We start from the raw sequence: 48,391 nt of genomic DNA on the forward strand, positions 1-48,391 counted from the left end.
GCAGAAGTAACGGGTTTCAAGTAGTAGTATTGCCGAGGTGGTGGAATTGGTAGACACGCAACCTTGAGGTGGTTGTGCCCATAGGGTGTAGGGGTTCGAGTCCCCTTCTCGGTACCAATTAAAGCTTGAGAGCCCGCTTTAGCGGGCTTTCTTGTAGGTGAATGTTTGGATTTGACCCTCAACAGGGTTCGGTCTTATACTTTTGCCCCAGCTTTGTCGCGGGGTGGAGCAGCTTGGTAGCTCGTCGGGCTCATAACCCGAAGGTCGTTGGTTCAAATCCAGCCCCCGCAACCAGCTTCAGCGGAGCCCCTTTTCAGGGGCTTTTTGCTAACCGAACAGTTTCGGCGTCGTTGTCCTACGGCGCTTTCAGGGATGGGCGCTTCGCCCATTTTTTATTTGCACAGCATGCACGAGGGGGTTCAGGTGTCGAGCAAGCTAGAACAGTTGCAGGCCTTGTTGGCCCCGGTTGTCGAGGGTCTGGGCTATCAGTGCTGGGGGATCGAATACGTTTCCCAGGGTAAGCATTCGGTACTGCGCATCTACATCGACAAGGAAGGCGGTATTCTGGTGGACGACTGCGAAGCAGTCAGCCGTCAGGCCAGCGCAATCCTCGATGTGGAAGATCCAATCAGCAGTGAGTACACCCTCGAGGTGTCTTCTCCAGGCATGGATCGCCCACTGTTCACGCTGGAACAGTTTGCCTCGCATGCCGGCGAACAAGTGAAGATCAAGCTGCGCTCACCCTTCGAGGGTCGTCGTAACTTCCAGGGCCTTCTCCGCGGTGTGGAGGAGCAGGATGTGGTGGTCCAGGTGGACAACCAGGAGTTCCTGTTACCGATCGACTCGATCGACAAGGCCAATATTATTCCCAGTTTTGACTGAGACGTGCCGGGCCCGGCGGACTATCCGGGCCCAATGGCTTGCGCAAGGCGAGGCGTACGATGAGCAAAGAAGTACTGCTGGTTGTTGAATCGGTATCCAACGAAAAAGGTGTACCGCCCGGCGTCATTTTCGAAGCGCTGGAAGTGGCCCTGGCCACTGCAACCAAAAAACGTTTTGAAGACGAAGTCGACCTACGTGTGGAAATCAACCGCCACACCGGTAGCTACGAGACTTTCCGTCGCTGGACCGTGGTCGACGAAGCCGATCTTGATGATCCGGCGATCGAGACCTGGCTGGACAAGATCAAGGACACCCACCCTGAAGCCAAGGTCGGTGACGTGATCGAAGAGAAGATCGAGTCCATCGAGTTCGGTCGTATTGCCGCCCAGACCGCCAAGCAGGTCATCGTGCAGAAGGTCCGTGAGGCCGAGCGTGCCCAGGTGGTCGATGCCTACCGTGAGCGCGTTGGCGAGATCATCTCCGGTACCGTAAAAAAGGTTACCCGCGACAACGTCATCGTTGACCTGGGCAACAACGCCGAGGCCTTGCTGGCTCGCGAAGACATCATTCCGCGCGAAACCTTCCGTGTTGGCGTGCGCCTGCGTGCGCTGCTCAAGGAAATTCGCACCGAAAACCGTGGCCCACAGCTGATTCTGTCGCGCACCGCGCCGCAGATGCTGATCGAGCTTTTCCGCATTGAAGTGCCGGAAATTGCCGAGGGCCTCATCGAAGTCATGGCTGCTTCCCGTGATCCGGGTTCGCGAGCCAAGATTGCCGTCCGCTCCAAGGACAAGCGTATCGATCCGCAAGGTGCCTGTATCGGCATGCGTGGTTCGCGCGTCCAGGCCGTATCCGGGGAGCTGGGTGGTGAGCGTGTGGATATCGTCCTGTGGGACGATAACCCGGCGCAGTTCGTCATCAACGCCATGTCGCCGGCTGAAGTCGCGGCGATCATCGTTGATGAAGATGCCCATGCCATGGACATCGCCGTCGCCGAGGACAACCTGGCCCAGGCCATTGGCCGTGGCGGTCAGAACGTTCGCCTGGCCAGTCAGTTGACCGGCTGGACCCTGAACGTGATGACCGAGAAGGACATCCAGGCCAAGCAACAGGCCGAAACCGGTGACATCCTGCGCAATTTCATCGAGGAACTGGAAGTCGACGAGGAGCTGGCCCAAGTGCTGGTCGACGAAGGCTTCACCAGCCTTGAAGAAATTGCCTACGTACCGTTGGAAGAAATGCTCAACATCGATGGCTTTGACGAAGATATCGTCAATGAGCTCCGCGCTCGAGCCAAGGACCGTTTGTTGACCAAGGCCATCGCTACCGAAGAAAAACTGGCAGACGCCCACCCGGCCGAAGACCTGCTCTCCCTTGAGGGCATGGACAAAGACCTGGCGGCTGAACTGGCGGTGCGCGGCGTGGTTAACCGCGAAGACCTGGCCGAGCAGTCGATCGACGATCTGCTCGACATCGACGGCATCGACGAAGAGCGTGCCGGCAAGTTGATCATGGCCGCCCGAGCCCACTGGTTCGAGTAATTAGGCGCGGCCTGAGGAGAGAAGTGCATGACGCAAGTCACGGTGAAAGAACTGGCCCAAGAGGTCGAGGCACCGGTAGAGCGCCTGCTGCAGCAGATGCGTGAGGCAGGTCTGCCGCACACCGACGCCGGTCAGGTAGTGACCGACAATGAGAAGCAGACCCTGCTGACTCATTTGAAAAGCAGCCACAAGAGCAAGGCGGAAGAGCCGCGCAAGATTACCTTGCAGCGCAAAACCACCAGCACCCTGCGTGTCGCCGGTAGCAAGAGCATCAGCGTAGAAGTACGCAAGAAGAAAGTTTTCGTGCAGCGCAGCCCTGAAGAAATCCAGGCTGAGCAGAAGCGTGAGCTGGAAGAGCGCCGCGCGGCTGAAAATGCCGCTCGCGACAAGGTCGAGGCCGAAGTTCGCCAGCGCAACGAAGAGCAGGCTCGCCGTCAGGCGGCCGGCTCCACCGCCGCCGCCCCTGCGCCTGCTGCCAAGCCAGAGCCGGCTCCTGCCGCTGCTCCGGTCGCTGCTCCGGCCCCGGTAGTCGCAGACGCCCCGGCCTCTGAAGACGCCGCAGCCCGTGCTGCCGAGCGCAAGAAAGACGAGACCCGTCGCAACGAAAGCCGTACCCGTGATGACGACCGTCGTCGTGGCGAAGCGCCTCGTGTGTCGATCAAGGTCAAGGTCAAGGAGAAGGAAAAGGCGCCGACTCCGCGTGCTGCTCCGCGCACTACCGACGAAGAGAGCGATGGCGCTCGTCGTGGCCGTGGTGGCAAGAGCAAGCTGAAAAAGCGTAATCAGCACGGCTTCCAGAACCCGACCGGCCCCGTCATCCGTGACGTGACCATCGGCGAGACCATCACCGTCTCCGAGCTGGCCAACCAGATGTCCGTCAAGGGCGCTGAAGTGGTCAAGTTCATGTTCAAGATGGGGACCCCGGTCACCATCAACCAGGTGCTCGACCAGGAAACCGCTCAGCTGATCGCAGAAGAGCTGGGCCACAAGGTCACGCTGGTCAGCGACACCGCCCTGGAAGACTCCCTGGCCGAATCGCTGAAGTTCGAAGGCCAGACCGAGTCGCGTGCGCCGGTGGTTACCGTCATGGGTCACGTTGACCATGGTAAGACCTCGCTGCTCGACTACATCCGTCGTGCCAAGGTTGCCGCTGGCGAAGCCGGTGGTATCACCCAGCACATCGGTGCCTACCACGTGGAAACCGACCGCGGCATGGTCACCTTCCTCGATACCCCAGGTCACGCTGCGTTTACCCAGATGCGTGCCCGTGGTGCCAAGGCGACCGACATTGTCATCCTGGTGGTGGCGGCGGACGACGGTGTGATGCCGCAAACCCGCGAAGCCGTTCAGCATGCCAAGGCAGCCGGTGTTCCGCTGGTCGTTGCAGTGAACAAGATCGACAAGCCAGGTGCTGACCTCGATCGCATCCGTAACGAGCTGTCCGTCGAAGGCGTTACCTCCGAGGACTGGGGTGGTGACACGCCGTTCGTCAAGGTTTCGGCGAAGATGGGTACCGGTGTCGACGAGCTGCTCGAAGCCGTTCTGCTGCAGGCCGAGATCCTCGAACTGACCGCTACCCCAACCGCGCCAGGTCGTGGTGTGGTTGTCGAATCGCGCCTGGACAAGGGCCGTGGCCCGGTGGCGACCATCCTGGTTCAGGACGGTACCCTGCGTCAGGGCGACATGGTCCTGTGCGGCTCCAACTATGGCCGCGTACGTGCCATGCTCGACGAGAACGGCAAGCCTGTGAAGGAAGCTGGCCCGTCGATCCCGGTCGAAATCCTCGGCCTGGACGGTACTCCGGAAGCCGGTGACGAGCTGTCCGTGGTTGCCGACGAGAAGAAAGCCCGTGAAGTTGCCCTGTTCCGTCAAGGCAAGTATCGCGAGGTCAAGCTGGCCCGTGCTCACGCCGGCAAGCTGGAAAACATCTTCGAGACCATGGGTCAGGAAGAGAAGAAAACCCTCAACATCGTTCTCAAGACCGATGTGCGTGGTTCTCTGGAAGCGCTGCAGGGTTCGCTCGGCGGCCTGGGCAACGACGAAGTGCAAGTGCGCGTGATTGGTGGTGGCGTCGGTGGTATCACCGAGAGCGATGCCAACCTGGCGCTGGCTTCGAATGCAGTACTGTTCGGCTTCAACGTGCGTGCCGACGCCGGTGCGCGCAAGATCGTCGAGCAGGAAGGTCTGGATATGCGTTATTACAACGTGATCTACGACATCATCGAAGACGTCAAGAAGGCCCTGACCGGCATGCTCGGCAGCGATGTTCGTGAGAACATCCTGGGTGTCGCCGAAGTACGTGACGTGTTCCGTTCGCCGAAGTTCGGCGCCATCGCTGGCTGTATGGTCATCGAGGGTACCGTGTACCGCAACCGTCCGATTCGCGTACTGCGTGATGACGTTGTGATCTTCGAAGGCGAGCTGGAATCGCTGCGTCGCTTCAAGGACGATGCTTCCGAAGTCCGTTCGGGCATGGAGTGCGGTATTGGCGTCAAGAGCTACAACGACGTCAAGGTCGGCGACAAGATCGAAGTCTTCGAGAAAGTCCAGGTGGCTCGTACCCTTTAAGGGCGAGCGAGCCGCAAGCGCCTGCTACAGGGCGGCTTGCGGTACCTCTTCAGGTAGCGCCCGGTCAGGCATTCGTCTGTCCGGGCGTTTGCCGCTTTAAGTTACAGGTAGCAAGAATGGCCAAAGAATATAGCCGTACCCAACGTATTGGCGATCAGATGCAGCGCGAGCTGGCCGAGCTGATCCGTCGCGAAGTCAAGGACCCGCGTGTCGGTCTGGTGACTATCACCGCCGTGGACGTGAGCCGTGACCTGGGCCATGCCAAGGTGTTCATCACCGTCATGGGCGAGGAAACCCCGGATGCCGTGCAGCAATCGCTCAAGGCATTGAATAGCGCCGCCAGCTTCCTGCGTCTGCACCTGGGGCGTTCGATGCAACTGCGCAGCGTGCCGCAGCTGCACTTCCATTTCGATGAAAGTGTCAGCCGTGGTGTGCACCTGTCGGCGCTGATCGAGCGTGCAGTGGCCGAAGACCGCCTGCACAAGGATGCCGACGAGTCGGACACCAAGGAGTAAGCGGTGGCCCAGGTCAAACGTATCCGCCGCAATATCAGCGGCATCATCCTGCTCGACAAGCCGCTGGGCTTCACGTCCAATGCCGCCTTGCAGAAAGTGCGTTGGTTGCTGAACGCGGAAAAGGCCGGCCATACCGGTAGCCTCGACCCGCTGGCGACCGGCGTGTTGCCGCTGTGCTTCGGTGAAGCGACCAAGTTTTCGCAGTACTTGCTGGATTCCGACAAGGGCTACGAAACCGTCATGCAGATGGGGCAGACTACCAACACCGGCGATGCCGAGGGTGAGGTGCTGCAGACCCGCGACGTGACCGTTGGTCGCGCCGACATCGAAGCGCTGCTACCCCGTTTCCGCGGCCCGATCAGCCAGATACCGCCTATGTACTCGGCGCTCAAGCGTGACGGCCAGCCGCTGTACAAACTGGCACGTGCAGGAGAGGTAGTGGAGCGCGAGGCGCGTTCTGTTACTATTAACCGCTTGGAGTTGCTCGAGTGCGAAGGCACCCGTGCACGGTTGAGCGTAGGATGCAGCAAAGGCACCTATATCCGCACGCTGGTGGAGGATATCGGTGAAGCCCTTGGTTGCGGCGCCTATGTCGCCGAGCTGCGCAGGACCCAGGCAGGGCCCTTTGCGTTGGCACAGACGGTCACCCTCGAGGAACTCGAACAGGCCCATGCCGAAGGTGGCAACGAAGCGCTCGACCGCTTCCTGATGCCATCGGACAGCGGGCTGCAGGACTGGCCGTTGGTCAGCCTGTCGGAACACAGTGCGTTCTACTGGCTGCATGGCCAGGCGGTACGCGCGCCGGACGCGCCACAATTTGGCATGGTGCGGGTACAGGATCACAATGCACGCTTCATCGGTATCGGTGAGGTGAGCGAAGACGGGCGCATTGCGCCGCGTCGGCTGATTCGGTCGGAATGACCGAAACCGCGGGGTCAGGCAGTTGCCGAGCCCCACGGCATCAAGGGTGGCTGTCAGTAGGCACGGTCACACCTTTTTTATTAATACAGGGATTTGTCCCTGGCCTATTGGACCCCGCTTGCGGGATCCGTTATCAGGAGAAGCCAAATGGCCCTCAGCGTTGAAGAAAAAGCTCAGATCGTTGCCGAATACCAGCAAGCCGCCGGCGATACCGGTAGCCCGGAAGTGCAGGTTGCTCTGCTGACCGCCAACATCAACAAGCTGCAAGGCCACTTCAAGGCCAACGATAAAGACCACCACTCCCGTCGTGGTCTGATCCGTATGGTCAACCAGCGTCGTAAGCTGCTGGATTACCTGAAGGGCAAAGACACCACTCGTTACAGCGCCCTGATCGGTCGCCTGGGCCTGCGTCGCTAATAGCGGCCTGGTCAGTGGTGTGCGTGGGGTGTCGCAGGCTTCGGCAGGGCTGTTTTGCAGCGCTGCCGTTGGGCACTTCACGCGTATCTCCGAGGTTGGCAGCCTGGCAATGCTGAGCGGTTTTTCCGCTTGGTGCCAGGCTCCCAGCCTCGTGTTGTATCTGGACGGTCAATGGGGCCGATTCCCCGTTCTGCCCAAGAATTCGCAAGAAACCAGTTCCCCCAAGAGCCACTGAAAAAGGTAGGAAACCGTGAACCCGGTAATCAAGACTTTCCAGTTCGGTCAATCGACCGTCACTCTCGAAACGGGCCGTATTGCCCGTCAGGCAACCGGCGCCGTGCTGGTTACCGTCGACAACGACGTCACCGTGCTGGTGACTGTGGTAGGCGCCAAACAGGCTGATCCAGGCAAGGGTTTCTTCCCGCTGTCGGTTCACTACCAGGAAAAGACCTACGCCGCTGGCAAGATCCCAGGTGGCTTCTTCAAGCGTGAAGGCCGTCCTTCCGAGAAAGAGACGCTGACCTCGCGCCTGATCGACCGTCCGATCCGTCCGCTGTTCCCGGAAGGCTTCATGAACGAAGTGCAGGTCGTCTGCACCGTGGTTTCCACCAGCAAGAAGACCGACCCGGACATCGCTGCGATGATCGGTACCTCGGCTGCCCTGGCCATTTCCGGTATTCCGTTCGAAGGCCCAATCGGCGCTGCCCGCGTTGCCTTCCACGAAAGCACTGGCTACCTGCTGAACCCGACCTACGAGCAACTGGCTGCCTCGAGCCTGGACATGGTCGTTGCCGGTACCTCCGACGCCGTACTGATGGTTGAATCGGAAGCTCAAGAGCTGACCGAAGACCAGATGCTGGGTGCCGTACTGTTCGCCCACGACGAATTCCAGGCTGTTATCCAGGCTGTCAAAGAGCTGGCTGCCGAAGCTGGCAAGCCGACTTGGGACTGGAAACCTGCCGTTGCCAACACCGAGCTGTTCAATGCTATCCGCGCCGAGTTCGGCGAAGCGGTTTCGCAGGGCTACACCATCACCGTCAAAGCCGACCGCTATGCGCGTCTGGGTGAGCTGCGTGACCAGGCGGTTGCCAAGTTCTCCGGTGAAGAAGGCCAGCCTTCGGCTTCCGAAGTAAAAGACATCTTCGGCGAAATCGAATACCGCACCGTTCGCGAAAACATCGTCAACGGCAAGCCACGTATCGACGGCCGCGACACCAAGACTGTGCGCCCGCTGAACATCGAAGTGGGTGTGCTGCCGAAAACTCACGGTTCGGCACTGTTCACCCGTGGCGAAACCCAGGCCCTGGTCGTTGCGACCCTGGGTACTGCCCGTGATGCCCAGCTGCTGGACACCCTCGAAGGCGAGAAGAAAGACCCCTTCATGCTGCACTACAACTTCCCACCGTTCTCGGTAGGTGAGTGTGGCCGCATGGGCGGTGCTGGCCGTCGCGAAATCGGCCACGGCCGTCTGGCCCGCCGTTCGGTTCAGGCCATGCTGCCTGCTGCTGACGTGTTCCCGTACACCATCCGTGTGGTTTCGGAAATCACCGAATCCAACGGTTCCAGCTCCATGGCTTCGGTCTGCGGTGCTTCCCTGGCCCTGATGGACGCCGGTGTGCCGATGAAGGCGCCAGTTGCCGGTATCGCCATGGGCCTGGTCAAGGAAGGCGACAAGTTCGCAGTCCTGACTGACATCCTGGGTGACGAAGACCACCTGGGCGACATGGACTTCAAGGTAGCCGGTACCGCCAAAGGCGTCACCGCGCTGCAGATGGACATCAAGATCAACGGCATCACCGAAGAGATCATGGAAATCGCCCTGGGCCAAGCCCTGGAAGCGCGCCTGAACATCCTCGGCCAGATGAACCAGGTCATTGGCCAGTCGCGTACCGAACTGTCGGCCAACGCCCCGACCATGATCGCGATGAAGATCGACACCGACAAGATCCGTGACGTCATCGGTAAAGGCGGCGCCACCATTCGCGCCATCTGCGAAGAGACCAAGGCTTCGATCGACATCGAAGACGACGGCTCGATCAAGATCTTCGGCGAAACCAAGGAAGCGGCAGATGCTGCCAAGCAGCGCATCCTGGGCATCACCGCCGAGGCCGAGATCGGCAAGATCTACGTCGGCAAGGTCGAGCGCATTGTCGATTTCGGCGCCTTCGTCAACATCCTGCCTGGCAAGGACGGCCTGGTGCACATCTCCATGCTGAGCGATGCTCGCGTCGAGAAAGTCACCGACATCCTCAAAGAAGGCCAGGAAGTCGAAGTGCTGGTACTGGACGTGGACAACCGCGGCCGTATCAAGCTGTCGATCAAAGACGTTGCTGCGGCCAAGGCCTCGGGCGTCTAAGTGACCGTCACGCAATAGAGAAAGGGCCCTTCGGGGCCCTTTTTTCATGGGGGCGGGAACCTTTTGCGGACTTGCATCTTGCATGCAGGTTTACCGCGCAGATTGCAAAATGCACGACCGCAGCAGTGATGGCGTGTTGCTAACTGATTGATTTAAAAGGAAATAAACGAAGAAGCCAAGCTGGCACAGCCCATGCAACTACCTTCATACCTGACGCCAGGACATACGGCGCAGACCCTTCGAAAAACAGGAGTGACCCACATGAAGAAGTTCGCCATTGCTGCCGCTACTGCTACCGCTCTGACCCTGACCATGGCTAACGGTGCATTCGCCGCTGAGCCAACCCAGGCTCCAGTCATGTTGGCGGCCAACACCGTCGACAACGCCAAGCAAGAAGGCTCCGACACTTGGATCACTACCAAGGTCAAAGCTGATCTGCTGACTGAAAAAGGCATCCCAGGCAGCGACATCAAAGTCGAGACCAGCCAAGGTGTTGTTTCGCTGTCTTCTGATGTGAAGGTTACCGAATCGCAGAAAGCAGAAGCGGTGCGCATCACCAAGAACATCAAAGGCGTCAAGAGCGTAATGTCTGACGGCCTGAAAGCCGAGTAAAGGAATGTCCCGTCGGCCAAATGGATTTGGCCACTTTCAGCAAAGCCCTGGCCCGTGCCAGGGCTTTTTCTTGCGCTCAATACACTGGGTTGCGCGCGATCACATCGCTTTCGAAGCATTCCTGTTCAAGGATCAGAGGCTCCACCAATGGGCGGCTGTCGCGAAAATGCGCGGTCTGGGTATGCGCTTCATACGCAGCATCATCGCGGTAGATTTCGTACAAGTAGATCACCTCCGTATCGACCCGGTCCTGCGACACATCGAACACCAGACAGCCAGGCTCACTCGCCACGGAAGCTGCAGCATTGACCTTGATTGCACTCAGGAAAGCTTCGGCGCATCCAGGCTTCACTCGGGTCTTGATGAACAGGCTATACACAAATCTCTCCTTTTGTTTTAAATTCAATAATGAATTGTATACAATAATGGAGCTTCGCCAATGTCCGAATTGCCTGCACGCCCTGGCCGCCTGAATGGCTTGCGCCACATCGCCCTGCTGGTGCCTAACCTGGAAGAGTGTGAACGCTTCTACGTCGATGTGCTGGGCATGGAAGTGCTGAATCGCGCCAATGAGGACCTGGTGTACCTCACTTGCGGTAACGACAACCTCTCATTGGGACGTGGGGCAGGGGCGGCCAACGGGTTGCAGACCCTGGATCACTACGGGTTCATTGTCGACAGCGTGGAGGAGCTGGAGGCCTGGTATGCGTACTTCAAGGCCCGTGGCGTGACCTTGCTCGACCGGCCGTTCAACCATGGTGACGGCGCACGCAGCTTCCACCTGCTGGACCCGGCCGGGAACAAGGTTCAACCGTTGTATCACCCGGCGGTGTCGGGGCAGCGGTTGGTTTGAAGCCCGTGCTGGCCTCTTCGCGGGCACGCCCGCTCCCACAGGTAGTGCGCAGGCCTGTGGGGGCGGGCGTGCCTGCGAACAGGCCAGGCCTGCCAGAGGGGATTACTCGGCATCCAGGTGCATCGGTGTCACCACCCGGCCATCGCTTTGAGGCTGCCCCAGGCTGGTATCGATGAAGTACACCCGGTCGTCTTCCAGCTTGCCCTTGTCGACCAGGTAGTCCTTGATGCTGCTGGCCCGCTCCTGCCCCAAGGTACGCAGCAAGGCGGTACTCTCGGCCCACGACTTGATCACGGCCTCGCGCAGCTTGGCGGCGCGTTCGTCACGGCCCAACTGCTCCCATTCGGCAGGCGGCTGCTGCTTCAGGCGGGTGCGGTAGATGCCTTCGAGCATCGCCGGTTTGTCACTGTCGTCAACCACCAGCATCGAGGCATTGGCCGGCACCTTGTCACCCCGTCGCTGCAGGATCTTGTACCAGGTGGCCTGGTACTCACGCTCAAGGCGCTGTTGGGCAATCAGCGGGCCGTCGCTGGCCTGGGCGCTGGTGCCTTCGATTTCCAGGCGCAGTTCCGGGCGCTCTTTCAGCGCGGATGCCAGCTTGTCCAAGGACGACTGGGCCTCGCCGCTGAGTTCGCTGGAACCGGGGGCGAACGCCACGTTGCCAAGGTCTTCCGAGCTACCGCCGCTGATCAGCCCGCCAATGAATTTGAATGGCGCCTGCGCCGCGCGCAGCACCAGGTTGCGCAGGGTTTGCCAAACAATCGGCATCACGCTGAATTGCGGGTTGTTGAGGTCGCCAGACACCGGCAGCTCGATCGAGATCTTGCCCTCGGTATCCTTCAGCAATGCCACCGCCAGGCGGATTGGAAGGTCGACCGCATCCGGGCTGTCGACTTTCTCGCCCAACTGCAGTTGCTCCACTACTACCTTGTTCTCGGCCTTGAGCTGGCCGTTGGTGATCAAGTAGTGCAGGTCCAGGTTCAGCCGCCCCTTGCGGATGCGGAAACCAGCGAATTTGCCGGAGTAGGGCGTCAGCGTGGTCAGCTCTACGCGCTTGAAGCTGGTGGCAATGTCCAGGCTGGCCAGTGGATTGAACGGGTTGAGTGCGCCCTTGATGGTAACCGGTGCGTAGCGGTCTACCTTGCCCTTGACGTCGACCTTGGCCGGCTGTGGCTTGCGGTTGTCGATGGTGCCGATCTGCCCGTTGAGTTGCTGGATGGCTGTGGCGAAGTTGGGGGTTAGCGACAGGTCGGCAAAGTTGGCCGAACCGTCATTGATGTCGATCTGCCCGATATGGATGCCAAGCGGCTTGTTGCTGCTGGCCGTGGTCGGCTTGGGCTGGCGGCTCGCCGGGGCGTCGGCCGGTTGCGGGATCAGCAGATCATTCACGTTAGTAGTGCGGTCTTCGTTGATGATGAAGCGTGCATAGGGCTGCAGCAGGGTCACCTTGTCGATCGACAGAGCATCGCCGTGCACGTAGGACAAGCCGTCGACGTTCACCTGCTGCCATTTGACGAAGTCGCGGCTCTTGATGGTGTCGAGGGTATGCAACTGGCTGACCTGCGCCTTGCCGGTCACATTGAAGGCCAGCGGCGCGGTGTTCTTCAGGTCGACCTTGAGGTCGCTCGAGAGCATGCCGCTGCGCAGCTCCAGCAGGATGAACGGGCTGATGTAGGCCTGGGCTACACGCAGGTCGATGTCGCGGGTGCTCACATCCAGCTTTGCCCATATCGGTGCCAGGTTGACCTGGCCTGCAGCCTGCAGCTTGCCTTGCTTACCCACACCTGTATCGAGTTTGAGGGTGAAGGGCGACTGGTTGAGGCTGTCGAAACCTTGCAGGTCGGCATTGAGAGGGCCAAGGTCCAAGGCTACCGGTGCCTTTTGGCTGCGATCTTCCAGGTGTACCAGGTAGTTGCGCAACTGCACGTCCTTGAGCAGCACTTGCCAGGGTTTGCTTGGCTCTTTGACCGCTTTCTCTTCAGGCGTAGGTGCTGCGGCCGCCGGCTCGGCCTTTTCCTTCGGCGTTGCTTTGGCGGGTTGGCTGGCGAACAGCTTCTGCCAGTCGAGCTGGCCATCTTTTTCCAGCGCCGCCCAGGTTTCGAGCTTTTCGCTGCGAACCTTGCCCACCGTGACCTGCTGCTTGACCAGGTCAATGGAGGTTTCGCTAACCTCCAGGCTGGCCAGGCGTGCCAACGGTCGGCCATCCGGCGCCTTGATCGCGAATGGCGCGATGCGCACGGAGACGTTATCCAGCAGCAGCTCGGTCTGTTTGGCGAGGTTGAGCTTATAGTGCGTATCGAGGCTTACCACGCCGTCTTCCAGCACCAGTGGCACGGCATCGCGCACGTAGGGCCAGAACAGCTTCATCTTTCCGTCAGTGACCTTCAGTGTGCCTTCGGAGGCGATCGGCGACAGGCTCAGCGTGCCCTTCCAGTCGATGCGTCCGCCATTGGGGCCGCTGGCCACCAAGGTCATGTCGGCGTTGTCGTTGGGCAGGGTGCTGAGGTTTTTCAGCTCCAGATTCATGTTGTCGTAGAGGAACTCGATCGGCTCGCTGGGCCGCAGGTCCTCGAAGTGCAGGTAGCCGTCGACGAGCTTGATGCTGCCAATACGCAGCGGGAACGGGTCGCTGGGCGGCTCTTCGGGTTTGGCTTCGCTGGCCGGTAGTTTGAACAACCCGGTCAGGTTGAGGGTACCGTCCTTGGCGAACAGCACTTCGTTGCGCGGTTTGTCGAGCTCCACCGCTTCCAGATGCAGGGCTTTTGTCCACAGGCTGTCGAGCGAGGCGTTAGCGTAAAGACGCTCGAAACCGACCTGCTCCTTGCCCGGCTCGCCGATCTGCAGGCCCCACAGCGTCAGCTCGAGGCTGAATGGGTTGAGTTCGATCCGTTCGAGGTGGGCCGGCACGGTGGCGTATTGGGCCAACTGCTGGTTGGCGATGCGCAGTGCGACACCGGGAAGAATGAGAAAGCCGAGCAGGCTATACAGGGCTACCAAGGCCACGATTGCGCCAGCGGCGCGAGTCAATCCTTTGTACATGTGTCGCTTCGTCTGTCTAAGCAGGAGTGCTTGGAGTATGGCACGTTAAATCAGTTCCGCAGGGGGCACCCTTTTCGCTCAATCAATGCCCATGCGCCGTTTGGCCCGGTGTGCCGAGCCGTCGCGCATTGCCCAGCGAAGTACCGGCGCGGTGCGGCGCAGGCCCAGGCGGATCAGGCGCTGCTGCAGGGGCCCGTGCTGCAGGCCGAGCAGTGCCTGGGCCCAGCCGGGCAGCAAGTCGATACCCGCGTGCAGCATCAGTTTGCCAACTGGCTGTGCCAGGCGGCTGGGGGCAGGGGCGTCGAGCAGGATTCGCATGACCTCATGGCTGCGCGCATCACAGTGCAGCTGCGGGCGTATGCGTTGCAGATAGTCTTCAACTTGCTGGCACGAGCGCGGCACGTCACGGGCACCGAGGCGCTCGGCGATCAGGGCGATTTCGTTGTAATAGGCATCCTGCTCGGCGCGTGGCAGGTGTGGGTTGCGGTAACGCAGGTGGGCGGCGAGGAAACGGCTGACCTCCGCTACATGCACCCAGGTCAACAGATCCGGGTCGCTGGCCGCATAAGGGCGGCCATCCGGTGCAGTGCCGGTGACCTGCAGGTGAATGGTGCGCACTTTGTCGATCAGCCACTCGGCATCGCCAGTGGCGCCGAAGGTGGTGCCGGAAATGAACTGGCTGGTGCGGCGCAAGCGGCCGAGCAGGTCTTCACGAAAATTGGAGTGGTCCCACACACCGGCCAAGGCCAGGGGATGCAACAACTGCAGCATCAGCGCGCTGATGCCACCGACCAGCATGCTCGGGAAGTCGCCATGTACCCGCCAGCTAATACTGTGCGGGCCGAACAGGCCGGGGTCGCCCTTGGGCGATTCCAGGTCGAGCTGGCCGAGGGCCAGCCCAGTGAGGCTCATGACCTGGGTTTCGATACGGCGACGAAGGGCTTCCATGGCGACCTGCTGTACAGGGCGGCCAGATTTGCGGCCGCCGGTTACTGGTTGAGGCGTTTGTCGATCAGGCCCTGTACCACGCTTGGGTCGGCCAGGGTCGAGGTATCGCCCAGGTTTTCCAGCTCATTGCAGGCGATTTTGCGCAGTATACGCCGCATGATCTTGCCTGAGCGCGTCTTGGGTAGCGCTGGCGCCCACTGAATCAGCTCAGGCTTGGCGAAGCTGCCGATTTCCTTGCTGACCAGGGCCAGCAGCTCGGCTTTTAGCGTGTCATCTGGTGTCACGCCATTCATGGTCGTGACGAAGGCGTAGACGCCTTGGCCCTTGAGGTCGTGGGGATAACCGACCACCGCGGCTTCGGCCACGCTGTCATGCAGCACAAGTGCGCTTTCCACTTCAGCGGTGCCGATGCGGTGCCCGGATACGTTGATCACATCGTCGATGCGCCCGGTGATCCAGTAGTCGCCATCGGCATCGCGGCGGGCACCGTCGCCTGTGAAGTAGTAGCCGGGCAAGGGCTTGAAGTAGGTGTCGACCATCCGCTGGTGGTCGCCGTAGACACTGCGGATCTGCCCCGGCCAGCTGGCTTTGATCGCCAGCACGCCGGCGCCGGGGCCTTCGATCAGTTTGCCTTTTTCGTCCAGTAGCACCGGCTGCACGCCGAACATTGGCTGGGTAGCGCAGCCGGGTTTGAGTGACTGCGTGCCGGGCAGCGGGGTGAGCATGATGCCGCCGGTTTCGGTCTGCCACCAGGTATCCACAATCGGGCAGCGCTTCTGCCCGACCTCCTCGAAATACCATTCCCAGGCTTCCGGGTTGATCGGCTCGCCGACGCTGCCCAGCAGGCGCAGGCTTTTGCGTGAGGTGCCCTGCAGTGGCGCAGAGCCCTCGCGCATCAGTGCGCGCAGGGCGGTCGGGGCGGTGTAGAAGATGTTCACCTGGTGTTTGTCCACCACCTGCCAGAAGCGCGAGGTATCCGGGTAGTTGGGCACGCCTTCGAACATCAGCGAGATTGCGCCATTGGCCAGCGGGCCGTAGACGATGTAGCTGTGGCCAGTCACCCAGCCGACATCGGCGGTGCACCAGAACACCTCGCCGTCACGATAATCGAACACCACCTTGAAGGTCATCGTTGCCTGCAGCAGGTAGCCGCCGGTGGTATGCAGCACCCCTTTGGGTTTGCCGGTGCTGCCGGAGGTGTAGAGGATGAACAGCGGGTCTTCGGCCTCCATCGGTTCTGGGGGGCAGTCGTCGCCGGCATCCTTCGTCGCTTCGTGATACCAGAGGTCGCGGCCCTCGGTCCACGCAACATCGCCGCCAGTGCGACGCACCACCAATACGCTACTGACCGCAGGGCAGCTGGCCAGGGCCTTGTCGACGTTCTGTTTCAGCGGGATGCGTTTGCCGCCACGCACGCCTTCATCGGCGGTGATCACGGTGCGGCAGTCGGCATCGAGAATACGGTCTCGCAAGGCATCGGGGGAGAAACCGCCGAACACTACCGAGTGGATGGCGCCGATGCGGGTGCAGGCGAGCATGGCGAAGGCGGCCTCGGGAATCATTGGCATGTAGATGCACACCCGGTCGCCTTTCTTCACACCGCGCGCTTTCATTGCGTTGGCCAGGCGGCAGACCTCACGGTGCAGTTCGCGATAGGTGATGGCCTTGGAATCCTTGGGGTCGTCGCCTTCCCACAGCAGGGCCGTTTGCTCGCCGCGCTGGGCCAGATGACGGTCGATGCAGTTGTAGCTGACGTTGAGTTGCGCACCGTCGAACCAGCGGGCCTTGCCGGTATGCAGGTCGCATTGCTGCACGCTTGACCAAGGCTTGATCCAGTCCAGACGTTTGGCCTGTTCGGCCCAGAAGGTGTCTGGGTCTTCGACCGACTGGCGGTAGAGGCGGCGGTAGTCTTCGGGGGTGAGGGCGGCGGACTGGCTGACGGCCAGGGCTTGGGGGTATTTGCGGATATCGAACATGGCGGGTGGTCCTGCTCTTGTAAGGGGCGATGGACTGCAACGGCTATTCGATAGGACAGTGTAGCTGGGAGCGGTGTTCAACCTGGGCCGGCCTCTTCGCGGGTAAACCCGCTCCTACGAGATAACGCGTTGCCTGGTAGGAGCGGGTTTACCCGCGAAGAGGCCGGCACAAGCTTCGGATCAACCGCGGTGACGGCCGCGGAAGTAGTTGATCAGGCCTTGGGTGGAACCGTCTTCGGCGCTGTCTTCCAGGCTGCCGACCAAGCGCTGGTAAACGCCCTTGCCCAGTTCCTTGCCCAGCTCAACGCCCCACTGGTCGAAGGCGTTGATACCCCAGATAACGCTCTGTACGAACACCTTGTGCTCGTACATCGCCACCAACGCGCCCAGGCGGCGCGGGCTGATGCGCTCGACCACCAACGTGTTGCTCGGGCGGTTACCCGGGATTACCTTGTGCGGGGCCAGCTTTTCGATGTCCGCTTCGTTGAGGCCTTTAGCGCGCAATTCGGCTTCGGCCTCCTCGCGGGTTTTGCCCAGCATCAGCGCCTGGCTCTGCGACAGGCAGTTGGCGTACAGCCACTGGTGGTGGTCGGCCACCGGGTTGAAGCTCACCACTGGCACGATGAAGTCGGCCGGAATCAACTGGGTGCCTTGGTGCAGCAACTGGTGGTAGGCATGCTGGCCGTTGCAGCCCACGCCGCCCCAGATTACCGGCCCGGTGTCGGTCTTCACCGGGGTACCGTCTTGCAATACGCTCTTGCCGTTGGATTCCATGTCCAGCTGCTGCAAGTGCTTGGTGATGTTGCGCAGGTAGTGGTCGTACGGCAGGATCGCGTGACTGTTCGCGTCCCAGAAGTTGCCATACCACACGCCCAGCAAGGCCAGTAGCACCGGCATGTTCTTGTCGAACGGTGCGGTCTGGAAGTGCTGGTCCATGGTGTAGGCGCCGGACAGCAGTTCCTTGAAGTTGGCAGTGCCGATGGCCAGGGCGATCGGCAGGCCGATGGCCGACCACAGCGAGTAGCGCCCGCCCACCCAGTCCCACATCGGGAAGATGTTTTCTTCGCGGATACCGAACGCTACAGCAGCGGCCTTGTTGCTGGAAACTGCAATGAAATGGCGGTACAGCTCGGCTTCCGAGCCGCCTTGGGCCAGGTACCAGGTACGCGCGGCCATGGCGTTTTTCAGCGTCTCGAGGGTGTTGAACGACTTCGACGAGACGATGAACAGGGTGGTTTCGGCGCGCAGGTTGGCCGACAGCTCGTGGAACTCGCTGCCGTCGATATTGGCCAGGTAGTGGCAGCGCACGCCGCGCTGGGCATAGGGTAGCAGCGCTTCGGACACCAGCTCGGGGCCCAGGAACGAACCGCCAATGCCAATGTTGACCACGTCGGTGATCGGCTTTTCGCTGTAGCCGCGCCACAGGCCATCGTGAATGCGGCCGACCAGTTCGGTAATCTGGTTGAGCACCTTGTGCACTTCCGGCATGACGTTCACGCCGTTGACGCTGAGTTTGTCACCTACGGGCCGGCGCAAGGCGGTGTGAAGCACCGGGCGGCCTTCGGAGGCGTTGATGATCTCACCGCTGAACATCGACTTGATGGCGTCTTGCAGGCCCACTTCATTGGCCAGGCTGACCAGCAGGTCGCGGCTTTGCTCAGTGATCAGGTTTTTTGAGTAGTCGAGGAACAGGCCGCAAGCGCTAAGGGAAAACTGGTCGAAGCGCTTGGCATCGGCGGCGAAGGCTTCGCGCATGCTAAAGCTTTGCATGGCGTCGCGGTGTTTCTGAAGCGCCTGCCAGGCGGGCAGGGCCGTCACATCGTGGGGTGTACGGTAATACGCCATTGCGCGGGGTTCCCTTGGTGCGTGGTGAGGGCTTGGACACGGCAGTCGTTGCCGGGTTCAGGCTGGCACCATTATAGGCAAAGGCCACGTGCTGGGAATGGGTATGGCAGGGGGATTTTGGTGGGGCATTGCAAGCAAGCCCGCCCCTACAGGTAAACGTGCAGGAGCGGGCTTGCCCGCGAATGGGCTGTAAGGCAGCCCAGGACCGTTATGCGGTCTTCTCTTCCACATGCAGGTAGAGGTTGTCGATCAACCGTGTGTTACCCAGGTAAGCCGCCGCAATCACCACCAGGTCTCGATCATCGATCATTGCCGGGCGCAAGCTTACGGCATGGCGTACTTCCAGGTAATCCGGGCGGAAACCCGCTGCGCTCAGTTGCGCCAGGCCTTCAGCGACCAGCGCGGCAAAATCCCGCTGGCCACGGCCGATGCCCGCTGCAATGTGCTGCAGTGTGCGGTACAGCGCTGGCGCAGCAGTACGCTGCTCTGGCGTGAGGTAGCCATTGCGCGACGACAGCGCCAAGCCGTCTTCGGCACGCACGGTGGGTTCGCCGATGATCTGGATCGGCATGTTCAGGTCGCGCACCATGGCGCGGATCACCGCCAACTGCTGATAGTCCTTCTCGCCGAACACGGCAAGGTCTGGCTGGACCATGTTGAAGAGCTTGTTGACCACGGTGGCCACGCCCTCGAAATGCCCAGGCCGGCTGGCGCCGCACAGGCCTTCGGAAAGCTGGGGCACGCTGACGCGTGTTTGCACGCTCATGCCGTCGGGGTACATCTCTTCCACGGTGGGCGCGAACAGCAGGTTGCAGCCGGCCTGCACCAGGCGCTCCTGGTCGGCTGCCAGGGTGCGTGGGTATTTGTCGAGGTCTTCGTTGGCGCCGAACTGCAGCGGGTTGACGAAGACACTGGCGACCACGAAGTCGGCACGCTGGGCAGCCTTGGTCACCAAGGCTGCATGGCCGCTGTGCAGGTTGCCCATGGTCGGCACGAAACCGATGCGTTTGCCCTCACCGCGCGCGCGGGCCACTGCCGCGCGCAGTTCGCGGACGGTCTTGACTGTATTCATGCACTGAACCCGTGTTCGCTGCCTGGGAAACTGACTTGCTTGACCGCCTCAACGTAAGCGACGAGGGCGCTATGGATATCCGGTTGGCCCTGCATGAAGTTCTTCACGAACTTCGGTACCCGGCCGCTCAGCGACAGGCCGAGCATATCGTGCAGTACCAGTACCTGGCCATCGGTGGCGCTGCCGGCGCCAATGCCGATTACCGGGATGCCAACGGCATTGGTGATTTCCGCTGCCAGCTCGCTGGGTACGCACTCGAGCAGCAGCATGGCCGCACCGGCCTGTTCCAGGGCAATGGCGTCGGCGCGCATCTGCCGGGCCTGGGCCTCCTGGCGGCCCTGCACTTTGTAGCCGCCCAGCACGTTGACGGTTTGCGGGGTCAGGCCCATGTGTGCGCACACTGGCACACCACGCTCGGCCAGCAAGCGGATGGTTTCGGCCAGCCAGGCTGCGCCTTCGATCTTGACCATGTGGGCGCCGGCCTGCATCAGCGTGGCGCTGTTGGCAAAGGCCTGCTCCGGCGTGGCGTGGGCCATGAACGGCAGGTCGGTGAGGATCAGCGCGCCGTCGTTGCCGCGTTTGACGCTGGCGGTGTGGTAGGCCATCTCCGTCGTGGTGACCGGCAAGGTGCTGTCGTGGCCCTGCAGGACCATCCCCAGCGAGTCGCCCACCAGCAACACTTCAACGCCGGCCTGGCTGGCGACCTTGGCAAAGGTCGCGTCGTAGCAGGTCAGCATGGTGATTTTTTCACCCTTGGCCTTGAGGCCGTTAAGGGTGGTAAGGGTTACTTCAGGCATGTAGGAAATTCCTCGTTCAGGCGCTGTAAAAAACGACTGCATTCAACGCGTGTAGTCATCTTCCGGAGCGGCACATCATCGCGCGTGATGTTCGGGCACAGGTCCGTCCGGGCCTAAATACGGGTATGCGGCACTTTGGTGCCACACGGGACGCCTATAGTCGTGAGCGAGGTGGGGGAAGTCAATCACCCTGTTACCGCATTGTTACGATCAGGGTGTTACTGGCGTTACCGAGGTGGTAATGCAGGCTGGAACGCCCGGTCTACAGGCGTTCCAGGCCGACGAATGGGCATTCGTCGAGCAGTTGCGCGAGGGCACGACCATCGGCCAGGCGGAAATCGCCCGGTACCAGCTCGGCCAACGGATACAGCACGAAGGGGCGGGCATGCATGTGGTAATGCGGCACTTTCAGGCGTGGCTGGTCGAGCACCTGGTCACCGAACAGCAAGATGTCCAGGTCCAGCGTACGTGGGCCCCAGCGTTCCTTGCGCACGCGGCCCTGGTCGTTTTCGATGGCCTGCAACGCATCGAGCAATGCCAGTGGCGCCAGGGTGGTGTCCAGGGCGGCGACAGCGTTGGTGTAGCGCGGTTGGCCGGGCAGCAGCGAATCACTGGTGTACAGGGCCGAGGCGGCTACCAGGCGCGTGGCTTCGACCTGGTCCAGCGCCTGCAAGGCGCTACGCAACTGCTCGGCAGGTGCGTCCAGGTTGCTGCCCAGGCCTACGTAGGCGCGAACGGTCACTCGAACGCCTCGTCGCCACTGCGCTTGCGTTTGCTGCCGCTGCGCTTGCGCTTGCGCGGGCCGGCACTGTCGTCACGGCTACCAAGCTCGCGGATCATCTCGCGGCGCTCGCTGTCGTTTGCCTCCTGGTAATCGGTCCACCACTGGCCCAGGTCGTCGGTTTCTTCCCCGGCGCTTTCACGCAGCAGCAGGAAGTCGTAACCGGCGCGGAAACGCGGGTTGTCCAGCAGCATGTCGGCGCGCTTGCCGCTGCGGCGCGGCAGGCGCTCCTGCATGTCCCAGATCTCGCGGATCGGCAGGGTGAAACGCTTGGGGATGGCAATGCGCGCGCACTGCTCGGCGATCAGGTCGTGGGCTGCACCGTTCATGGCCGGGATCGGCGGCACGCCCTGGTTCTGCAGGTGCAGCACACGGGCCGGCAGAGCTGGCCAGAGCAGAGCAGCAAACAGGAAGGCTGGCGTCACCGGCTTGCCCTGCTTCACGCGCAGGTCGGTGTTGTTCAGTGCCTGGCTGATGAGCGTGTGGGTGTAGGTTGGCCGCTCATCCAGCGCGTGGGCACTGGCCGGGAACAGCGGTTCGAACAACTCCAGGTCAACCAGCATTTCGAAGGCGATGGCACCTTGGCCGCTGAGGAACAGCTTGAGGCATTCCTCGAACAGGCGCGCGGGTGGAATTTCGCGCAGCATCGGGGCCAGGCCGCGAATCGGCAGGTAGGTGTGCTTTTCGATGCCAAAGTCGAGCTTGGCAGCAAAGCGCACCGCGCGCAGCATGCGCACCGGGTCTTCCTGGTAGCGGTGGGTCGGGTCCCCGATCAGCCGCAGCAGGCGATTGCGCACGTCGTGCACACCGTTGGCGTAATCGAGAATGCGCTCGCTGACCGGATCGTAGTACAGGGCGTTGATGGTGAAGTCGCGGCGTTGCGCGTCCTCTTCCAGGGTGCCGTACACGTTGTCTCGCAGAATGCGGCCACTGGCGTTATGCGACGAACGGTGGGCATCGCCCTGGTCGTCCTCGGAGTGGTGGGCGCGGAAGGTGGCGACTTCAATGATCTCACGGCCGAAATGCACATGGACCAATTTGAAGCGACGACCAATGATGCGGGCGTTGCGGAACTCGGCACGGACCTGTTCGGGGGTGGCGCTGGTGGCGACGTCGAAGTCCTTCGGCGTGATGCCCAGCATCAGGTCGCGGACACAGCCACCGACCAGGTAAGCCTGGTAGCCGGCGCTTTGCAGGCGCTCCACGATGTTCACCGCATGACGGCTGAACTGGTGGCGCTGCAGCGAGTGCTGGCTCTTGTTGATCACCTCGGGCGTGGTGCGCCTGTGGTGCGGGCCCGGTACGGGCGGGCGGAAAGACTGGAACAGCTTCTTCAGCATGGGATGCACTGTGTGAAGGGATGTTCGGCCAAGAATAGGAGAATGGCCGCATGATGGGCGGGGATTCTAGCATTTACTCGGGGAATGGTGTAGGCGGGTAGCAGGATGCCTGCCAGAAGGGTAGAAACGACAAGGGGAGCCTAAGCTCCCCAAGAAGTCGTTACGTGCTCTTATTGTTTTTTTGCTGGGCTTCTTGTTTTTGTTGAGTGCCCTGTCCACAAATCTCGAAGCTTGTGGACGACCCCCAAACCGGGGGTAAAGAGCAAACGGATTGCTTTGGCCGCTGATGACACGTTGATCTGTTGATCCAACCAGTTCAGGCGCTGCTTTTAGTGCAGTTTTTGTTGTTCTCTGCCTGGTTGTGGGGCAAGCCCCAAACACGCATCCTCTCCAAAAGAATCAGTTAGCTGCGCCTCCGCCATCTTGTTTTTATTGTGCGTGAGCCGTTTCGTCTTGTTCTTATTCTAGATTTCAGTGCTTGTTATTGTTTTTGTACTAAGCATATAGCAGGTGCCGTGCCAACTTTTGGAAACTCAGTAAAATCAAGGGGTTGAGAGGGTTCGACGATTTTCGATAGGTCGAAAATGTCGGGATTTCGTTACCGTACGCCTCGGGAACTGTTACGGCGGAAAGGTTGGGTAACAGATTTTTACGGGAGGTGAGGTGTTACCTGGGGTGTTCGCCGTGACACGTTCAGCGCCTGTGAGGCCGAGCGCCGCCCGCGCGGCGCTTCGCGGCTAAAGCCGCGCCTACATGTGTTCGGGCTAATTTTTTCTGTGGGATTTGAGCGCGAACGCCTTGGCGCATGGCTCGGGATTGCGTCGTACAACAAGGCGGTCGCGCGTGCGTGGCACAGGAGGGACTGGCCCGAAACAAATGTAGGCGCGGCTTTAGCCGCGAAGCGCCGCGCGGGCGGCGCTCGATCTCACCGACGCCGCATAGGCTACGGCGTACGGTGCGCAGGTCGGTTATTCGCTGGTAGCGTTGCTCTTGCGCCGTGGTATGCCCAGGCGTTGGCGGCGTTCCCACAGGCACTTGCGGCTGACGCCGAGCTTGCGTGCCAGTTCGGTCTCGGTCATGTGGTCCTGGTGCTCAAGCACGAAGTGCTGGAAGTAGTCTTCTAGCGACAGGTCTTCGGTCGGCTCGTGGCTGGCATTGCCTGCGTTGGCCACCACCAGGGCATTGTCGAGGATGTCATCCTCTTCCAGGTCGCTGAGCTCGATGTCGATGCCCAGCAGCTCGGCGGAAATTTCTGCGCTCTCGCTGAGAATCACCGCGCGCTCCACGGCGTTTTCCAGTTCTCGCACGTTACCGGGCCAGCTGTAGTGACGAATGGCTTGCTCGGCCTCGGCCGAGAAGTGCAGGTCGTCGCGGCCGATGCGAGCACTTTGGCGGGCGAGGAAGACGCTGGCGATCTCGTTGACGTCGCTGCCACGCTCGCGCAGGGCCGGCAGCTTCAGGGCGATGACGTGCAGTCGGTAATACAAGTCTTCACGGAACTGGCCGGCCTTGGCCAGGTTCTTCAGGTCGCGGTGGGTCGCGGCGATCAGGCGCACATCGACCTTTTGCGACTGCACCGAACCTACCCGGCGTATCTCGCCTTCCTGCAGCACACGCAGCAGGCGAGCCTGGGCTTCCAGCGGCAGTTCGCCAATTTCATCGAGGAACAGCGTACCGCCATCGGCGGCCTCCACCAAGCCGGCGCGCCCGGCGCTGGCGCCGGTGAACGCGCCTTTTTCGTGGCCGAACAGTTCAGATTCGATCAGCGTTTCGGGGATGGCCGCGCAGTTCACCGAGATCATCGGTGCCTTGGCCCGGCGAGACAGGTTGTGCAGGGCGCGGGCCACCAACTCTTTACCGGTGCCGGACTCGCCCTGGATCAGCACATTGGAGTCGGTAGGCGCGACTTTGCGGATCTTGCTGTACATGTCCTGCATGGGCTGGCACGAGCCGATGATGCCGATCTCGCCATTGGCTGTTGCCGCGCTGCCTTTGTCGGACGGCGTAGCCTTGCCATTGCTGGCGCGTGGCTCGGCAGGCGGTGCAGCAGCGGGGGCGTTCTGCCGGTCACGCAGAATACGCGCTACTGCCTGCAGCATCTCGTCGTGGTCGAAGGGCTTGGCGATGTAGTCCACCGCGCCCATTTTCATCGAGTCCACCGCTGAGCGCAGGCTGGCGTAACTGGTCATGATCAGCACCGGGGTGCCTTGGCCGAGCTTGATCAGCTCGGTGCCGGGCGCGCCTGGCAGGCGCAGGTCGCTGACGATGAGGTCGAAAGTGGCAATGCTGAAGCGTTCCTGGGCTTCCTGCACCGAGCCGGCCTCGCTGACCTGGTACTGGTTCCGCTCAAGCAGGCGACGCAGGGCCGAGCGGATGATGGTTTCGTCTTCGACGATCAGAATGTGCGGCATTGATTCAATTCTCTCGACGGTCTCGAATTTCAGGGGACGTCGCTACGACATGCCGGGGCAGGGTCACGCGGATCCGGGTGCCACGTTGCCGTTCGATATCGGCCGGGCTGTCGATGGTGATTTGCCCATAATGCTCTTCCACGATGGAATAGACCAGAGCGAGCCCCAGTCCGGTTCCTTCGCCCGGGTCCTTGGTGGTGAAGAAGGGTTCGAACAGGCGGTCCATGATGTTCTTCGGAATCCCGCTGCCTTCGTCTTCGACGATCAGGTCGACGGTGTGCTCGTTAACCTCGCTGCGCACGCGCACGGCGCTACCGGGCGGCGAGGCATCGCGGGCGTTGGAGAGCAGGTTGATCAGCACCTGGGCCAGGCGCTGCGGGTCACCTTCGGCCCAATGGTCCGGGTCGCAAAGGTTGAAGAACTGTACTTCGAAATTGCGCCGGTTCAACGCCAGCAGACCGATGGCATCTTGTGCCACTTCGGCCAGGCACACCGGTTCCTCGCTGTTCTGGTGGCTGCCGCCAGCATGGGCGAAGCTCATCAGCGACTGGACGATGCGCGATACGCGCTTGGTCTGGTCAAGGATCTGGCTGGACAACTCGATGATTTCACCATCGCCTTCGCGTTCCTCGCGCAGGTTTTGCGCCAGGCAGGCGATGCCGGTGATCGGGTTGCCGATCTCGTGGGCCACGCCGGCGGCCAGTCGGCCGATGCTGGCCAGGCGCTCGGAGTGCACCAGCTTGTCTTCCAGTGCCTGGGTTTCGGTAAGGTCCTCCACCAGCAATACCAGCCCGCTGTTACCGGGTGCCAGTGGCTCGTCGATGGCTGCCTTGTGCAGGTTCAGCCAGCGTGGCTGGCCGTCCAGCGCCAGGCGCTGTTTGTGCAGGTGCTCGTCGGGCACGTTGATGAAGCCTTGCAGCAGGCCGCGCCAAGGCTCGTCGATGGTGACCAGGCGCGAGCCGACCACATGCTTGGCGGCGATGCCGGTGAGCTCTTCCATGGCCTTGTTCCACATCAGGATTTCCTGGTCCTTGGCCAGTGAGCAGACGCCCATGGGCAATTCCTGCAGGGTCTGGCGATGGTAGCGGCGCAAGGCATCGAGTTCGGCGGCCAGCCCGGTCAGGCGCGAGTGGTAGTCTTCCAGGCGGCTTTCGATGAAGTGGATGTCTTCGGTCACGTAGTTTTCGTTGCCGGACTTGTACGGCAGGAAAGTCTCGACCATGTCCTGGGCCACGCTCGGCCCCATCAGGCCGGACAAGTTGGCTTCGATGCGGTCGCGCAGGCGGCGCAGGGCATAGGGGCGGCGTTCGTCGAACGGCAGGTAGAGGTCGCGCAGTGCTTGCTCGACTTCCTTTTGCGCGGCCTTGGCGCCCAGCGGCTTGGCCAGCTGGGTGGCGAATTCCTGCGGCGAGGCGGCGTGCAGCTCGCGGCGCTGCGGACGGCGCACGTTATCCACGGCACAGGCTTCGGCCGCGCTGACCTCTTCGGTGCTGGCGTTGGTGAACAGTGAGATCAGGGTGAACAGCAGCACGTTGGCCGCCAACGAGGCGATGGCTGCCATGTGCCAGCTGGTGTCGTCCAGCACATAGATCATGTCCAGCAGCGGGATGTAGAAACCCTGCAAGTTGCCGAGAAGCGGCAGCAGCATGGTCACCATCCACACCAGAGTGCCGGCCAGCAGCCCGGCGATGAAACCGCGGCGGTTGGCGGTTGGCCAGTAGAGTACCGACAGCACCCCAGGCAGGAACTGCAAGGTGGCGACGAAGGCGACGATGCCCAGGTTGGCCAGGCTCTGGTGGTAGTTCTGGCTCAGGTAGAACATGAAGCCGGCAGTGATGATGGCGACGATCAATGCACGGCGGGTCCACTTCAGCCAACGGTAGATGTTGCCTTCGGCCGGGGGCTGGTAAAGCGGCAGCACCAAGTGGTTCAGGGCCATGCCCGACAGCGCCAGGGTGGTGACGATGATCAGGCCGCTGGCTGCCGACAGGCCGCCAATGTAGGCCAGCAGTGCCAATGCCTGGTTGTTGGCGGCGATGCCCAGGCCCAGGGTGAAGTACTCGGGGTTGGTGCTGGCGCCCAGGCGCAGGCCGGCCCACAGCACCAGCGGCACGGCAAGACTCATCAGCAGCAGGAACAGCGGCAGGCCCCAGCTGGCGCTGACCAGCGAGCGCGGGTTGAGGTTTTCGGTAAAGGCCATGTGGTACATATGCGGCATGACGATGGCCGAGGCGAAGAACACCAGCAGCAGGGTGCGCCATGGGCCTTCCTGCAGGGGGGTGTGCAGGGCGGCAAGGGCGGTCTGGTTCTGCAACAGCCAGACTTCCAGCTCGTGCGGGCCGCCGAATACGCCATACAAGGCATACAGGCCGATACCGCCCAAGGCCAGCAGCTTGATCACCGACTCGAAGGCGATGGCGAAAACCAACCCCTCATGCTTTTCGCGCGTGGCGATGTGCCGCGAGCCGAAGAAGATGGTGAACAGAATGATCAGCGTGCAAAAGGCAAAGGCCACCCGGGCCTTGACCGGTTCACCGGTAAGGATGCTGATCGAGTCGGCCACCGCCTGGATCTGCAGGGCCAGCAACGGGAGCACGCCAATCAGCATGATGATGGTGGTCAAGGCCCCGGCCCAGGTACTGCGGAAGCGGAAGGCCAGCAGGTCGGCCAGGGATGACAGCTGGTAGGTGCGGGTGATCTTGAGGATCGGATAGAGCAGCACCGGCGCCAGCAGGAATGCGCCAGACACCCCCAGGTAACAGGCAAGGAAGCCGTAGCCGTACTGGTAGGCCAGGCCAACCGAGCCATAGAAGGCCCAGGCACTGGCGTAGACGCCCAGCGACAGGGTGTAGGTGAGTGGGTGGCGAATGATCGAACGCGGGATCAGCCCGCGCTCGCTGATCCAGGCCACGCCGAACAGCACCATGAGGTACCCGGCGCTGATCAGGATCATCTGGGTCAGGCTAAAGCTCATCGGCATCTCTTTGGCTCTGCAGGATGAAGGTGACGACGATCAGGATCAGCCAGAGCAGGTAGGGGCGGTACCAGGCTCCGGTCGGTTCGATCCACCAGTCCATGATGGCCGGGGAGAACAGGTAGATCCCCACGACCAGAAGCAGGACCAAACGATAGATGTACATGCTGGCCTCGATGGTTGGGCGCTGCGGGCTTGAACTTATTATTGGCGCAAATGGCAGGGGGGATGCTAGCGGGAATCCACAGCGTTCGCCAAGGGTTTGAATTTATTGGGCTTTTGTTTTTAGGGGGGCTTTACCTGTGCCGGCCCTTTCGCGGGCATGCCCGCTCCCACAGGTAGACCACAGGCCTTGAAGGCGGCGTGGTTCCTGTGGGAGCGGGCGCGCCCGCGAAGAGGCCGGTAAAGTTTCAGCGCAGATCAGCCTCTGGCACCGTGGTCCGCTGCGCGATGGCTTCCGGCCGCCATTGCGTGCGCGCGACTGCCAGCACCTCTGCCGGCGTCGCCAACAGCAGTTCCGGGTCTGTCTCCTGCCCCAGCGCCCGCAATGCCCGCAGCAGCAGGGGGGTAGCATGCTCCGCCTGCAGTGGCGGTGAACGGTACGACTTGCCCAGCTTGTGCCCATCCGGCTGCACGATCAGCGGAATATGCAGGTAACGCGGCTGTGAGAAGCCCAGCAACTCCTGCAGGTACAGCTGGCGCGGGGTGTTGTCGAGCAGGTCGGCACCCCGCACGATGTCGGTAACACCCTGCCAGGCATCGTCCAGCACCACGGCCAGCTGGTAGGCGTACAGCCCGTCACGACGCTGGATGACGAAGTCGCCCACCTCACGCCCCAGGTGTTGCTGGTACTCACCCTGCACTCGGTCGGTAAAGCGGTAGATCAGCTCTGGCACCCGCAAGCGGATTGCCGCCCCTTCACGGGCATGCCCGGCGTTACGGCAAAAGCCCGGGTAGATGCCGTTGTAGCGTTCCAGTTGCTTGCGCGAGCAGGTGCATGCATACGCCAGGCCCATGTTGAACAGGCGGTCTACCACGGCAGCATAGGCATCGTGGCGCTGGCTCTGGAATACCACCTCGCCATCCCAGTGCAGGCCATAACGTTCCAGTGTCTGGAGGATGGCATCGCGGGCGCCGGGCATTTCCCGGGGCGGGTCGGTGTCTTCCATGCGCAGCAGCCAGCGGCCGTTGACGGCGCGGGCATCGAGCCAGGAGGCGAGGGCGGCGACCAGCGAGCCGAAGTGCAGGAAGCCGCTGGGGGTGGGGGCGAAGCGCCCGATGTAGCTGGAGTCGGTCATGGTCAGGCTGGGCATATAAATGAAACGGGGCGCATGATGCGCCCCGTTCAGGTGGAAGAAAGATCAGCCTTTGCCGACCGTTTTTTCCTTTTTCTCGGCAATTTCCTTGCAGTCGAAGCACAGGTCGGCGGTAGGGCGGGCTTCCAGGCGGCGCAAGCCGATCTCGATGCCGCACGACTCGCACCAGCCGTACTCTTCGTCCTGAATCTTCTGCAGGGTTTTATCGATTTTCTTGATCAGCTTGCGCTCGCGGTCGCGGTTGCGCAGTTCGAGGGCAAACTCCTCTTCCTGGGATGCGCGGTCTGCGGGATCTGCGAAGTTGGCTGCTTCTTCTTTCATATGGTCAACGGTCTTGTCGACGCCGACCATCAGCTCTTGCTTCCAGCCAGTGAGGATCTTGGTGAAGTGCTTGCGCATGGGCTCACCCATGTACTCCTCACCCTTGGTCTCCTGATAGGGTGCAACCCCATAAAGATTCTGGTTGGCTTTTTGCTTTTCTAGGGTGGACATGAATAGACCGCCTCTCACTCATCTGATCCAATGCGCAGGATGCTCCATCTCCGGCGACCGCCGGCCCTGCGACTGCGAGCCGCCGAACTTACCAGATAGATCGGGGGTGCGCTACCCCGCCCGATCCTGCTAATTGACACCGGCCTGAGCGGTACGTTCGGTGGTGTGCAGAGGTAGAATCTCCAGTTTAGACCCAATTGAGAGAAGGTCATGGCCCAACCCTACAGTGCGCGCAGCCGCGCCATCGAACCTTTCCACGTCATGGCGCTGCTGGCCCGGGCCAACGAGCTGCAGGCGGCCGGGCACGACGTGATCCACCTGGAAATCGGTGAGCCGGACTTCACCACGGCCGCACCCATCGTCGCGGCCGGCCAGGCCGCGCTGGCCGCCGGGCACACGCGCTACACCGCCGCACGCGGTCTGCCGGCACTGCGTGAGGCAATTGCCGGTTTTTATGGGCAGCGCTATGGCCTGAACATCGACCCGGAACGCATCCTTGTTACCCCAGGTGGCTCCGGCGCGCTGCTGCTGGCCAGCAGCCTGCTGGTGGACCCGGGCAAGCACTGGCTGCTGGCCGATCCGGGTTACCCGTGCAATCGCCACTTCCTGCGCCTGGTCGAGGGCGGGGCCCAATTGGTACCGGTGGGCCCGGACGTGAACTACCAGCTGACTGCCGACCTGGTTGAGCGCTACTGGGACAAGGACACTGTCGGAGCCCTGGTCGCTTCGCCGGCTAACCCGACCGGTACCGTGCTGGGGCGCGAAGCATTGGCCCGCCTGGCCAAAACCACCCATGAGCGGCATGGCCACTTGGTGGTGGACGAGATCTACCACGGCCTCACCTATGGCATGGACGCGCCGAGCGTGCTGGAAGTCGACGACTCGGCATTCGTCCTGAATAGTTTTTCCAAGTATTTCGGCATGACCGGTTGGCGCCTTGGCTGGTTGGTGGCCCCGCCCGGTGCGGTCGCCGACCTGGAGAAACTGGCGCAGAACCTGTACATCAGTGCGCCGAGCATGGCCCAGCATGCCGCGCTGGCCTGTTTCCAGCCCGAGGCGCTGGCCATTTTCGAAGAGCGCCGCGCCGAATTCGCCCGCCGTCGCGACTACCTGCTGCCCGCCCTGCGTGAACTGGGCTTCCGCATCGCCGTCGAGCCGCAAGGCGCGTTCTACCTGTATGCCGATATCAGCGCTTTTGGCGGGGACGCGTTCGCATTCTGCCGACACTTCCTGGAAACCGAGCACGTGGCGTTCACGCCGGGCCTGGACTTCGGTCGCCACCTGGCCGGGCACCATGTGCGCTTCGCTTATACCCAGAGCCTGCCGCGCCTGGAAGAAGCGGTGCAGCGTATTGCCCGTGGCCTGCAGAGCTGGCAAGGCTGATGCGTTTCTCTCCTTCACTCGAGCAGGGCCGCCTGTTGCGTCGCTACAAGCGCTTTCTGGCTGATATCGAACTGGCCAGCGGCGAGCAGATGACTATCCACTGCCCGAATACCGGCTCCATGCTCAACTGCATGCGTGAAGGTGGGCAGGTGTGGTTCAGCCGCTCCAACGACCCCAAGCGCAAGCTGCCAGGGACCTGGGAAATCAGCGAAACCCCCCAGGGGCGGTTGGCCTGCGTGAATACCGGGCGGGCCAATGCGTTGGTCGAAGAGGCCCTGCGCGCCGGCACAATCACTGAACTGGCCGGTTTCACTGCACTCAAGCGTGAAGTGGCCTATGGCGAAGAAGGCAGCCGTATCGACTTTCGCCTGGAGTTCGAGGGTGCCCCGGCCTATGTCGAGGTCAAGAGTGTGACGCTGGGCTACCCCGACACTGCAGTTGCGGCCTTCCCTGATGCGGTGACTCAACGCGGTGCGAAACACCTGCGTGAGCTGGCAAAGCTGGCCCGGCAGGGCGTGCGGGCCGTGCAGCTGTATTGCGTGAACCTGACCGGTATCGACGCTGTGCGCCCGGCTGAAGAAATTGATACAGCCTACGCCCAGGCGCTGCGCGCTGCCGTAGCGGACGGGGTGGAGGTGCTTGCCTATGGCACTCGGCTGGACGCCGAGGGTATCGTCATCGATCGCCGCTTGCCGGTGCTGCTTACCCCATGAACCAGATGCCCTGGCTATCTTCGTGGCAGCCCAGGGGCTGCAGCTGCTCACCCTCACAGGGGCCTGCCACGCATTCGCCGCTTTCTATCAGGAACAGGGCTCCGTGATGGGCGCAGTGGATGAGGCTGGCGCTGTCATCCAGAAACGCGTCCTCTGCCCAGTTCAGCGGGATGTCCCGGTGCGGGCAGCGGTTGCGGTACAGGTACACCTGGCCTTGGCGACGCACGCCGAACAGTTCGAGGCCGTCTACGCTGAAGGCGCGGCTTTGGCCCTCGGCCAGGCCGAGGGATGTACAAAGGAAGTGCATGGCAAGGATGACCCGTGAAACACGTGATGGCTTGACGCTCCAATGCGAATAATTATCAAATTGATCGCATTCGCTGCGCCCGGCTGCCTATGGTGCGCAGTTCCGCTGCTCGCCACAAGGCGTGTAGCCCGCCTTCAGAAGGAACCCGATGATGCGCCGTCCAGCTGCTTTTCTCGCTCTGTGTGCAAGCCTTGTGCTCTCTACCCAAGCCTTGGCAGCCGAGCAGCCGCAACGCTGGGTCAGCGCGGGTGGCGCCTTGAGCGAGTGGATAACCGCATTGGGAGGTGAAGCGCGCCTGGTCGGTGTGGACACTACCAGTCAGCACCCGGCCTCGTTGAAAGCCTTGCCCAGTGTGGGTTATCAGCGGCAACTGTCGGCCGAAGGCATCCTGAGCCTGCGCCCGGATGTGCTGGTGGGCACCGAGGAAATGGGGCCGCCACCGGTACTGGCGCAAATCCGCAAGGCCGGTGTGCGGGTCGAGTTGTTCTCCAGCAAGGCCGAGCTGCCGGCAGTAGATGAAAACCTCAGGCACCTGGGGCAGTTGCTCGGTGCAGAGCAGCAAGCGTCCGCGCTTGCTGCGGACTACCGCCAGCGGCTCGATGCGTTGCAGGCCAACGTCAAGCTGGCCCAGGCCGGGCAGCAGGCTCCCGGGGTGTTGCTGCTGGTCGGCCATGCCGGGGCCAAGCCGCTGATCGCCGGGCAAGGCACTGCCGGTGACTGGCTGCTGAGCCAGGCGGGTGGGCGTAACCTGGCCGCGCACCCTGGCTACAAGAACTTCTCCAACGAAGCCTTGGCGGCGCTTGACCCGGATGTGATCGTGTTTTCCGACCGGGCGCTGGCCGATGAACAGGCCTTGCAGGCGCTGTTGAAAGAAAACCCCGCGCTGGCTGCCTCGCGGGCCGTGCGTGAGAAACGCCTGGTCTCCTTGGACCCGACGCTGCTGGTCGGCGGGCTCGGGCCTCGGCTACCGGCGACCTTGCAGTCGCTGGCAGCCACCTTCTACCCGGCTGCTCAGGCCAGCTTCGCACAATGAAACAGCGGGTCTCGCCACGTACGTTGTTCATTAGCCTGAGCCTGCTGTGCCTGTTGGCAATCTGGCTGTCACTGGCGCTGGGGCCAGTCAGCCTGCCGATGTTCGATACGCTGCGCGCTGGCCTGCGCCTGTTGGGACTGCCCGTTTCCGAAGATGGCCTGCAGCAGGCCGAGATGATCCTTGGTCAGATCCGCCTGCCGCGCACCCTGTTGGGGTTGGCGGTGGGCGCGGTGCTGGCGCTGTCCGGGGTGGGCATGCAGGGGCTGTTCCGCAACCCGCTGGCCGACCCCGGGCTGGTAGGGGTTGCCGCCGGCGCTGCGATGGGGGCAGCGGTTGCCATTGTTGGCGGCGCCTGGTTTGGCGGCATGCCGGATGCTTTCGCGCCTTATCTGCTGTCGTTCTGCGCGTTTGTCGGCGGGCTTGGGGTAACTGCGCTGGTCTACCGCCTGGGGCGCCGCGATGGCCAGACCAACGTCGCCACGATGCTATTGGCTGGCGTGGCCATGACCGCGCTGGGGGGCGCGGCCGTGGGGCTGTTCTCTTACCTGGCCGATGACGCCACCTTGCGCACGCTGACGTTCTGGAACCTTGGCAGCCTCAATGGCGCCAGCTATGAGCGGCTGTGGCCATTGTTGCTGGTGGCGACAGGGGTGGCGGTGTGGCTGCCGCGCCGGGCCAAGGCGCTGAATGCCCTGTTGCTGGGTGAGTCGGAGGCGCGTCACCTGGGCGTTGACGTGGAGCGGCTCAAGCGTGAGCTGGTGTTCTGCACGGCGCTGGGCGTGGGGGCGGCAGTGGCGGCAGCCGGGTTGATCGGCTTCATCGGCCTGGTAGTGCCGCACCTGGTACGTCTGCTGGCCGGGCCTGATCACCGTGTGGTGCTGCCTGCCTCGCTGCTGGCCGGCGGTGTACTGATGTTGTTCGCCGACCTGGCGGCGCGGCTGCTACTGGCGCCTGCCGAGCTGCCGATTGGTATCGTAACGGCCTTCATTGGTGCGCCGTTCTTCCTGTTCCTGCTGATGCGAGGGCGCGGCTGATGTTGCATGTAGAGGGCCTGTACCTGCGCAGGGGCAGCAATGAGGTGCTGCACGACATTCACCTGCAGTTGCCTCCGGGGCAGGTCGTGGGTGTGCTCGGTCCCAACGGTGCCGGCAAGAGCAGCTTGCTGAGTGTGCTGTGCGGTGAACTGGCGCCCGACCGCGGGCGGGTAACGCTGCAGGGCCGCCCGCTGGCCGATTGGGCCGGACAGGAACGGGCAAGGCGCCTGGCAGTGTTGCCGCAGGTGTCCAGCCTGGGTTTCTCGTTTCGGGTGGAGGAAGTGGTAGGCATGGGGCGCATGCCTCATGGCACCGGTCAGCGGCGCGATGCGGAAATTGTCGAAGCGGCGTTGCGGGCGGCAGATGCCTGGCACCTGGTAGAGCGCAGCTACCTGGCGCTTTCCGGTGGCGAGCGGCAACGGGTACACCTGGCCCGCGTGCTGGCGCAACTATGGCCGGGGGAGGAGGGCAGCACGTTGTTGCTCGACGAGCCGACCTCGATGCTCGACCCGCTGCATCAGCACACCACCCTGGAAGCCGTACGCCGCTTCGCCGACTGCGGTGCTGCAGTGTTGGTGATCCTGCATGACCTGAACCTGGCAGCACGTTACTGTGACCGTATCCTGTTGCTGGAACAGGGGCGCTGCCACGCGTTTGCCACGCCCGAAGAGGCACTGACCCCAGCGGCACTGAAGGCGGTGTACGGTATTGACGTGTTGGTGCAGGCGCACCCCGAGCGCGGGCACCCGCTGATCATCACCCGTTGATGTTCTCAACGCGTGCAGGGCCTTTGTGAAAGTGGCCTTGTCTTGCGACCGGCCCGCCCCCGGTGCAGGCCATTGAAAGTGTGGATGACATGGAGTAACTGCCGATGCGACACCCGATGCTGTCCGGTTTCTCGCTGTGCCTGGTACTGGCGATAGGCGGCTGTCAGGCCAGCCTGCCGCCGTTGCCCGCCTGGCAGAGCAGTGAAGGTCGCACGCACGCCGAGCTGGGAAAGATTGTCGACCTGTCCAATGAGCAGGTCATAAGCCCTGAAACGCTGGTGCAGCGCCTGGCTGATGCACCCCGAGTGCTTGTCGGCGAGAAGCATGACAACCCTGACCATCACGCGCTGCAACTGTGGCTGCTGCGCGCTCTTCAAGGCCAGCGCACTCAGGGCAGCCTGTTGCTGGAGATGCTGCAGCCCAGCCAGCAATCGCGGGTGGACAAGCTGGTGGGGCAGCCTTTGCCGGAAGACTTGCCCAAGGCACTGGCCTGGCAGGAGGGCTGGGATTGGCAGTTGTACGGGCCGATTGTCACCGAAGCCTTGCAGCATGGGGTGACGTTGCTGGCCGCCAACCTTTCGCCCGCCGAGATGCGTCAGGCCTATCGACAGCCGGCGCCGGTGCAGGGCGAAAAGTCCAATGCACCCGCGGTAAAGGCTGCCTTGCTGGAACAGGTGCGCGCCGGGCATTGCGGGATGCTGCCGGAAAACCAGTTACCGGCGATGCTGGCCGTTCAGCAGCAGCGCGACCGGCGCATGGCCGAGCGCTTGCAGGCGGCACCGCAACCGGCACTGCTGTTTGCCGGGGCTTACCATGTGCGCAAGGACCTGGGCATACCCTTGCATCTGGCTGACCTGGGCATACCCTTGCATCTGGCTGACCTGGGGGCGACGGGGGAGAGCAAGGTATTGCTGCTTGCTGAGGTGGGCGAGCGAATCGAGCCTGGCGAGGCTGATTATGTGTGGTACACGGCGGCGATGCCGGAGCAGGATTATTGTGCGCAGCTGCGGCGTTGATCCTGAAAAAGCACAGGCAAAAAAAGACCCGGCAAATTGCCGGGTCAATAACCGTGATTAGCCTGATGAGGAGATAATCTGAGAGTCCGAACCAGGGGCTCTTAGCTTATCCAACCAGTCTCGCGACCAGTTGTGATAATCATAACAATTCTCATTTAGCCGTCAATCCCTTTACCCCTATTATTTTGGTTTTTTTTGCGTAGGGTTTTTCGCGTCCAATTGTTGGTTGAGTGCTTCCTTGCGTTCGAGCGGCAAATCGTTCCAGTGCATGTCCAGCAGGGCGCCTTCAATGGCATACAACAGCACCTTCGATGCACGGAACCCTCGTGTCTTCACGGCCTGGTACGCACCCACCGCGCCCAGGCGGCGCAAATCCGATGCACTGTGGATGCCGGCTGCATGCAGCCACTGCGCAGACGTCTTGCCAAGGTTCTTCAGATGCTGCAATTCATCGTTCATCGAGCCTCCTTGCGATGGCTGAACGGGAATGGGGGATAAATCGCGAGCAGGTCTGAGAGGAGTGTAGCGGGCGTTGGGAAATATGCGGCTTTTTGCCATCGGGTGATGAGCGGCCTGTGCCTGCCCCTTCGCGGGCAGGCACGGGAAGATCACGAACTTACAGGCCAGGCAACCGCTGGCGAATCTGCTCGATCACTTGATCCATGCTGCCGGCAGCCTGGGTATCGACGCGGGTGCTGTGCACCAGCTCCTGCGCATCCAGCGCCTCACGGCTGGCCTGCTGGGCCTTGATCACCTCCAGCGTGGCATCCGAGGGGTCGCTGTTTTCAGCCTGGCGCTGCTCCAGCCAACTGGCGATGACCGCCTCTGGCGCGTGGCAGTCGAGGATGAGGAACGGCACGCCGGTCTGGCTGGCAACCTCTGCCGCAGCCTGGCGTTGTTCACGCTTGAGGTAGGTGGCGTCCAGCACCACCGGGAAGCCGGCGCGCAGCACGGTCGCAGCTATCTCGTGCAGGCGCAGATAGGTCGCAGCGCTGGCGTCCTGGTCATAGATGCCTGTGCTCAGTTGGCCGGCGTCGGCCTGCTGTTGTTCGCCGAACAGGCGCTTGCGCTCTACGTCCGAACGCACGCGCACTGCACCCAAGGCCTCGACCAGGCGCATGGCCACGTGACTTTTCCCCACCGCCGAAACACCATGGGTGATGGCCAGCAGGCGCGACGGGATGGCGCTGTAACTTTCGGCCAGGTTGGCGTAGTTGCGGTAGGTGCGCAGGGTGGTGGCACGTTGCACGCCATCGGCGTCGGCCGGCATGCTGAACAGTGCGACCTTGGCCCGCACCAGCGCGCGGTAGGCTTTGTAGAAGTTGAGCAGTTCCAGGCCTTCGTAGTCCCCTGTCAGTTCCAGGTACTGGCTGATGAAGCGTCGGGCCAGGCACTTCAGGCCACGGTCTTCCAGGTCCATGGCCAGGAAGGCGGTGTCGGCGTAGACGTCGGTCAGTCGGAAAGGCTCGTTGAATTCGATGCAATCGAAGATAACCACCTTGCCATCGATCAAGGTGGCGTTGCCCAGGTGAATGTCACCGTGGCACTCACGGATGAAGCCATTGGCCTTGCGCTTTTCCAGCAGCCCTTGCAGGCGCTCGAAGCTGCTGCGGGCCCAGGCCTGCAGGGCGTCAAGTTGCTGCAGATCGGCTTTGTCGCTGAGGAATGGGCGAATTTGCTCGAAGTTCTGCTCCACCGGGGCCATCACGCTCTCTGGCGTGCCCAGCGGGTGCTCCATCGGCACACGCGGAGCCTGAAGGTGAAAATCGGCAATCTGCCGGGCCATCTGGTCGATGTGCGTGGCGTTCAGTTCGCCATTGGCCTGCAGGGTGTTGAGCATCTGCCCTTGGGGGAACTGGCGCATCTTCAGCGCGTACTCGATGGCTACGCCTTCGCCACCGATCTGCGGTGCGTCGACGCTACCGGTGATGGGCAACACTTCCAGGTACAGGCCTTCGGTCAGGCGTTGGTTCAGGCGCAATTCTTCGTTACAGAAATGCTGGCGCTGGTCCAGTCCGGTGAAGTCCAGGAAGCCGAAATTCATCGGTTTCTTGATCTTGTAGGCGTATTCGCCAGTGAGCAGGACCCAGGAGATATGCGTCTCGATGAGCTGAAACCCCTCCACGGGGTGAGGGTACAGGGCAGGGTTCTGCAACGCAGTAATAAGAGCTTGGCTCACGGCAAATCCTTCCGGGGCAAGGGAATTCGAATGCGCCATTATGGTCAATGGTGCCGTCCCTGCCTACCGCCGGGCCGTCTGCCCAGCCTTTATAAAGTGCGTATAATCCGCCGCCATGACCCGAACCCGAAATTCCCGCACCCCTCAGAAACGCCCGACCGGCCGCTCCCGCGCCTGGCTGGGCTGGGCTTTGAAGCTCAGCCTGGTTGGCCTGGTGATCGTCGCCGGCTTCGCGGTTTACCTCGATGCCGTCGTCCAGGAAAAGTTCTCCGGCAAGCGCTGGACCATCCCGGCCAAAGTGTATGCCCGACCGCTGGAGCTGTTCACCGGCCAGAAGTTGAGCAAGAACGACTTCCTCACCGAGCTCGATGCGCTCGGCTACCGTCGCGAAAACGCGGCCAACGGCCCGGGCGCTGCGTCCGTCAGCGGCAATACCGTCGACCTCAATACCCGTGGCTTCCAGTTCTACGAGGGCATGGAGCCGGCGCAGTTCGTCCGTGTACGCTTCTCTGGCGATTACGTTGCGGGCCTTTCCGGTGCCAACGGCAAGGCGCTTGACGTGGTGCGGCTGGAGCCGCTGATGATCGGCGGCATCTATCCGAAAAATCTCGAAGACCGCATCCTGATCAAGATCGATCAGGTACCCAAATATCTGCTCGAAACCTTGGTGGCCACGGAAGACCGCGAGTTCTACAGTCACTTCGGCGTGTCGCCAAAGTCCATCGTCCGGGCCATGTGGGTCAACACGTCGTCCGGCTCGATGCGCCAGGGTGGCAGTACCCTGACCCAGCAGTTGGTGAAGAACTTCTACCTCAGCAGCGAGCGCAGCCTCAGCCGCAAGCTGACCGAGGCGATGATGGCGGTCCTGCTCGAACTGCACTACGACAAGCGCGAAATCCTTGAGGCTTACCTCAACGAGGTGTTCGTCGGCCAGGACGGTCAACGCGCGGTGCACGGCTTTGGTCTGGCGAGTCAGTTCTTCTTCAGCCAGCCGCTGTCCGAGCTGAAACTGCATCAGATCGCCCTGCTGGTGGGCATGGTCAAAGGCCCGTCCTACTACAACCCGCGGCGTCACCCCGAGCGTGCCTTGGCTCGCCGCAACCTGGTGCTCGACCTGGTGGCCGAGCAGGGCGTGGCCAGCCAGGCAGAAGTCGATGCGGCGAAGAAAATGCCGCTGGGCGTGACCAAGCGTGGCAGCCTGGCCGACAGCTCGTTCCCTGCCTTCCTCGACCTGGTCAAGCGACAGTTGCGCCAGGATTACCGCGACGAAGACTTGACCGAAGAAGGCCTGCGCATCTTTACCAGCTTCGACCCTATCCTGCAGATGAAGGCCGAAACCTCGATGAGCGAGACCTTCAAGCGCCTGGCGGGCCGCAAGGGGGCAGACGATGTCGAGGCGGCAATGGTCGTGACCAACCCTGAAACCGGTGAAGTACAAGCGCTGATCGGTAGCCGCCAGGCAGGTTTTGCCGGCTTCAACCGGGCCATCGATGCTGTACGGCCGATCGGCTCCCTGGTCAAACCGTCGGTATACCTGACTGCGCTGGAGCAGCCGAGCAAGTACACCCTGACCAGTTGGGTGCAGGACGAGCCATTTTCGGTCAAAGGGGCTGACGGCCAGGTCTGGCGCCCGCAAAACTATGACCGCCGCCCGCATGGCACGATCTACCTGTACCAGGGGCTGGCCAACTCTTACAACCTGTCGACCGCCAAGCTCGGCCTGGAAGTGGGTGTGCCGAACGTGATCAAGACCATTGGTCGCTTGGGCGTGAATGTCGACTGGCCAGCGTTCCCGGCCATGTTGCTGGGGGCGGGTGGCATGTCGCCGATGCAGGTCGCAACCATGTACCAGACCATCGCCAACGGCGGCTTCAACACGCCGATGCGCGGTATCCGCAGCGTGCTCACCGCCGAGGGCGAGCCGCTCAAGCGCTACCCGTTCCAGATCCAGCAAACCTTCGACCCGGGTGCCATTTACCTGGTGCAGAACGCCATGCAGCGTGTAATGCGCGAAGGTACAGGGCGTTCGGTGTACAACACCTTGCCACGCTCGCTGACCCTGGCGGGCAAGACCGGTACCAGTAACGACTCGCGTGACAGCTGGTTCTCCGGCTTCAGTCAGGATCTGCTGGCCGTGGTGTGGATGGGCCGTGACGATAACGGCAAGACACCGTTTACCGGCGCCACCGGCGCCTTGCAGGTGTGGACCAGCTTCATGAAGAAGGCCGACCCGCTGCCGCTGGATATGCCGCAACCTGACAACGTGGTGCAGGCCTGGATCGACCCCTACAGTGGCCATGGGTCTGATGCCAGCTGTCCGGGAGCGGTGCAGATGCCGTATATTCGCGGGAGTGAGCCGCCGGCCGGCGCAACCTGTGGCGGCGAGCAGGACCCAGTCGAATCGGTCATGGACTGGGTCAAGGGCTGGATGAATTAAGCACAGGCTGCATTGATGAGGTGTGACGTGAACAAGTGGCTGTTTCCTGCCGTGACGGCGTTGGCTGTGCTCCAGGGGTGCTCCAGCGTCCCGCGTGGCAATATTCCGGTGGTCGACTCGAGCACCCGCGTGTCCAACAGCGAACGCGTGACGGCCAACCGCTCGGCGGGTGGCTATAACACCGGCACCGCCCAGGCGCAGACGCTGCCGGAGGATTCCGGTGTCACCGTGATGATCCCGCAGGGCGCAGGCGCATCGGGCATCCAGACATTCCCGGCGGGCAATGGCGCTGCGCCGATCAGTACCTCGCCGATCACCCCGGGGCCGATCAGTACAGGACCTGTCAGTTCGGCGCCGATGACCACCAATCCAAACCCGATTGCCGATGAACCCTTCGACATTGCCGCGATGAACAGCACCCCGCAAAGTGCCAGTGCGCCAACCGGTATTCCGCGCAGCACCGCCACCGGTGGCCTGTCGGCCGACGAGCAGCTGGACGGTCCTGTGCTGGCACTGCTGACCACTGCGAAGACGCAGCAGGGCAGTGGCGACTTCAACGGTGCCGCCTCGAGCCTGGAGCGTGCCCAGCGCATTGCTCCGCGTGAGCCGCAGGTGCTGTATCGCCTGGCCCAGGTGCGCCTCTCGCAAGGTGATGCGGCGCAGGCCGAGCAGTTGGCGCGCCGCGCCCTGACCTACGCCAACGGCCGCCCAAGCCTGCAGGCAGAGCTTTGGAACACGATCGCCCAGGCCCGTGAAAAGCAGGGTGACAGCGCCGGCGCTGCGCTGGCCCGGCAAAAGGCGCGGGTCAATTCGTGATGATCGAGCAACGCGTGCTGGATATTGCCGACCACCTGCTCTTGATCGAGCGTGAGCTGCAGGTGCAAGGCTGGTGGGATGACGAGCCGCCAAGCGACGAGGCACTGGCCAGTACGGTGCCGTTCGCCGTGGATACCCTCAGTTTTGAGCAGTGGCTGCAATGGATCTTCCTGCCACGCATGAAGATCATCATCGAGCTGGGCCACCCGCTGCCCAACGCATCGAGCATCCTTGTCATGGCCGAAACCGTGTTTACCGACCGGCCGGAGCAAAGTCGTGAGCTACGCCGCCTGTTGGCAGCTTTTGACCAATTGATCGCTCCTTCCGCCTGATTTCTTCAGTTTTTCCGTCAAGGGCCGCAGATTGTGGCCCTTTTTTTTGGAAATCTTCTTAATTCTGCTGCTGAAGCGATTTTTAGTGGTGGCAGGAATTCATCTTGGGGAAAAATTGGCAATAATTTTTCTTGACTTGTTGGCGCCGAATCACAAGAATCCAACTTCCGCTGTAGAGGGACTGCCAGAAGCAGACCCGCTAAGCAGATCATGAGGTGCACACCCGCGCCGACCTGTTACACCCCGCAACGCGTTACCTCGCGCTGGGTGGGAAACCCCCGCAACACTCTGGGGATTTCCCAATACTTGCTCAGTCAGTGCTGACGTTCGCTCATGCTCTGCTTGGCAGTAAACCTATTAAGACCCGTCCAGTGAGGGCGGTATTCTGGCGTTTTAGAGGTGAACAACGTGGAGCTTTTATCTGGCGCTGAGATGGTCGTCCGCTTTTTGCGTGACGAAGGCGTTAAGCACATCTACGGGTACCCTGGTGGTGCTCTCCTGCATGTTTACGACGCTTTGTTCAAAGAACCGGAAGTGGAACACATCCTGGTTCGTCACGAGCAGGCGGCCACCCATATGGCGGACGGCTACGCTCGCGCCACCGGCAAGGCCGGTGTGGTGCTGGTAACCTCCGGTCCTGGCGCGACCAATGCCATTACCGGTATTGCCACCGCCTACATGGACTCGATTCCGATGGTCATCCTGTCCGGCCAGGTGCCTAGCACCATGGTGGGCACCGATGCCTTCCAGGAAACTGACATGATCGGTATCTCGCGGCCGATCGTGAAGCACAGCTTCATGATCAAGAATCCGACCGAGATCCCTGAAGTTCTGAAAAAAGCTTTCTACCTGGCGCAATCCGGTCGTCCAGGTCCAGTCGTGGTCGACATTCCAAAAGATATGACCAACCCGGCTGAGAAGTTCGAATACGTCTACCCGAAAAAGGTCAAGCTGCGCTCCTACAGCCCGGCGGTCCGCGGTCACTCCGGCCAGATCCGCAAGGCTGCCGAGATGCTTCTGGCGGCCAAGCGCCCGGTCGTCTACTCCGGTGGCGGTGTGATCCTCGGCGGTGGCTCCGAAGCCCTGACTGAAATTGCCAAGTCGCTGAACCTGCCGGTCACCAATACCCTGATGGGGTTGGGTGGCTTCCCGGGGACCGACCGCCAGTTCCTCGGCATGCTTGGCATGCATGGCAGCTACACCGCCAACATGGCCATGCACAATGCCGACGTCATTTTTGCCGTCGGTGCGCGTTTCGACGACCGCGTTGTAAACGGTCCGGCCAAGTTCTGCCCGAACGCCAAGATCATCCACATCGACATCGACCCGGCGTCGATCTCGAAGATGATCAAGGCCGACGTGCCAATCGTCGGCCCGGTCGACAGCGTGCTCAGCGAAATGCTCGGCATCCTCAAGGAAATCGGCGAGCAGCCTGACAAGGCTTCGCTGGATGCCTGGTGGAAGCAGATTGACGAATGGCGTGGCAATGGCGAGTTGTTCCCTTACGACAAGGGCGATGGCAACGTCATCAAACCGCAAAAAGTCATCGAGACACTGTGTGAAGTGACCAATGGCGATGCCTTCGTCACTTCCGACGTGGGCCAGCATCAGATGTTTGCCGCGCAGTACTACCGCTTCAACAAGCCAAACCGCTGGATCAACTCCGGTGGCCTGGGCACCATGGGCTTCGGCTTCCCGGCGGCGATGGGCGTCAAGCTCAACTTCCCGGATCAGGACGTGGCCTGTGTGACCGGCGAAGGCAGCATCCAGATGAACATCCAGGAGCTGTCCACCTGCATGCAATACGGCCTGCCGGTGAAGATCGTCAACCTGAACAACGGTGTGCTGGGCATGGTCCGCCAGTGGCAGGACATGGCCTACAACGGTCGTCACTCGCACTCGTACGTCGAGTCGCTGCCTGACTTCATCAAGCTGGCCGAGGCCTATGGCCATGTGGGTATCCGCATCACCAGCCTGAAGGACCTCAAGCCGAAGCTGGAAGAAGCGTTTGCGATGAAGGACCGTCTGGTGTTCATCGACATCGCGGTTGACCGCAGTGAGCACGTCTATCCGATGCAGATCAAGGATGGCTCGATGCGTGACATGTGGCTGAGCAAGACGGAGCGTACCTGATATGCGGCACATCATTTCCCTGCTGCTGGAAAACGAACCAGGTGCGTTGTCCCGCGTGGTCGGCCTGTTCTCCCAGCGCAACTACAACATTGAAAGCCTGACTGTAGCGCCAACCGAAGACCCGACCCTGTCGCGTCTGACGCTGACCACCGTTGGCCATGACGAAGTGATCGAACAGATCACCAAGAACCTGAACAAGCTGGTCGAAGTGGTCAAGCTTGTCGACCTGTCGGAAAGCGCTCACATCGAGCGTGAACTGATGCTGGTCAAGGTCAAGGCCACCGGTGCCCAGCGTGCCGAGATCAAGCGCACCACGGATATCTTCCGTGGCCAGATCGTCGACGTGACCGCCAGCGTGTACACCGTGCAGCTGAGCGGTACCAGCGACAAACTGGACAGCTTCATCCAGGCGATCGGCACTGCATCGATTCTGGAAACCGTGCGCAGCGGCGTTACCGGCATTGCCCGTGGCGACAAAGTGCTCAGCATCTAAATCCAAAAAATTAGCGATGGCTCCGCAGGGGCCGAGATATAACCAGGGGTATTTTCATGAAAGTTTTCTACGATAAAGACTGCGACCTTTCCATCATCCAGGGTAAGAAAGTCGCCATCATCGGTTACGGCTCCCAAGGCCACGCTCAGGCGTGCAACCTGAAAGACTCCGGTGTAGACGTTACCGTCGGTCTGCGTAAAGGTTCGGCTACCGTTGCCAAGGCTGAAGCCCACGGCCTGAAAGTTGCCGATGTTGCTACCGCTGTCGCTGCGGCTGACCTGGTCATGATCCTGACCCCGGACGAGTTCCAGGGTGCTCTGTACAAGAACGAAATCGAGCCGAACATCAAGAAGGGCGCTACCCTGGCCTTCTCTCACGGTTTCTCGATCCACTACAACCAGGTTGTTCCGCGTGCCGACCTCGACGTGATCATGATCGCGCCGAAAGCCCCGGGCCACACCGTTCGCTCCGAGTTCGTCAAAGGCGGCGGCATCCCTGACCTGATCGCTATCTACCAGGACGCTTCCGGCAACGCCAAGAACGTCGCACTGTCCTACGCTTCGGGCGTGGGTGGTGGCCGTACCGGTATCATCGAAACCACCTTCAAGGACGAAACTGAAACCGACCTGTTCGGTGAGCAGGCTGTTCTGTGTGGCGGTACCGTCGAGCTGGTCAAAGCCGGTTTCGAAACCCTGGTCGAAGCTGGCTACGCGCCGGAAATGGCCTACTTCGAGTGCCTGCACGAACTGAAACTGATCGTAGACCTCATGTACGAAGGCGGCATCGCCAACATGAACTACTCGATCTCCAACAACGCCGAATACGGTGAGTACGTCACTGGCCCGGAAGTCATCAACGAAGAATCCCGCAAGGCCATGCGCAATGCCCTGAAGCGCATCCAGGACGGCGAGTACGCGAAGATGTTCATCTCCGAAGGTGCTACCAACTACCCATCGATGACCGCCAAGCGCCGCAACAACGCCGCTCACGGCATCGAAATCATCGGCGAGCAGCTGCGCTCGATGATGCCGTGGATCTCGGCTAACAAAATCGTCGACAAGACCAAGAACTAAGTCTTATCGAAAGATGAAAAACGCGGCTTCGGCCGCGTTTTTTCGTTCTGGCATCCAGCTTCTGGTATAAAGCAGACCAGTGGCTCGCTGTCAGAACCTGTTTCGCGGGCCCGTGTCGAACATTTTCCATCCTGTTGCAAGGTACCCTCCATGAGCGAACGTCCCGAAGAGCCGAACAAGCCCTCCGACGCCGAAAGCCTGCTACCTGTCGATGAGCACGTTGAAGAAGGGCATGACGCCGAAGGCCGCAAGGTGCGCCACCGCGGCATCTACCTGCTGCCCAACCTGTTTACCACCGCCAACCTGTTTGCCGGTTTCTATTCCATCATCAGCTCGATGAGCGCACAGAGCGCCCTGAGTGCCGGCGACCCGCGCGAGGCGAGCAAGTACTTCGCTTTTGCCGCTATCGCCATCTTCGTGGCCATGGTGCTCGATGGCCTGGACGGCCGCGTTGCGCGCATGACCAATACCCAGAGTGCCTTCGGTGCCGAGTATGACTCGCTGTCGGATATGGTCGCCTTTGGTGTGGCCCCGGCTTTGCTGGCCTTCGGTTGGGCGCTGGGTGACATGGGCAAGGTCGGCTGGATGGTTGCCTTCATCTATGTGGCCGGTGCCGCGTTGCGCCTGGCGCGCTTCAATACCCAGGTCGGTACCGCCGACAAGCGCTACTTCATCGGCCTGGCCAGCCCGGCTGCCGCAGGTGTGGTGGCGGGCACCGTATGGGCGTTCAGCGACTACGGCATCCAGGGCTCCAAGCTGTCGTTCCTGGTCGCGCTGCTGGTGGCTGCTGCTGGCATGCTGATGGTCAGCAACATCAAGTACAACAGTTTCAAGGAGCTGGACCTCAAGGGGCGCGTCCCGTTCGTGGCGATCCTGGCTGTGGTGCTGGTGTTTGCCGTCGTGTTCAGCGACCCGCCGCGTATCCTGCTGTTGATCTTCCTCGCCTATGCAGCATCGGGGCCGATCCAGTTCCTGCTGAAGGCACGCCGTCGCAAAGCGTGAGAATCACTTAACGCTGGAATAACCTCACGGCTCCATAGTCTTACTGGTACATCCGTTACTCAGTGCTATGGAGCCGTTCATGCTTATCAAGCTTCCCAGGTCTTCCGAGTGCAAGGCGTCGGAGATCACCCCCGAAGGCATTTACCTTTCCCGTCGTACCCTGCTGGGTGGCTCATTGGCTGGCTTGGCGCTAGGCGCATTGCCGGGCGGGGTGGGCGCGGCGCAAGGGTCGCGTTATGCCGATGTGCAGGCTGGAGCCGCGCCGGCCTGGTTCACTGACAAGCTCGCGGCCACGCGCTGGCAAGCGGTGACGGTGAAGGACGAGGCGATTACGCCGTTCAAGGATGCCACTCACTACAACAACTTCTACGAGTTCGGGCCCGACAAGGGCGACCCGGCGGCCAATGGCGACAGCCTGAAGACCGAACCGTGGTCCATTGTGGTGGATGGTGAAGTGGGCAAGCCCGGACGCTATGCACTGGAGGACTTCGTCAAACCCTATCAGCTTGAGGAGCGGATCTATCGGCTGCGCTGCGTAGAGGCGTGGTCGATGGTCATTCCGTGGCTGGGGTTCCCTTTGGCTCAGGTGCTCAAGCAGGTCGAGCCGACTTCCAGTGCGCGTTATGTGCGTTTCGAAACGCTGAAGGATCCGCAGCATATGCCGGGGCAACGTTCTGGCTTCGCCTTGATCGACTGGCCTTATAGAGAAGGGTTGCGCCTGGATGAGGCGATGCACCCGCTGGCAATTCTCGCAGTGGGTATGTACGGCCGGGAACTGCCCAACCAAAACGGTGCGCCGTTGCGTTTGGTGGTGCCTTGGAAGTATGGCTTCAAGAGCATCAAGTCGATTGTGCGCATCAGCCTGGTCGCGGAGCAGCCCGGCACTACCTGGGAAGGGCTGGCGCCGGATGAATATGGTTTCTATGCCAATGTGAACCCGACAGTCGACCACCCGCGCTGGAGCCAGGCGCGCGAACGTCGTTTGCCCAGCGGGTTGTTCAGCCCCAACGTGCGGGAGACACAGATGTTCAATGGCTATGCCGATGAAGTGGCGTCGCTGTATACCGGGCTCGATCTGCGGAAGAACTACTGATGCGTTACCCCTGGTTTCGCTTGGCCATCTTTGTCGTAGGCTGCCTGTTCCCGGTGTGGTGGCTATATGAAGCGGCGATGAACCTGCTGGGGCCTGATCCCGGGAAGATCATGATGGATCGTCTTGGGCTTGGGGCGCTTACCTTCCTGTTGGTGACCTTGAGCATGACGCCACTGCAGAAGCTGACGGGCTGGTCTGGCTGGATCGTGGTTCGCCGGCAGCTGGGGTTATGGGTGTTCGCCTATATAGTGCTGCATATTCTGGCCTACCTGTTTTTTATTCTAGGGCTGGATTGGGGGCAGTTGGCGGTGGAGTTGCGCAAGCGCCCCTACATTATTGTGGGGGCGCTGGGGTTCCTGGGGTTGCTGGCGCTGGCGGTCACCTCGAACCGGTACAGCCAACGGCGGCTGGGCGCGCGGTGGAGGAAGCTGCACAGGTTGGTGTACGCGGTGCTTGGGTTGGGCTTGCTGCATTTCCTGTGGATCGTGCGTTCCGACCTTCGGGAATGGGCGATCTATGCGTTTATTGGGGCTGTGTTGATGGTATTGCGGATACCTGCTGTTGCGCGGGCTCTTCCCAGGGTTGCCAGGAAGCAGGGTAGGGCGGTTTGAGAGAGGGATGGGGGCTGCCAAGGGCCTGTCTTGAGATAGCAATGGCTGTGGGAGGGTGCCCGCCTTTGTTTCTCTGGCGCCTGCGAGATCGGGCGCCGCGCGCGTCCGGCTTGAGACATTCACCGCCTATGAGACCGAGCGCCGCGCGGGCGGCGCTCGGTCTCACAGGCGCTGAAACTGTCGTGGCGAACACTTGGCAGCCCCGATACGGTCTTTTCCCCTTATATTTCACTTTCTTGAAATTAAAGGTTGACGCCCTCTCGAATCCCCTTATAATGCGCCCCACTTCCAGCGACATCGGAACGAAAAACTC

At 61.6% G+C, this 48,391-nt stretch carries 42 protein-coding genes and 2 tRNA genes (1 of these 44 running past the window's edge); 27 read left to right on the top strand and 17 right to left on the bottom strand.

Annotated elements, in window-relative coordinates; all coding sequences use genetic code 11:
- The 11 genes from secG to AC3WLP_RS14465 form a co-directional block, all read left to right on the top strand.
- Window positions 1-10, top strand: partial view of a preprotein translocase subunit SecG gene (secG, locus tag AC3WLP_RS14415; RefSeq protein WP_003249958.1) — the end only. 389 nt of this gene lie to the left of the window's left edge; the window shows 10 of its 399 coding nt (coding positions 390-399); its start codon lies beyond the left edge, outside the window; the stop codon is at window positions 8-10.
- Window positions 11-31: 21 nt separating this feature from the next.
- Window positions 32-117, top strand: a tRNA-Leu gene (locus AC3WLP_RS14420).
- A gap of 100 nt (window positions 118-217) precedes the next feature.
- Window positions 218-294: transfer RNA gene (locus AC3WLP_RS14425), tRNA-Met, on the top strand.
- Between the two features lie 129 nt (window positions 295-423).
- The gene (rimP, locus tag AC3WLP_RS14430) at window positions 424-882 is read left to right on the top strand and encodes a ribosome maturation factor RimP (RefSeq protein ID WP_003249960.1); all 459 of its coding nucleotides are present in this window, start codon (window positions 424-426) and stop codon (window positions 880-882) included.
- 59 nt (window positions 883-941) lie between these two features.
- Complete coding sequence (nusA, locus tag AC3WLP_RS14435) at window positions 942-2,423, top strand: transcription termination factor NusA (protein ID WP_003249963.1); 1,482 nt, start codon at window positions 942-944, stop codon at window positions 2,421-2,423.
- Between the two features lie 27 nt (window positions 2,424-2,450).
- The gene (gene infB / locus AC3WLP_RS14440; protein WP_004575779.1) at window positions 2,451-4,991 is read left to right on the top strand and encodes a translation initiation factor IF-2; all 2,541 of its coding nucleotides are present in this window, start codon (window positions 2,451-2,453) and stop codon (window positions 4,989-4,991) included.
- Between the two features lie 116 nt (window positions 4,992-5,107).
- On the top strand, window positions 5,108-5,506 hold the full coding sequence (gene rbfA / locus AC3WLP_RS14445; protein ID WP_003249967.1) for a 30S ribosome-binding factor RbfA: 399 nt from the start codon (window positions 5,108-5,110) through the stop codon (window positions 5,504-5,506).
- A gap of 3 nt (window positions 5,507-5,509) precedes the next feature.
- Window positions 5,510-6,427: a tRNA pseudouridine(55) synthase TruB gene (gene truB / locus AC3WLP_RS14450; protein WP_012053746.1), complete on the top strand. Its 918-nt coding sequence runs from the start codon at window positions 5,510-5,512 to the stop codon at window positions 6,425-6,427.
- A gap of 147 nt (window positions 6,428-6,574) precedes the next feature.
- Window positions 6,575-6,844, top strand: coding sequence for a 30S ribosomal protein S15 (rpsO, locus tag AC3WLP_RS14455; protein ID WP_003249971.1), 270 nt, complete (start codon window positions 6,575-6,577; stop codon window positions 6,842-6,844).
- A gap of 250 nt (window positions 6,845-7,094) precedes the next feature.
- The gene (gene pnp, locus AC3WLP_RS14460) at window positions 7,095-9,200 is read left to right on the top strand and encodes a polyribonucleotide nucleotidyltransferase (protein WP_004575780.1); all 2,106 of its coding nucleotides are present in this window, start codon (window positions 7,095-7,097) and stop codon (window positions 9,198-9,200) included.
- Window positions 9,201-9,461: 261 nt separating this feature from the next.
- On the top strand, window positions 9,462-9,812 hold the full coding sequence (locus tag AC3WLP_RS14465; RefSeq protein WP_003249976.1) for a BON domain-containing protein: 351 nt from the start codon (window positions 9,462-9,464) through the stop codon (window positions 9,810-9,812).
- 76 nt (window positions 9,813-9,888) lie between these two features.
- On the opposite strand, the gene AC3WLP_RS14470 is transcribed toward AC3WLP_RS14465, so the two are convergent.
- Window positions 9,889-10,191: a heme-binding protein gene (locus AC3WLP_RS14470; protein WP_088513241.1), complete on the bottom strand. Its 303-nt coding sequence runs from the start codon at window positions 10,189-10,191 to the stop codon at window positions 9,889-9,891.
- Window positions 10,192-10,251: 60 nt separating this feature from the next.
- On the opposite strand from AC3WLP_RS14470, the gene AC3WLP_RS14475 reads away from it, so the two are divergent.
- Window positions 10,252-10,665, top strand: a complete 414-nt coding sequence (locus AC3WLP_RS14475; protein WP_019752964.1) for a VOC family protein — start codon at window positions 10,252-10,254, stop codon at window positions 10,663-10,665.
- Window positions 10,666-10,767: 102 nt separating this feature from the next.
- Here the strand turns inward: AC3WLP_RS14475 and AC3WLP_RS14480 are convergent, their stop codons facing one another.
- From AC3WLP_RS14480 to dksA, 13 genes are all read right to left on the bottom strand, one after another.
- Window positions 10,768-13,704, bottom strand: a complete 2,937-nt coding sequence (locus AC3WLP_RS14480) for a DUF748 domain-containing protein (RefSeq protein ID WP_012053744.1) — start codon at window positions 13,702-13,704, stop codon at window positions 10,768-10,770.
- A gap of 78 nt (window positions 13,705-13,782) precedes the next feature.
- Window positions 13,783-14,652 carry an oxygenase MpaB family protein gene (locus AC3WLP_RS14485; RefSeq protein WP_012053743.1) on the bottom strand — a complete coding sequence of 290 codons (870 nt, stop codon included), beginning with the start codon at window positions 14,650-14,652 and terminating at the stop codon, window positions 13,783-13,785.
- Between the two features lie 41 nt (window positions 14,653-14,693).
- Window positions 14,694-16,628 carry an acetate--CoA ligase gene (gene acs, locus AC3WLP_RS14490; protein ID WP_012053742.1) on the bottom strand — a complete coding sequence of 645 codons (1,935 nt, stop codon included), beginning with the start codon at window positions 16,626-16,628 and terminating at the stop codon, window positions 14,694-14,696.
- A 180-nt stretch (window positions 16,629-16,808) separates the two neighbouring features.
- Window positions 16,809-18,473, bottom strand: a complete 1,665-nt coding sequence (pgi, locus tag AC3WLP_RS14495) for a glucose-6-phosphate isomerase (RefSeq protein ID WP_012053741.1) — start codon at window positions 18,471-18,473, stop codon at window positions 16,809-16,811.
- A gap of 208 nt (window positions 18,474-18,681) precedes the next feature.
- On the bottom strand, window positions 18,682-19,545 hold the full coding sequence (panC, locus tag AC3WLP_RS14500; RefSeq protein WP_012053740.1) for a pantoate--beta-alanine ligase: 864 nt from the start codon (window positions 19,543-19,545) through the stop codon (window positions 18,682-18,684).
- On the bottom strand, window positions 19,542-20,342 hold the full coding sequence (gene panB / locus AC3WLP_RS14505) for a 3-methyl-2-oxobutanoate hydroxymethyltransferase (protein ID WP_088513240.1): 801 nt from the start codon (window positions 20,340-20,342) through the stop codon (window positions 19,542-19,544). Before panB ends, panC begins: the two co-directional genes overlap by 4 nt.
- Window positions 20,343-20,604: 262 nt before the next feature.
- Window positions 20,605-21,084 (bottom strand): 2-amino-4-hydroxy-6-hydroxymethyldihydropteridine diphosphokinase, encoded by a 480-nt coding sequence (folK, locus tag AC3WLP_RS14510; protein ID WP_088513239.1) that lies wholly within the window; start codon window positions 21,082-21,084, stop codon window positions 20,605-20,607.
- Window positions 21,081-22,463: a polynucleotide adenylyltransferase PcnB gene (locus tag AC3WLP_RS14515; protein WP_003249997.1), complete on the bottom strand. Its 1,383-nt coding sequence runs from the start codon at window positions 22,461-22,463 to the stop codon at window positions 21,081-21,083. Before AC3WLP_RS14515 ends, folK begins: the two co-directional genes overlap by 4 nt.
- A gap of 968 nt (window positions 22,464-23,431) precedes the next feature.
- Window positions 23,432-24,874: a sigma-54-dependent transcriptional regulator gene (locus tag AC3WLP_RS14520; protein WP_088513238.1), complete on the bottom strand. Its 1,443-nt coding sequence runs from the start codon at window positions 24,872-24,874 to the stop codon at window positions 23,432-23,434.
- Window positions 24,875-24,878: 4 nt separating this feature from the next.
- Complete coding sequence (locus AC3WLP_RS14525; protein WP_012053738.1) at window positions 24,879-27,854, bottom strand: sensor histidine kinase; 2,976 nt, start codon at window positions 27,852-27,854, stop codon at window positions 24,879-24,881.
- Window positions 27,838-28,014, bottom strand: a complete 177-nt coding sequence (locus AC3WLP_RS14530) for a hypothetical protein (RefSeq protein WP_003250005.1) — start codon at window positions 28,012-28,014, stop codon at window positions 27,838-27,840. The genes AC3WLP_RS14525 and AC3WLP_RS14530 overlap by 17 nt, the downstream gene beginning before the upstream one ends.
- Window positions 28,015-28,258: 244 nt before the next feature.
- A complete protein-coding gene (gluQRS, locus tag AC3WLP_RS14535) occupies window positions 28,259-29,146 on the bottom strand; it encodes a tRNA glutamyl-Q(34) synthetase GluQRS (protein WP_003250007.1) in 888 nt (295 codons plus the stop codon).
- Window positions 29,147-29,209: 63 nt separating this feature from the next.
- The gene (gene dksA / locus AC3WLP_RS14540; protein WP_003250009.1) at window positions 29,210-29,656 is read right to left on the bottom strand and encodes an RNA polymerase-binding protein DksA; all 447 of its coding nucleotides are present in this window, start codon (window positions 29,654-29,656) and stop codon (window positions 29,210-29,212) included.
- 210 nt (window positions 29,657-29,866) lie between these two features.
- Here dksA and AC3WLP_RS14545 point away from each other — a divergent pair, with 210 nt between their 5' ends.
- Window positions 29,867-31,039: a pyridoxal phosphate-dependent aminotransferase gene (locus AC3WLP_RS14545; RefSeq protein WP_088513237.1), complete on the top strand. Its 1,173-nt coding sequence runs from the start codon at window positions 29,867-29,869 to the stop codon at window positions 31,037-31,039.
- Window positions 31,039-31,752, top strand: coding sequence for a DNA/RNA nuclease SfsA (gene sfsA, locus AC3WLP_RS14550; RefSeq protein WP_004575787.1), 714 nt, complete (start codon window positions 31,039-31,041; stop codon window positions 31,750-31,752). Before AC3WLP_RS14545 ends, sfsA begins: the two co-directional genes overlap by 1 nt.
- Here the strand turns inward: sfsA and AC3WLP_RS14555 are convergent.
- Window positions 31,742-32,059: a Rieske (2Fe-2S) protein gene (locus tag AC3WLP_RS14555; RefSeq protein WP_088513236.1), complete on the bottom strand. Its 318-nt coding sequence runs from the start codon at window positions 32,057-32,059 to the stop codon at window positions 31,742-31,744. The two genes, sfsA and AC3WLP_RS14555, sit on opposite strands and share 11 nt — an antisense overlap.
- A gap of 148 nt (window positions 32,060-32,207) precedes the next feature.
- On the opposite strand from AC3WLP_RS14555, the gene AC3WLP_RS14560 reads away from it, so the two are divergent.
- From AC3WLP_RS14560 to AC3WLP_RS14575, 4 genes are all read left to right on the top strand, one after another.
- The gene (locus tag AC3WLP_RS14560) at window positions 32,208-33,092 is read left to right on the top strand and encodes a heme/hemin ABC transporter substrate-binding protein (protein WP_088513235.1); all 885 of its coding nucleotides are present in this window, start codon (window positions 32,208-32,210) and stop codon (window positions 33,090-33,092) included.
- Between the two features lie 50 nt (window positions 33,093-33,142).
- Window positions 33,143-34,126 (top strand): FecCD family ABC transporter permease, encoded by a 984-nt coding sequence (locus AC3WLP_RS14565; RefSeq protein WP_178085903.1) that lies wholly within the window; start codon window positions 33,143-33,145, stop codon window positions 34,124-34,126.
- The gene (locus AC3WLP_RS14570) at window positions 34,126-34,893 is read left to right on the top strand and encodes a heme ABC transporter ATP-binding protein (RefSeq protein WP_003250021.1); all 768 of its coding nucleotides are present in this window, start codon (window positions 34,126-34,128) and stop codon (window positions 34,891-34,893) included. Before AC3WLP_RS14565 ends, AC3WLP_RS14570 begins: the two co-directional genes overlap by 1 nt.
- Before the next feature lie 104 nt (window positions 34,894-34,997).
- Window positions 34,998-35,909 (top strand): ChaN family lipoprotein, encoded by a 912-nt coding sequence (locus tag AC3WLP_RS14575; protein WP_088513233.1) that lies wholly within the window; start codon window positions 34,998-35,000, stop codon window positions 35,907-35,909.
- A 180-nt stretch (window positions 35,910-36,089) separates the two neighbouring features.
- On the opposite strand, the gene AC3WLP_RS14580 is transcribed toward AC3WLP_RS14575, so the two are convergent.
- Together AC3WLP_RS14580 and AC3WLP_RS14585 are read right to left on the bottom strand one after the other, a co-directional pair.
- Window positions 36,090-36,368 carry a TfoX/Sxy family protein gene (locus tag AC3WLP_RS14580; RefSeq protein ID WP_010955337.1) on the bottom strand — a complete coding sequence of 93 codons (279 nt, stop codon included), beginning with the start codon at window positions 36,366-36,368 and terminating at the stop codon, window positions 36,090-36,092.
- A 157-nt stretch (window positions 36,369-36,525) separates the two neighbouring features.
- Window positions 36,526-38,088, bottom strand: a complete 1,563-nt coding sequence (locus tag AC3WLP_RS14585; protein ID WP_017147959.1) for a bifunctional aminoglycoside phosphotransferase/ATP-binding protein — start codon at window positions 38,086-38,088, stop codon at window positions 36,526-36,528.
- A 115-nt stretch (window positions 38,089-38,203) separates the two neighbouring features.
- Between AC3WLP_RS14585 and mrcB the strand changes: the two genes are divergently transcribed.
- The 9 genes from mrcB to msrQ all read left to right on the top strand — a co-directional run bounded on the left by mrcB (window position 38,204) and on the right by msrQ (window position 48,078).
- A complete protein-coding gene (gene mrcB, locus AC3WLP_RS14590; RefSeq protein WP_012053729.1) occupies window positions 38,204-40,525 on the top strand; it encodes a penicillin-binding protein 1B in 2,322 nt (773 codons plus the stop codon).
- A 15-nt stretch (window positions 40,526-40,540) separates the two neighbouring features.
- Window positions 40,541-41,341, top strand: a complete 801-nt coding sequence (locus AC3WLP_RS14595) for a tetratricopeptide repeat protein (RefSeq protein ID WP_012053728.1) — start codon at window positions 40,541-40,543, stop codon at window positions 41,339-41,341.
- Window positions 41,341-41,673, top strand: a complete 333-nt coding sequence (locus AC3WLP_RS14600) for a YqcC family protein (RefSeq protein ID WP_003250034.1) — start codon at window positions 41,341-41,343, stop codon at window positions 41,671-41,673. The genes AC3WLP_RS14595 and AC3WLP_RS14600 overlap by 1 nt, the downstream gene beginning before the upstream one ends.
- Window positions 41,674-42,081: 408 nt before the next feature.
- A complete protein-coding gene (locus AC3WLP_RS14605; protein WP_003250036.1) occupies window positions 42,082-43,806 on the top strand; it encodes an acetolactate synthase 3 large subunit in 1,725 nt (574 codons plus the stop codon).
- A gap of 1 nt (window position 43,807) precedes the next feature.
- Entirely contained in the window at window positions 43,808-44,299 is a 492-nt protein-coding gene (ilvN, locus tag AC3WLP_RS14610; RefSeq protein WP_003250040.1) for an acetolactate synthase small subunit, read from the top strand.
- A gap of 56 nt (window positions 44,300-44,355) precedes the next feature.
- Window positions 44,356-45,372 (top strand): ketol-acid reductoisomerase, encoded by a 1,017-nt coding sequence (ilvC, locus tag AC3WLP_RS14615; protein WP_003250043.1) that lies wholly within the window; start codon window positions 44,356-44,358, stop codon window positions 45,370-45,372.
- 150 nt (window positions 45,373-45,522) lie between these two features.
- A complete protein-coding gene (pssA, locus tag AC3WLP_RS14620; protein WP_003250045.1) occupies window positions 45,523-46,374 on the top strand; it encodes a CDP-diacylglycerol--serine O-phosphatidyltransferase in 852 nt (283 codons plus the stop codon).
- Window positions 46,375-46,453: 79 nt separating this feature from the next.
- On the top strand, window positions 46,454-47,467 hold the full coding sequence (gene msrP, locus AC3WLP_RS14625; protein WP_017147957.1) for a protein-methionine-sulfoxide reductase catalytic subunit MsrP: 1,014 nt from the start codon (window positions 46,454-46,456) through the stop codon (window positions 47,465-47,467).
- Complete coding sequence (gene msrQ, locus AC3WLP_RS14630; RefSeq protein WP_012053726.1) at window positions 47,467-48,078, top strand: protein-methionine-sulfoxide reductase heme-binding subunit MsrQ; 612 nt, start codon at window positions 47,467-47,469, stop codon at window positions 48,076-48,078. Before msrP ends, msrQ begins: the two co-directional genes overlap by 1 nt.
- Window positions 48,079-48,391 lie beyond the last annotated feature (313 nt).

This window comes from Pseudomonas sp. FW305-E2 (genome assembly GCF_058782925.1).

Excerpts from the sequence above, each read along its gene's own strand:
- panC (WP_012053740.1), bottom strand. The coding sequence starts at position 19,545 with ATGAATACAGTCAAGACCGTCCGCGAACTGCGCGCGGCAGTGGCCCGC.
- panB (WP_088513240.1), bottom strand. The coding sequence starts at position 20,342 with ATGCCTGAAGTAACCCTTACCACCCTTAACGGCCTCAAGGCCAAGGGT.
- nusA (WP_003249963.1), top strand. The coding sequence starts at position 942 with ATGAGCAAAGAAGTACTGCTGGTTGTTGAATCGGTATCCAACGAAAAA.
- pgi (WP_012053741.1), bottom strand. The coding sequence starts at position 18,473 with ATGGCGTATTACCGTACACCCCACGATGTGACGGCCCTGCCCGCCTGG.
- AC3WLP_RS14485 (WP_012053743.1), bottom strand. The coding sequence starts at position 14,652 with ATGGAAGCCCTTCGTCGCCGTATCGAAACCCAGGTCATGAGCCTCACT.
- AC3WLP_RS14575 (WP_088513233.1), top strand. The coding sequence starts at position 34,998 with ATGCGACACCCGATGCTGTCCGGTTTCTCGCTGTGCCTGGTACTGGCG.
- infB (WP_004575779.1), top strand. The coding sequence starts at position 2,451 with ATGACGCAAGTCACGGTGAAAGAACTGGCCCAAGAGGTCGAGGCACCG.
- AC3WLP_RS14475 (WP_019752964.1), top strand. The coding sequence starts at position 10,252 with ATGTCCGAATTGCCTGCACGCCCTGGCCGCCTGAATGGCTTGCGCCAC.
- AC3WLP_RS14600 (WP_003250034.1), top strand. The coding sequence starts at position 41,341 with ATGATCGAGCAACGCGTGCTGGATATTGCCGACCACCTGCTCTTGATC.
- AC3WLP_RS14480 (WP_012053744.1), bottom strand. The coding sequence starts at position 13,704 with ATGTACAAAGGATTGACTCGCGCCGCTGGCGCAATCGTGGCCTTGGTA.
- AC3WLP_RS14560 (WP_088513235.1), top strand. The coding sequence starts at position 32,208 with ATGATGCGCCGTCCAGCTGCTTTTCTCGCTCTGTGTGCAAGCCTTGTG.
- msrP (WP_017147957.1), top strand. The coding sequence starts at position 46,454 with ATGCTTATCAAGCTTCCCAGGTCTTCCGAGTGCAAGGCGTCGGAGATC.
- AC3WLP_RS14525 (WP_012053738.1), bottom strand. The coding sequence starts at position 27,854 with ATGCCGATGAGCTTTAGCCTGACCCAGATGATCCTGATCAGCGCCGGG.
- AC3WLP_RS14530 (WP_003250005.1), bottom strand. The coding sequence starts at position 28,014 with ATGTACATCTATCGTTTGGTCCTGCTTCTGGTCGTGGGGATCTACCTG.
- AC3WLP_RS14520 (WP_088513238.1), bottom strand. The coding sequence starts at position 24,874 with ATGCCGCACATTCTGATCGTCGAAGACGAAACCATCATCCGCTCGGCC.
- gluQRS (WP_003250007.1), bottom strand. The coding sequence starts at position 29,146 with ATGACCGACTCCAGCTACATCGGGCGCTTCGCCCCCACCCCCAGCGGC.
- rpsO (WP_003249971.1), top strand. The coding sequence starts at position 6,575 with ATGGCCCTCAGCGTTGAAGAAAAAGCTCAGATCGTTGCCGAATACCAG.
- AC3WLP_RS14545 (WP_088513237.1), top strand. The coding sequence starts at position 29,867 with ATGGCCCAACCCTACAGTGCGCGCAGCCGCGCCATCGAACCTTTCCAC.
- AC3WLP_RS14580 (WP_010955337.1), bottom strand. The coding sequence starts at position 36,368 with ATGAACGATGAATTGCAGCATCTGAAGAACCTTGGCAAGACGTCTGCG.
- mrcB (WP_012053729.1), top strand. The coding sequence starts at position 38,204 with ATGACCCGAACCCGAAATTCCCGCACCCCTCAGAAACGCCCGACCGGC.
- AC3WLP_RS14515 (WP_003249997.1), bottom strand. The coding sequence starts at position 22,463 with ATGCTGAAGAAGCTGTTCCAGTCTTTCCGCCCGCCCGTACCGGGCCCG.
- rbfA (WP_003249967.1), top strand. The coding sequence starts at position 5,108 with ATGGCCAAAGAATATAGCCGTACCCAACGTATTGGCGATCAGATGCAG.
- dksA (WP_003250009.1), bottom strand. The coding sequence starts at position 29,656 with ATGTCCACCCTAGAAAAGCAAAAAGCCAACCAGAATCTTTATGGGGTT.
- pssA (WP_003250045.1), top strand. The coding sequence starts at position 45,523 with ATGAGCGAACGTCCCGAAGAGCCGAACAAGCCCTCCGACGCCGAAAGC.
- msrQ (WP_012053726.1), top strand. The coding sequence starts at position 47,467 with ATGCGTTACCCCTGGTTTCGCTTGGCCATCTTTGTCGTAGGCTGCCTG.
- ilvC (WP_003250043.1), top strand. The coding sequence starts at position 44,356 with ATGAAAGTTTTCTACGATAAAGACTGCGACCTTTCCATCATCCAGGGT.
- AC3WLP_RS14465 (WP_003249976.1), top strand. The coding sequence starts at position 9,462 with ATGAAGAAGTTCGCCATTGCTGCCGCTACTGCTACCGCTCTGACCCTG.
- acs (WP_012053742.1), bottom strand. The coding sequence starts at position 16,628 with ATGTTCGATATCCGCAAATACCCCCAAGCCCTGGCCGTCAGCCAGTCC.
- AC3WLP_RS14555 (WP_088513236.1), bottom strand. The coding sequence starts at position 32,059 with ATGCACTTCCTTTGTACATCCCTCGGCCTGGCCGAGGGCCAAAGCCGC.
- ilvN (WP_003250040.1), top strand. The coding sequence starts at position 43,808 with ATGCGGCACATCATTTCCCTGCTGCTGGAAAACGAACCAGGTGCGTTG.
- sfsA (WP_004575787.1), top strand. The coding sequence starts at position 31,039 with ATGCGTTTCTCTCCTTCACTCGAGCAGGGCCGCCTGTTGCGTCGCTAC.
- AC3WLP_RS14570 (WP_003250021.1), top strand. The coding sequence starts at position 34,126 with ATGTTGCATGTAGAGGGCCTGTACCTGCGCAGGGGCAGCAATGAGGTG.
- AC3WLP_RS14595 (WP_012053728.1), top strand. The coding sequence starts at position 40,541 with ATGAGGTGTGACGTGAACAAGTGGCTGTTTCCTGCCGTGACGGCGTTG.